The sequence below is a fragment of the Halonatronomonas betaini genome (genome assembly GCF_015666175.1).
In the GTDB taxonomy this organism is placed as follows: Bacteria; Bacillota; Halanaerobiia; order Halanaerobiales; family Halarsenatibacteraceae; genus Halonatronomonas; species Halonatronomonas betaini.
The window spans coordinates 461,373-519,043 of the sequence record NZ_JADPIE010000001.1 but is presented as its reverse complement, the minus strand read 5'-3'; the positions used below and the strand labels follow the sequence as shown (position 1 = coordinate 519,043).

Below are 57,671 nucleotides of genomic sequence, written 5' to 3'. Positions count from 1 at the left end.
CTGCAGTAGCTGAAAAGCATTATAACGGATGGCCTGCTGCAGTGAACTATCTCCATATAATTTTACATCAAAATCTTCCCAGAAATCCTCCAGGTAGGTTTTTTGATCCCTTAAAAACTTGACCAGTCCATCTTCAGCTGCCAGATTGACATCAGTCAAAACCTGACCAACCAGCCTGTCAGCATCAAGTGTTCTAGATGTTTTTATAGAAAAGAATTTAGTTAATTTGCACCAGCGTTCTGCTCTGGCATTAATCACAATCTCTTCATGAAGACAATTATCTATCTCATATGTATCCCTTCTATAATTAAGATCTGCCTTTGAATCTATTATATTTTTAACAGCAGCAGCAACTTCCAGGCCACTTTCTTTAGTTGCCTGATGTAGATAAGATCTACCATTAGTAAAGCCAGAGTTTTTCGTTCTAAGAACAGATTTATCCCTGAAATGATGGTGATTTTGAACATTTCCATTTAAGGTTGAAACAACTCGAATTTCACCTTTAAAGTTCAGAGGTCTAAAACGATAGTTAATCAGGCCCTGATGTTTTCTTTTAAAAGATAAAAGACGGATTATTTCAACTTCTATCCTCTTACCTGAAAGGCTCTGCCAGATAAAGTTTCTCTCTAAAATGCCTTTGCGCATATCTAGCTCTCTATTATATTCTAAGACTTCTCCCTTTAGAAGATCCAGTTTTTCATCACCGAGATAGAGATTAATCCCTGTCCAATCCATTAGATTGACTATAGTCTGGCTTTTTGTAGGTAATTGAGGGGCATCTTCGCCATAAATAATCTCTTCACTATCATAAAACCCGTTGATATAAAACCCTGGTGTTGTGGTATTTTCAGGGCCAGAATAATCTTCTTCAAGCGTTCCTCTAACTCCCATATAACCATTGCCAATACAGAAAATAGATTCATGGTGATGATTATTTTCAATATTAAATTCTTCTTCTATTATCTTCCATGGATGAATTTTAAACTGTGGTTCTTTACTTAATTTTTTTGCATGAAAATCTCTCATGAAATCCCCCCTGAACAACCATATTATTGTTTTCTAATATTTTATTTTAACCGCCTCCAAGAAGTGGAAAGATACTGATTGTTTCTCCTCCAGAGAGTTGGTAATCCTTTTTAACATGCCTGCCATTTAGAAGAATTACCCGGGCCTCATCATCAGGAATCTGATAATAATCAATAATATCCTGAACAGTATTTACTTCTTTAAGCACTATCCTATTGCCTTTTCTAATCTTTTCTGGTGAATACTCTTCTAAACCTCCATATAGGTTGACATAAATATAATCTTCTCTGGATTTATTTGATAGATCTTGCTTGGACATTATAAACATTCCTCCAAAATTTACTGGATATCTAACTCTATTTTATGGGCAATCTCTCTTAAATTCAAATTGGCAATTATTTTTTCTCCAGGTCTACCTGATCTACTCCAGCCTCTAAGATCATAGTATTCATCTAAAAGCTTATCCTGGTCTACCAGGCTATCTTTACTGGGGCCAGAGCCTCCCTGACTGCTAAATCTTTCAGGCAGATAGTCATCTCCTCTATTAAAACCTGCTTTTACATTAATCATTCTCTCTAAATTCCAGATTCGAGAACCTATCTCAAAAAATTTCCCATCAAAATTTTCACCTGTAACAGATTCAAGCATCTCCTGATAAAACCCGGCAGCTAAAGCTAACATCGTAAATTTACAGACAATTAATGAATCTAAAATTGCATTGAAATCCTGCTGTTCAATCAGGAGTGCAGCTTTTCCTTCCTCTGAATACCGGTCTATTTTTTCCTGGTCGGCAAAAATTTCTAGATTCATCATATTGGCTCTAATATGACAGGCGCCTCTATTAGATGTCATATAGCCAAGAGCCTGGCCCTTCATACCTCTAGGATCAAAAGCAGGAAGGTCAAGGCCTTTTACCTGCATGGCAAGTTCTGGATGGCCCTTTGAGATTGCAAATTCTTTTGCTCCTTCTGCCAGTTCATTCCCGATTCCTTCTCTAGAGCCTATCATATTAATAAGGTCTTCAATTTTTTTACCATCACCAAAGCTTATATCTGCATCTATTAAAGATTTTTCTGCCATTTCAATATAGGCAGCTATTACTGAAGAAGTTGAAATAGTATCAAGGCCTAGCTGATTACAGAGATGATTGAGTTCATTTACTTTATCTAAATCATCTATACCTAAGTTGGCTCCAAGAAGTCCCAGTGATTCATATTCAGGACTTGATTTATCCTGGCCATCTGAAGTTTTGAGTTTTCGAGAACAGATTATTGGACAGTTATAGCAACTGGACTTACTGGAAACTGTCTTGCTTTCAAGTGATTCTCCAGAAATTTTATCAGCACTGGCAAACTGGGTCTCCTGAAAATTTCTAGTAGGCAAAACACCTGCCTCATTAATTAAATTTAGTAAGATTGAGGTGCCATACCTATTCATACTATTTGAGGTTACAGGATTTTCTTCCAGCCAGTCTGCTGCTTTGTCTCTAATTTTTAAAGCCTGCTCCTGGTTATAGATTCTGACTTCTTTATCTCCTTTAATGGAAATAGCTTTTATATTCTTACTGCCTAAAATTGAGCCAAGGCCACCCCGGCCAAAATTTCTGCTCTTACCAACAGTTATTGATGAAAACCGGACTAGGTTTTCACCGGCAGGCCCAATATATATATGGCGATATTCTGGAATCGTTTTATTGAGATAATCCCAGGTTAAACCGGCTTTGTTATTTTTTAACTCTGTAGCTTCGATAAACCGAACTCCATCAGAATCGATTTCCAGCCGGCTAAGTTGATCAAGTTCACCCTGAATAACGACCCCATCATAGCCAGCTTTTTTTAATTCTGCTCCCCAGAATCCTCCGGCATTTGAATCAAAGATAGTTCCAGTCTGTGGCGACTTTGATATGACTGCAAGCCGACCTGAGGATGGAATGACAGTCCCTGTTAATGGTCCTGCTGCAAAAATCACTGGATTTTCAGCAGCTAAAGTCTGGACTTCTGGATCTGCCTGCTCTAAAAAGAGCCTGACTCCAAGCCCTCTGCCTCCCAAATATTTAAGATAATAACTCTTACTGAGATTTTTCTCCTGATATGATTTATCATTTAATGAGATCTCTAATATCTTGCCTGTCCAACCATACATAATTATCTGCCACCATTCCTGTAGTAATTATTCATGTTCTGTAATTTCCCCCTGGAGTACTTTGATTCCATGGGGAATTATACCGATAACCTCTTTTAAGCACTGGGAAACAGCCTTAGGACTGCCTGGTAGATTAACTATTAACGAATATTTTCTGATACCAGACCTGGCCCTGGATAAGTAACTAAGTTCTGTAAACCTGGAAGTCCCAGAGCGCATCTTCTCTGCAATACCAGGTACTTCCTTTTCTATTGAATCCAGAGTGGCTTCCGGGGTATGATCTCTAGCAGCAAAGCCTGTTCCACCAGTTGTTAAAATAAGATCGGCCTGATTATTATCTGCAAATTGGTTTAAGAGCTCTGTGATTTCTGCCTTTTCGTCAGGAACAATCTTATAATCTACGACCTTCCAGTCTTCAGCTTCAACTATATCTCTAATCGTTTGACCGCTAATATCTTCTCGCTGGCCCTTTGAGCCTTTATCACTGACTGTTATGATAGCAACTCTAATCATTGGAGACCAGCTCTACTTTATAGGTATCTCCTGGCTTGATTTTTCCGCCATTGAGAACCTTTGCAAAAATTCCTTCCTTTGGCATAACACAGTCACCAACCTGCTGAGCAATTGCACAGCCTGTATGGCATTCTTTGCCTATCTGGGTTACTTCCAGCTTAACGCCTCGCTGGAATGTGATAAGATCACCTGGATGAAGGCTGCCAATATCTACCCCTCTAGTTGTTATATTTTCAGCAAAATCACCATACCCGATTCTGATTTCCTGATCAGTCGAGTCTAGCATTTTCTGGATACTTTCTTCTGCTAAAAGACTAACCTGGCGATGCCAGTTCCCTGCATGGGCATCTTCAATTATTCCGTGACCTTCCTTTAAATTTATTTCTAGAAGAGGCTTCTTTTTAGTACCCTTTTCAATGCTTGTTGAAACTGCAACTACCTGCCCCTTTAGCTCTTCAGAAGCTATAAATTCACCTGAGCTTCCCCCTCTTTTTTCCAAGAGTTTTATCTCTCCTATATTCATTGTTTTATCTACTGCTTTAGACATATCGTAAATTGTTAGGGCTGCTGAACTTACACCCTGTAAGGCTTCCATTTCAACTCCAGTCTGGCCAGAGGTCTTAACCTTACAGATAATTTTGATACTTGCAGGTTCAATTATTTCAAATTCTATTTTTACTGATGAAATAAATAGTGGATGGCAGAGTGGAATAAGATCTGAAGTCTTTTTAGCTGCCATTATCCCCGCCAGCCTCGCTGTCTCAAGAACTGCTCCCTTTTCAATCTGGCCAGTTTTTATTAAGTCCAGGGTCTCTGGTTCCATCTGAATCTGACCAGTAGCAACTGCCTCTCTGGCTGTTATTGGTTTACTACTTACATCGACCATATTGACCTGACCTTCTTTATTGATATGAGTTAATTCTTTTTTATTTTTATCTGTCATCATTAACCACCTATCTGTGACATATTTCTACCATAATCTTCTTCATTCGCAAAATCATGATGATCTGGCTTTAATGAACAGGCCTGATCTAAAATTTCTTTTAATTTATCCTCTGGCAATAAATTTCCTGACTGATCATAGAGGTCATATTCCTTAGCCATGGCCAGACAGGGCCTTAATTTGCCATCAGAGGTCAATCTAAGGCGATTACAGCTGCTACAGAAGCTATGGCTTATCGGCGAGATAAAACCGACTGTAGCCTGTGTATCGTCAATCTGATAGCTTGTAGCAGGACCACCACCTGGTATTTCTGCAGGAGTTAATTTAAAGCCTGCTGATTTAATCCTGGCTTTGATCTCATCTATAGAAATATATTTACTATCATTATCCTGGCTACTGCCATTTAAGGGCATAAATTCAATAAATCTAAAGTTATAATTATGGGCTTTGGTAAATTTGATAAAATCTGAAACCTCATTATCATTAAAGCCTCTTATTAAGACTGTGTTAAGTTTTATCGGATTAAGTCCTGCATTTTGAGCTGCCTTTAAACCTGCCAGCACTTCTGGGAGACCATCTACTAAACTGATCTCTTTAAATTTTTCCCTGTCTAAAGTATCAAGGCTGACATTTATTCTATCTAAACCCACCCTGGCCAGCTTATTAGCATGCTCAGGTAGGAGATAACCATTTGTTGTCAGGGAAATATCTTCAAGTCCTTCAAGTTTGTTGAGTTGATAGATTAATTTATCCAGACCTCGCCTGACTAATGGCTCCCCTCCTGTTAATCTAATCCTTTTAATGCCTGCTTTAACAGCAATTCTAGCAAAAATCAGGATTTCTTCATAACGCATTATCTCATCATGGGATTTGTAGTCAACTCCATCTGGAGGCATACAGTATTTACATCTAAAATTACAGCGATCAGTTACTGAAATTCTTAAATAATCAACCTTTCGCTGAAAGCTTGCATTAATTGCCATTATTTTACCTCCTCCTGGATGGGCCTGCATTTCTGATTTGACCGGTATCCTTAAGGTCATAGCCGGTCTGTTCGGTTAAATACTCCTGAAATCTATTGCTTTTAATTATTTCTTTAATCTTTTTAATTCTATAATCTTCAGCCAATCTGGTCGGATAAATCAACTCAAACCTTTCTGAAAATAATGGGATAAAATTAAGGCCAAAGGCTTTTGCCACTGCTCTAATGCCAAGGGCTGTATCTGCTGAGCCTACTGCGACTGCCTGGGCTACAGCAGCATGGGTATACTCTTCTCTGTCATAACCTTTTATTTCAGCCGGCTTAATATTTGACTGATTTAACTGATAGTCAAATAAGATTCTTGTACCTGCCCCCTGCTGGCGGTTAATAAAGGTTATATCTTTATTTTTGAGATCATTTATATTTTTTAAACATAACTGGCTATCAGGACTTAAGTATAAACCCTGATCTCTCCAGGCCAGTGTCAATAGTTCTAATGGTTCTTCTGCTATCTGGTCTAGATAGGAAAGATTATATTCACCGGTTTCAGGATCCAGTAGATGGGCAGTTGTTAAATCAGCCTCACCTCTAATTAGTGCATGGATTCCGGCCTGGCTCCCCCGGGACTGAAGCCTTAATTTAATTTTTTGAGCTGAAGTGATTAAAAGCTCCTGTAAATAATCCAGCAAAGGGTCATTACTTCCGGCTAAAACCAGATTATCTTTAAGACAGCTCTCTGGATAAAGAAGTTTTACCTCTGCTAATTCATCTACAGCCAACCCTTCTCTATCAGCTGGTATTTCCAGGATTCCATCGGCCTGGGCCTGGGATTTCATAACTGCTGAGCCCCTTCTTCTAGGAACTGCTATCGGAAAATCTTCCTGACCAGTCTGAGATTTTTCAAAGGATAGATTTACTCTCACATACTCAACTCTACCTGGTTTTGAAGCGAGCTTCCTTTTGACCTTTGCCTGGATATAATTATCGGCATCTGCTGAATCTTTTTGTAATGCTTTAACTGCCATAGTCCCAAAGTTTTCAAAGGCATGGAGGCAGGATAAGGGGAAACCTGGTAGCCCTATAAATGGCACATTTTCGATGGCACCTAAAAGCAGGGGCTTGCCTGGCTGAATTTCTACACCATGGACAAAAATTTCTCCCTTTTCTTCAACTATGCTAGCTGTGAAATCTTTGCTTCCTGCTGAGGAGCCAGCAATTGTAATTACTAAATCAGAACTCTGTGTAGCCTGGTTGATTGCTGCTTTTAAAGCTTTTTCTTCATCACTTACAACTCCATAAAAATTTATTTCTCCACCTGCTTCTTCAGCCATTTCTTTAACCATCGTTGAATTGAAGTCAACATACTGACCAGGTTCTGGTGATGATTCAGGACTTACTATCTCATCGCCGGTAGAAATAACTGTTAAGACTGGTTTTGCATAAACTTCAACTTCAAAAACACCAGCCTCCAGTAAGGCTCCAATATGATAAGCCTTAAGTTTCTGATTTGAAGTCAGTATCTGGTCACCTTTCATCACACTTTCACCGATTGTCCTGACATTATGCCAGGGTGAGACAGATTTAAAGATTTTTATACCTGAATCAAGTTGATTGATATCTTCTATCTTTATAACGGCATTATATCCTTCTGGAATAAGATTGCCGGTATTGACATATTTAAATTGATTGCCTTTTAAAGTAATAGGCTCTCGTTCTGTTGCACCAGCGGTATCTTCGGAACTGACTGCAATTCCATCCATAGCCGAGGCATTAAAATTTGGTGCTGAACGGCTGGCCTGGACCGGACTGGCGGTAATTCTATTTAAGGATTCCTTTACTGGTATAGTTTCTTTTTTAGGCTCAATTGTGCTTAAAAAATTATTCCAGATTGCCTTAGCCTCTTCAAGTGATTTTTTTGCCAGATAAACTTTTCGTTTAGCCATCTATATCCTGCTCCTTAAAGATTAAACCCTTTGCTGGCGGGTATGGTACAACCTGGACCTGGCTTCCCCTGGCCAGACCTTCGCTACCTGGAGGAATTACAATAAGACCATCAGAATCAACCAGAGTTGTAATTAAGTTGGACTTTCCATATAATGGAGAGGCCTTCCTGTTGCCATCCAGTTTCACAGGAAAATATTCCTGGCGGCCAGGTGTTGAAGAAATCGGCTCTAAAAGCTCTGCTGTTATGCTGTTTTTAAAGAATTCAGCCCTGGGCTCAATCGGTAATCCTCTCATTCTATTAATAATTGCCGGGATAACTATAGCTGCTACAACCCAGGCAGATGATGGATTGCCAGGTAAGCCGATAATTGGTGTTCCATTTAAAAGCCCTAAAATAGTTGGCTTGCCTGGTTTTACTGCCAGACCATGGAGTAATACTCCTGGCTCTGCTATTCTATTGATTACTTCGATGGTATAGTCTTTAACTCCAACTGAGCTGCCACCGGAGATTACGATTAGATCTGCATCAAGGCTTGCCTCTATTCTGGCTTTAAGCTCTGCTTTATTATCATTTACAATTCCTTTAAGCGAAGGCTTTAAACCCCACTCCTTAAAAAGGCTGCCCAGGAGATAAGAGTTTATATCATAGATTGAACTCCCTTCTCGCTTCTCCCCTGGTGGAACAAGTTCATCACCGGAGGATATTATTGCTATTTCAGGCATAGTAAAGACATTTACCTGGCTGTGACCAAGTCCTGCCAGAGCCCCAACCTCTGCTGAAGACAGGCAGGTACCTCTATCTAATAAAAGTTGGCCTTCTTTGATATCATCGCCTTTTTTTATAATATTCTCACCTGCTGAAACAGAATTCATAACTTCTATCTGACTGCCAAATTTCTCTGTATCTTCAATCATTAAACAGCTATCAGCTTCTGCAGGGAGTTCCGCTCCTGTAGGTATGTAGATTGCAGTTCCTGGATTTAGAGACTGTTCAGGTTGCTCACCTATTTCTATTTCACCTGCTACTTTGAGATAAGCAGGGTTCTCAGGGCTGGCTCCAAAGGTATCTTCAGCCATAACTGCATAACCATCAACTGCAGACCTGGAATAGGGAGGTAGGTCTTCTTCTGCCTTAATTTTTTCTGCTAGAACCCTATTAGTTGTATCTAATAAAGGTAATCTTTCAACTGAGTCTTCAAGATTTAATTCTATTTTATTTTCTATTATATCTATCAGGTCATTTACTGAAGTTAATTTAAGAAATTCTTTCCCCATTAATTATCAGCCTTTCCAGTATTATTTAAAGAGACCTAACTGACACCTTCTTACCTGAATACCTTCTCTATCGAGTTTTTTACCAAACTCACCATAACCCAGTCCAAATAAGTCACTGATTAACTGGGCTCGATAGCAGGAGATCTCATCTTCAACTATATTTAACTTAAGGTCAGCAAGATTGCTGTCATCAAGAAGTTCATAATAATCTACTATTAGATCTGCTCTACCTTTACATTTTTCTGCATCTTCACTCAGCTCATTACTCGGTTCATTTACATGAATGATCAGGCCTGGACTGATATACTGGACAACTTTATTCCCCTCAAATATGAGGTAATCCAGATCTTTAAATTCATCTATGGCCTGTGTAGCTGCTTCCTTGATTTTATCTTTTGGTGTTCGCATAAAAAGAATTTTATCTGCTGATGAATTCAGATATGGAGAAATCGTTGGAGCTTCTGCCCGCATAATTTCCCTTTCATCAGTTATCATTATATCCTTAACATTATCTGTGACTGCTTTTAAAATTCCAACATTACAACGGAGGTTCTCAATTAATCTGACTCCTAATTTAGTTCTCCCATCAGTTTTCTCGTCTCCGGTAATTGCTATAATTTCCATAAAATCACCTTTCCTCCTGTAATCTATTAATAAATAAAAATAGGTGCCTGAAAAGACACCGTTTTAAGACGGTCTCCTTTCCAAAGATACGGGAGGTAAGTCAGTTTCCTGACAAACCCTAGCGGCTATTATTCCCTGGATATAAATTTAATCTTTAGGAAGTTAGCTCGAAGACTTCTGTTTATTTATGCACTTTTATTTATTGTATCAAATTATAGGGGAAAACTCCAATCATTATAAAAACTTTGTGAAATTTTTATAATAGAACCGCTTGGTAACCGTCGGGTAACCGTCAGGTGCTAGCAAAAAACTAACCCCAATCCAGATTCAAACTGGATCAGGGTTAATCTGTTTCTGTATATTTATACTTTTTATTGTATATTATCCGCCAGCTGATGGAGGAAAAATTGCCAGTATGTCACCATCTTTTAACTTTGTATCTAATTTATCCAGATGATGAATATTCTGGCCATTGACCAGGATTATTGCTCCTGGATTGATTGCCTCTTCTTCACCAATTAATTTTTCACTAAAGACTGCATCGTATTTTTCATCCAGAGTTTTTATTAAATCCCGAACAGTTTTATTCTCTTCAGGTTTTAATTCAACCTGGCGATCATCGATATATTTTCTAAATAATGAATAGAGTTTTACCTTAATTGCCATTTAGAGTTCATCCAGACCTAGTTTATTTAATGTATCTGCAGTTGGGACACCATTATTATCCCAGCCTCTTAATTCATAATATTTAGGAAGCATCTTATCTAAATGGGCCACTTTACCTTTCATTGGGCCATCAGGGATTCCTTCTTCAAGGAGTCTCTTAGGCAGGGTATCATCTTCTTTAGTTAGACCTGCTTCAAGGTTGAACTGACGCTCTAAGGTATAAATTCTATCGCCAATTTCCATGAATTCTTCAGTTGTGAGATCATAATCTGTTACTGCATTGACCAATTCCTGATAATCTTCTGCTCCTAATGCAAATGATGTAAAGAGGCAGAGACCAATTGAATCAATTAATGCTGTTAGGTCCTGGAATATCTTAGCCCATTCTGGCTTGGATTCTAAGTCCTGCGGATCCAGTTTTTCAGGGACTCCTAAGACCTCAGGGGAGACCAGATAACCTCTTACGTGACAGCCACCACGGTTTGATGTTGCATAATTAAGAGCCATACCCTGCAGTGCTCTTGGATCATAGGCAGGTAGTTCCTGCTTTTTAACTGCCATTGATACTTCAGGCATACCATACTTTTCACCTAGACGGGCTGAGCCTAAAGCTAGATCGTCACCGATACCTTCACGATAGGCCATTGCTTTAGTGTAATAGACAATTGCTTCTGAGGAGCCAAACTTTAATTCAGGGCCATTTTCTAATTTTTCTCTATCGATATGGCCTTTTTCATAGAGTTCCATGGCTGCAGCAATGGTAGCACCGGCACTGATTGTATCCAGACCGAGCTCATTGCACATATAATTGGCCTCAGTAATGGCATTGAGATCATTAACTCCACAGGCGGCACCAAATGACCAGCCTGTTTCATATTCTGGGCCTTCACCGGAACGGCCACTAGGCAGTTTAGTATCACGGCCACAGGCTATTGGGCAGGCATAACAGGCTTTCTTCTTCTGAAGATAACCCTTTTCTACTAAAGCCTCACCAGATACTTCTTCTGTTCCTTCAAAGGTTGCTTCCTGGAAGTTTCTGGTTGGATAACCACCGGTCTCGTTAATGATATTATCTAAAACCTTGGTACCATAGGTTGGAAGGCCTTCTCCAGTTACTCCATCATCTTTGATAATCTGGGTCTGCTTTTTAACTACTTTCATTAATGCTTCTTTATCGTAGTCAAAGTTGCTTTTATCTCCACGGACAACCAGTGCTTTTAGGTTCTTTGAGCCCATAACAGCACCGACACCGGTACGACCTGCTGCCCTATTTTTGTCATTCATAATTGAGGCAAACATAACCTGATTTTCTCCTGCAGGACCGATACAGCTAACTTTGGCTCTTTCATCGCCTGATTCTTCAACTAAAATATCAGTTGTCTCATCGACTTTCTTACCCCAGATATGGCTGGCATCTTTAAGCTCTGCCTTGCCATCCATTAACTGAAGATAGACTGGTTTTTCAGATTTGCCCTGGAATACTATCATATCATAGCCGGCAAACCTTAATTCTGCACCGAAATAACCGCCTGAGTTAGATGAGGCAATGGTACCAGTTAATGGTCCTTTGGTAACTACCATGTAACGACCACCTGTTGATGCATTGGTACCTGTCAAGAGACCATTAGCAAATATCAACCTATTTTCTGGACTTAAGGGGTCAATTCCTGGGTCAATTTCATCGGCCAGGAGTTTTGAGGCAAGCCCTCTACCTCCTAAGTACTTTTTGACCATTTCTGGAGCTAATGTTTCTTCTTTAGTTTCTCCTGCTGTTAAATCGACTCGTAAGATTTTTGCTTCACCAATTTTGCTCATTTTTTTATTCCCTCCTTTATATATTTGCTCCTTTCCAAGAGTGGGAGGCCAGTGGATTTCTCCTGCTGACCCATCGGCAGCAGCTCCCTGGATTTTTATCTTTAGGAACTACTGCTCGGAGGAGTTACCTATATTGTGTTAAGGACATACTATTAATTGCCTGTACCAGAGACAGTCAGCACAGGTTGGTTGATTACCCCAGCAATCAAGTGAGTTATCTTCAACCATTGAACAGCCATCAACATATTTACAATCAGTACATGATGGGAAATCTCCCTGCTTGACCCTGGAGCGGAATCTAATATAATCTTCCTGCTGCCAGATATCTTTTAGATGCTTATGATTTACATTACCATAATTATAAGATTTATTATCCCGGCAACGGCCATAAATGTAGACCTGATAATTATGGAGTAAGGGGTAACAGGGAACAACCTCTCCCTTCCAGTTGATTGAAGCTGATCTATTTTCGATAAAGTTACATTTTCTGTCAGTTCTCAGCTTCATCTCAGGGTAGGATGTATGAAGCGAAACATACCCTCCTATCCTGGATTTGATCTCCTCTTCATCTGTATCATAAAGTTCTTCTCCAACCATATCCTCTGTATAGGGAATAAGGTTGGTTATTAATACACCATCTAAGTTTAATTTATTGGCCATTTTTAGTAAATCGTCTAATTGATCAATATTACTTTTCATTGCTACAAATTCAAGCCAGATATCCAGATTGCTTTTTGATGTTCTAAGATCTGAAAGATTTTTTATATTATTTAAGATCATATCAATGTCAGCATTCTTTCTAATTGATTCCAGGGTTTCTTTTTTTGGTGCGTCAATAGAGAAAATAATTTTATCAAAATCTATATCTATCAGTTTTTTTGCAGTTTTTTGATCCAGCAATTGACCATTGGTTATAACCTCTCCTCTATAACCTTTTGCTTTAACTTTTTTTGCTAATTCTAAAAATTCTGGATGGGTTAATGGTTCTCCAAAACCACCAAAATGAATTGTTTCCAGTTCTGGGAGTTCAACTATCTGTTCAAATATTTTATCAATAGTATCGCTGGACATTATATCAATTGAATCTGACCAGGAGTTTCTGATACAGGTAATGCAATCAAAATTGCATTTTGTAGTTAATTCAATATATAGTTTTTTAAGGTCTAACTTTTTTGGAATAATCCTAAAGCTATCGCCTTCATTTATGATTACGTTATTTTCTTTGAAGTCATCATTTATATCAATTGATTTTCGTAAATTACTATCGATTCTTATAATAAATCACCTCATATGGTTCTTTTTACAAACACTATCTATATTATTCAACATTTAACAGCAATATCCTGCTTTAAAAGAGTAAAATATTTGTGAAAATATAGCTATCATTTGAATATATTAAGCTGATTTGCAGGAAAAAGAGTTGAAACCAAGAATTATATTATATAATAAAGGGGTGAAATAATGACTACTGACAATTTTATTATAAATAAAAGCCCACTGGATAATCAAGTGATCGATGAATATAAAATTTCTGATGAAACTGAAATACAATCAGCTTTCCTGAAAGCCAGAGAAGCTCAAAAACAATGGGCTAAAGCTTCTTTACAAGAAAGAAGTGAAGCTTTAAAAGTTTTGAGACAATCAATAACTGCTGATATAGATAATCTTGTAGATTTGATTACTAAAGATTCTGGCAAAACTAATTTAGAAGCTCTAATGGCTGATATTTACCCCAGTCTGGAGCTAATAAAATATTACGAAAAAAGAATCAATAAGTTTTTAGCACCTGAAAAGAGGTCAACACCTATGACTGCCCCTGGAAATAGAGCCTATGTAGAATATCAACCACTGGGAGTAGTAGCTGTAATCTCTCCCTGGAATTACCCTTTTCAGCTTGCTATCAATCCAACTATTACAGCTATAGCAGCAGGAAATGGAGTGATTTTGAAACCTTCTGAAATGACTCCAGCTGTTGGCCAGTATGTTGGAGATATTATTAATTCAGTTGAAAGAATACCTGATGGGTTAATACAGGTAATGCATGGTTATGGTGATACTGGTGCTAAAATTATAGCAGCCAGTCCTGATAAAATATTTTTTACTGGAAGTGTAGGAACTGGCAAAAAAATAATGGAAGCTGCCAGTCAGAACTTAATACCAGTTGAACTGGAGCTAGGTGGTAAAGATCCAATGATTGTTTTTGATGATGCTAATTTAATAAGGGCCAGCAAGGCTGCTGCTTATGGAGGATTTGCAAATACCGGTCAGCTATGCGTTAGTATTGAGCGGCTTTATGTTCAGGAAAATGTTGCAGATGATTTTATTAAATTAGTTAAAGAGGAAGCCAGTAAGATAAGATTTACAAAGGACCCTACATCTGGAGATATTGGTCCTTTTACCCACCCTGATCAGGCAGGTAAAGTTGAAAAACAGATCAAAAAAGCACTGGATTCTGGAGCTGAAATTTTATTTGATGGCAGAAAAAATAATCAGCCTGGACCGGTTATCATGAATAAAGTAAGTCATGAAATGGAAATTGCCAGGGAGGAAACTTTTGGACCAGTAATTCCTATTATTAAATTTAAAGATACAGATGAGGCGATTGAACTGGCTAATGACTCTGATTATGGATTAAACTCCAGTATCTGGACTAAGGATATTGATAAAGCTAAAAGAGTTGCCAGTTCTTTAGAAACTGGCAATTGTATGATTAATGATTTAATTAAAAATGTTGGTAATCCAGATTTGCCCTTTGGAGGTACTAAAAATAGTGGAATTGGTAGATATCATGGTCCAGAGGGTTTAAGGTCATTTACTAATCAAAAGTCAATTATGATTAATAAAAGCAACAAAGATACAGAGATTAACTGGTTTCCTTATAATAATGAGACCTATCAGGGATTAAAGGAGTTTCTTGAGGTGAATTTTGGGGCAGGTTTTAAGGTTAGCAAAATTCCTGGATTAATAGGTTTCATGATCAAGTTTTTAAAAGGAGGAGATAATTAAATGGCTGAATATTTACAGTTAGACTGGCAGACTATTACCTTTGTAATTATTACTATACTCTGGTGGGCTGAATTCAGGATCTTTCCATCTCCTGGTGGTGAAGAGAGGAAAAAGAGCAAAAGTTTTAGATTTATCTTAGCTTCAATTTTAATTTCAATCTTATCAACAATAATATTAACTATAGCCAATGTTGGAACAATTCCAGTTAATTTAATTGAAGGTGCCAGAATTTTTGGGCTGGCTATTTATTTATTTGGAATTATACTCAGATATTGGTCATCATTTTTACTCGGGGATTATTTTACCAGAGCAGTTGAAGTAGATGAAGATCAGGAACTTGTAAGTAAAGGGCCCTATAGATTTATAAGACACCCTCTCTATCTTGGTCTTTTGCTTTTAACCACTGCTATTCCTGTTTATTTAGGAAATTTTATTGCATTTATTATTACAATCATCTTAATGTCATGGTCATTACGGCATAGGATCAAAGAAGAAGAAGATAAACTTCTCAATATACTTGGCGATAAATATCAAAAGTGGAAGAAAGATAAATATAGAATGATTCCATTTATATATTAAATAATATTAGTATTTGACTTAGGAGGATGAAGTTTGAGTAAAAAAGAGGTTATTATAATTGGTGCTGGATTGGGAGGCCTTGTAGCTGCTATAGATTTAAGCTGTAAAGGTTATAAAGTAACTGTGATTGAGAAAAATAATAAACCTGGAGGCAAAATAGATAAACTTAAATATGAGGATTTTATAGTTGAACCTGGTCCCAGTTGCTTGCTTAACCCTTCAGTTTTAAAAGACTTATTTGATTTTGCAGGTGAAGATTTCAGTGATTATGTAAATTTAAAAAAAATTGACCCTGAATTAAAGGGTTTTTTTACTGATGGTAAAAAGTTAAATTTTTATAATGATCCTGTAAATACTAAAAATAATAATATTTATTTAAGTCAAATGAACAAAAATAATCTTAATAGGTATTTTAAATATAGTGAAGATATCTATGATTTAATAGAAGAAGCTTTCTTCGAGAAAGGCTTAGATAAACCACAGGAAGTTTTAAGTTATTTTGGTATTTTTAAAACTTTTAGAGGTCTTGATATGTTTTCAACTTTAGATGATACTATTACTAGATTTTTTAGTAATTATTATTTGCAGGAATTATTGAAATTCTTTTCTAATTATGCAGGTTCATCTCCATATAGAGCTCCTGCTGCTTTTAGCATCTATTCTTTCCTTCAGTATGAATATGGCCTCTGGTATCCTGAAGGGGGATTTTATAATATTATTATTGCTTTATTTCAGCTTGCTAAAAAGCTAGAGGTTAAATTTATATTTAATCAGAGAGTAAAAGACTTAGAAGTTAAAAATAATAATATAAAATCTGTTTCAACAGCTAAAGGGGAAAAGTATGAGGGGGATTTTATAGTCTCAAATATGGAAGTGATTCCTTTTTATCAACAGATCACTGATGAAGATGATGAGTTTATGAGTAATTTCTCTAAATATGAGCCTTCTGCATCAGCCATAATAATTTTCCTTGTAATAAAAGGAGACTATAAAAAATTAAAAATGCATAATATATTTTTTACTAAAGAAAGCAAGGAATTCTATAAAACTATTTTTGAAGATTATAAGTTACCAGATGATCCTTCTATCCACCTACTTAAAACCAATAGTTTTAATAATAAAAATTATTCAAAGGAGTTCACAACTTTAAAAATAACTGTTCAGGTTCCTTATATTCAAAGAAATAATAAGCTTAAATCTGAAGATTATATTGAATTCAAAAATAAAATTATTGATAAACTAGAATGGATGGGAATGGATGATCTAAAGGAGAGAATTTTATTTGAGAAGACTTTTATGCCTTCAGATTTTGCAAGTAAATATTTTGCTAATAGGGGAGCTATTTATGGAGTTGTTGGGGATCGGGATAAAAATCAGGGCACCAGCATTAATAAAAACAGTGAAAAATATGAGAACCTATTTTTTGTTGGTGGCTCAGTTAATCCTGGTTCAAGTATACCTATGGTAATAACTGGTGCCCGGCTTGTCTCTGAAAAGTTAGATTCAAAACATCAAAATTAAATTACCTATTCTAGCAAAAATTCCTCCTAATAAAAATGATATTCCAACTGTTAAAACTAATACTTTAGTTGCTAGCTTTAAATTGAACTCCCTGGCAAGCATAGCCAGGACAGCAATACAGGGAACATAAAAAAGAGCCACTACTGCACCTACAAATAACTGGACAGAATTTAAACCCATCTCCAGTAAGGGAAGAACTGCAAGTTCTCTTCTTACTATCCCTAGCAATAATGGAGCTGATGCTTCTGCAGGTAGTTGTAACCAGTTCTGTACTATTGGCTGAAAAATTTGACCCAGGTATTCAAGTATACCTAATTCAAATAAAATAGATGCCCCTGCAATTGCATAAATCATAACTAAAGCTCCATTACTAATATACATTTTAACTCTTAACCAGATCTTTTTAGCAATAACTCCTGGTCCTGGCCATAATAATGGTGGTATCTCAACAATTGTCAATTCATTTTTGCCTTCTATTGTTTTATCCATTATAATTGCTGCTACTATTAATGCTAAAAAAGAAACTGCGAACACCAGGATCATTACTGTTATTGATTGTTCTGCTAATAAAGAAATTAATGCACCAGTTTGAGAAATACAGGGCACAGCCAGACAAATTAAAGTAGAGACTGTAACTCTCTCTTTTTTTGTAGGTAGCGCTCTTGTTGCTGCAATTCCTGGTATTGCACAACCATAGCCCAATAATAAAGGTATTATGTTGCCTCCTGTTAGACCTACTTTTTTAAAAAGACCATCAAGCAATACACCCAATCTGGGAAGATAACCACTGTCTTCTAAAATACTTAAGGCTGTGTAAAATGAAACTACATAGGGAAAAACCAGAGCAAAAGGCCATTCTAACCCTTTTATAAAAAAACCATACTCTCCTATTAAGATATTTCTTATGACTCCAGGAGGAATTATAGCTTCTACAGCACTATATATAAAAGGGAATATTATACCTCTAAAAAATGGTAATAAAAGATACTGGCGCATTCCCATACCAATACCTACGACTATTCCAAAAATAAGGCCTAATATAATTATTGCCAGAGGTATTCCTGGCCAGGGTCTGGAAAGTTTGTCGCCTAAAGTATCTTTATCTCGATCATATGTAGAGTTCTTTTTATTTAAATATTCCAGATTTAATCTTTCTGCTTCAAACCAATCTGCTTTCATATCTCTATTTATGTCTTTTTTTGTTTGATCATTAAGAAGCTTCTCTTTTATTTTTTCTTTTAAAGGATCAATACCTTCTCCAGAAACAGCTACTGTTTTTATAATATCAATACCTATTTCATGGGATAATTTTTCATGGGCTACTTCATAGCCTTTATCCTCAAGCAGATCGACTCTATTTAAAACAGCAATTGTAGGTAGGTTTCTTTCTAATACCTGAAGAAGAAGATAAAGACTGCTCTCTAGATTGTTACCATCTAAAACTGTAATCACCAAATCTGCACCTTCAGACAACATATCAACAGCTACCTGTTCAGCTTCATTAGTAGCATCCAGAGTATAGGTTCCTGGTACATCGATTAAGTCGTAATTTATATTATTATAATTAACCTGACCTTTTTTATAATCAACAGTGGTACCTGAATAATTAGCCATTGCTACATTTAGGCCAGTTAATTTATTAAATATTACGCTTTTACCAACATTTGGAGGTCCAATTAATAATACTTTCTTGTTATTAGACTGCTGCATCAATTGCTACCTCTTCTTTAATTTTAATTTTTGCAGCAATCTCCGGATCTATAGCTACCTGTCTATCTTCTATTTCAATTATCAACGGACCACGCCATGCCTGTCTGGACTTTAAAATAACCTCTTTGCCTTTCCTGATTCCTAGTGGAGGCAGTAATGGATGTTCAGGTACTTCTGAAATTATTGCTTTAGTTTGTTTTTTCAGTTCTATTAAATTTATTTCTCTATAATATTCTTTCATTAAAAACCCTCCAAGCTTAAGATTTGTTTTATACTTCTATAAGACAAGATTTTTTTGATTTTATTATACCAGTAGTTTTACACTGACCACCAGTTAATTCTAATGGGCAAACTGGTTGATAAATCTTTGCTAACCAACCTGCCGGGTTTCTATAAATTACTTTAGTTCCTTTATTAGCTTCATTAAGTATTTTATTTAAAATATGTCTTTTAGGCTCAACATGTAGAGAAAGCCAAATAGCATCATACTTTGAATAGTCAACTTTTTCTCCATTTCCAGAGAAGATTTTAATCCTTGATGATAAGCCTTCTTTTTTTATTAGCTTTTGAGATTTTCTCCTTGCTTCACCATCTATTTCCAGCCCATCTACATAAAAACCCTTTTCTGCTAAAAAGATAGCCGTCATTGGCCTTGGACCGGTTCCTATATGTAGAATTTTACCTTCAGTATCAAGTTTTGTTAATGCTAATTCTGCTTTCATTAATTTATGATAAAAAAGTTTATCATAAAGTCTTCCAGGTAATCTGAAAATATTAAAATTTGCTTCAATTTTTTGAAGTATGGAACAGATATTATTGCTTCTTCTAATTTTACTTTTTCTTAAATTTTCAAGCATTTTAAACCTCCTGTTGCCTATTCATAAATGACAAATCTAATTTATTTGTTAATTTAATAGAAACCAGAGCAGATAATAATAAAGGAAACCAGAATGTAATTAATCTTAATAATAATGCTATTGTTAATCCTTCTGCAAAGCTAATGCCCTGTTGACTTAAAACCAGAGCAAAAGTGGCTTCAAAGCTTCCTAAGCCCCCAGGTGTCAATGGTAATGTTCCAACTAAATATGCTAAAAAAGTTGCTGCTACAATCGGTAAGAATCCAATATCAAAACTTAAATGGTTTGAGAGAATATAAGTCTTAACCGGATATAATAACCAGAAAACAAGAGCAAAGAGAGATAAATACAGAAATCTAGGGATTGTTAATATATCTTTAATTGTTCTTAATACATCATTTAATGATTTCTTTAAACCAATAATTTTATTTTTAATAAAATTATTTTTCTTTGAAAATTTAAGGAATATATAAATGAAAATAATTAAGAGTATTATCAAGAAGATTCTACTTACACCATAGTTAAAGTTGAAAAGTTCAGAATAACTATAAGGCAAATAAGTTAACAATGGTAATGAAATTAGCAAAAAAGGTATAAAAGTTGCTGCTTTTTGGATTGTTACGGCAGCTACAATTTCAGAAGCTTTATTTTCAGTGAGATTATGAAAAAGATATACTTTTGCTGATTCACCACCTAATTTTGAAGAGGGTGTAATACTCTCTATAAAGGTTGCAGCAAAATTAACCTCTAAAATAGTTGGAAAATCAGGTTTATCAAGCTCACTAGATTTAAATAATGATTGCCACTGGAGTGATATCAGGACTGTAGTGATCATTTGAAATGTTATTAAAATAAATATAGTTGAAGCAGTTAACTCAGACAATGCTTTACTCACTTCAGACCAGCCTGTCCTAATTGATATAGCTAAAAACATAAATATCAAAATAATAAGTAACTTTTTTATCTTCATATTAGATTTCTCCAAATTCAATTGATATTGACCTATCAAATGTAGGAAAATTTTGCCTTGCTTTTTTAACTACACAATTATTTAATTTCTCATAAGAAATGTTATCATATTGATTTACAAACCCTGACCTGGGTTCTCTTACAATAAAATCTATGTTTATTCCTTTTTTAACGGCTTTCTCTTTGATAGCTTCGAGTAATTCCTCTTTGCCTTCAGTCTGAAGTGCAGCAACTACTTTATTAAAATCAAATTTATCAACTGCTTCTAATGCAGATAAATTAACAGGCAAAATCTTTTCTTCAGAAATTTTTAATTTCGTTAATAAATTTCTGGCTTCAGATACTGCTTTTTCATCAAGATCCACTGCAATTATAGAGGCACCAGTTAATTTATACAAATGAAATGAAGTAAAAGGTAAAGCTCCACAACCAATATTTAACACTCTATCTGATTTAGATATTTCTCCAAGCTCAACTTCTCTATATACTGTTTTCTTGTATGGTAGAGCATAAAGCTTAAATAAAAAACTATTCCCTTTACAAATTTTTTCTAATTTTTGAACTGTTGGTCTTATTAAATCCATATGTCCTCCTTAATAATGTTATAAATGAAAATCATTATCACCATATGTTAAAAAAATATTCTGTAGTCTACTTTACAATTATTAGTTTATCATACTTGTTATATTAATGTCAATGAATTAGTGAAATAATTTATAAGTAAAAAAGGGGCTATATCACCCCTTAATTTTATTGATTCTTTAAGAATTCTAAAACTTCCCCGCCGTGCTCACCTGGGTTTTTAACTTTCTCATATTTTTTAATTAATATACCTTCCTCATCAAATATAAATGTAGATCTTTTTATTATACCAACTAAATTCAAAACCCCAAACTTATTGCATAAGTCTCCTTCTGTATCAGACAACAATGGAAAGGTTAAATTATTTTTGTCAGCAAATTTTTTCTGAGATTTAATACTATCTTTACTAACACCAACTATTTCTACATTAAGCTCTTCCAGAGCTTTCTGGCTATCTCTAAATGAGACAGCTTCATTTGTTCAGCCAGGTGTATTTGCTTTAGGATAAAAGTATAGAACTAATTTAGATCCTTTAAAATTTTTATCTGTATAAGTTTTACCGTCCTGAGCTGGCAGGGAAAATTCAGGTAACTTACTATTTAAATCTAACATTAATAATCACCCTTTCTAATTTAGGTTCAATTATTATATTCTTTATTTTCTATAGAATTCCTGCAATTAATTTCATTCTTATGAAGTAATTCTTGTTTTTCTTGATTCTCTTCTATTGTAAAATTGATTTTGATAGAGATCATAATAATACCCCTTTCTATCAATTAATTGATAGTGATTACCTGATTCAATAATTTTTCCGTCTTTTAAGACTATAATTTTATCTGCATTTTTTATTGTTGAAAGTCTATGGGCAATAATAAAGCTAGTTCTGTTTTTTAATACTTTATTTATAGTCTTTTGAATAATTAATTCCATCTCAGTATCTATTGAAGAAGTAGCCTCATCTAAAATAAATATTGCAGGATTAGATATAATAGCTCTAGCAAATGAAATTAATTGTTTTTCACCAGTCGATAATAAATCTCCTCCTTCACCAACTTCAGTGTCAAAACCATCTGGCAATTTATTAATAAACCTAGTTGCCTGGACTAAATCAGCTGCATTCTTGATCTCTGCGTCGGTAGCATTTTCAAAACCGTATCTAATATTTTCTTTTATAGTCCCACTAAACAAATGTGGATCCTGCAAGACATAGCCTATATTTGAATGTAACAAGCTTTGAGAGAAATTCCTATATTCTTTTCCATCGATATAAATTTCTCCATCAACTGGTTCATAAAATCTACATAATAGATTCACAATAGTACTTTTACCTGAGCCTGTCTCGCCTACTAGTGCAATTTTTTGACCGGCAGAAACATTCAAGTTAAAGTTATTTAATACTTCTTCATTATCAGTATATTTAAATTCTACATTTCTAAATTCAATATTGCCTTTAATCTCTGGCCAATTCTCTTTTTTAGGTTTTAGAATTGTTCCATATTTTTCTATAACTAATTTGCTGTCAACTATTTCTGATTCTGTATTTATTAAAGAAATTATTCTTTCTGCAGCAGCCTGTGCTGATTGAAGCTCTGCAAACACTCTTGCCATTTCCCTCACAGGTTCAAAGAACTGGACTGTATAACTTATAAAAGCTACCAGTGTACCGTACGTAATAGCCCCCTGAATGACTGCATTACCTCCCTGCCAGAGTGCAAGTCCTGTTCCTACACTGCTTAAAACAAGAACAGCTGGCAGAAATAATGAAGAATATATTGCTGCTTTAATTGAAGACTTAGCCATTTTATTTGTTAAACCAGTAAATTCATCACAATTTCTGTCTTCTATTACTAAAGTTTTACTTGTTTTAGCCCCTGAAATTCCCTCATTAAATGCACCTGTAATTTTTGAATTTATCTTTCTAACTAGTCTAAACTCATGGAGAATTTTTTTCTGAAAATAAAAACTTATTATTAATAATACTGGCAAAACAACTAATGTAATCAATGCAAGTCTATAGTTAAGCCTTAACATAATAATTACAATTGTAAACATCATTGCAAATCCCCATACAAAATCAACTATCCCCCAGGATATTATGCTTGAAAGTTTGTGGACATCAGAAGTTAGTCTGGCTATTAACCAGCCAACAGGTCTCTGATTATAAAATGATAATGATAATTCCTGTAAGCTGGTAAAAGCCTTTTCTCTGATTGAAGCCGCCATCTCAGTTTCAAGTTTTCCTGCAAAATAAATAAATGCAAATATATTTATCCCCTGGATTATTATAATAACTAAATAGATAATGCTAAAGCCATATAATCCATTTAAATCTTCTGCCACAATATAATTATCTATCGCATATCTAGTTAATAAAGGCAATATAGCATCAACCCCGGCAACTAGAAGCATAACAACAGATAATGCAATTATTAGCTTCTTATAAGGAAGGCTATATAACATTATTTCTTTCCAGAGTTTTATATCTATATTTTTATTAAATGATTTTTCTTTATTATTCAACATCACCACTCCAATACTTATTAATCAATTTCTGTTTGACTCTGAATTTTCCAGGTTCTATTATAAAGGCCTGATTCAGATATTAAATTTTCATGTCGACCCTTTTGTACAATTTTCCCTTTATCCATTACTATTACTTGATCTGTATCTGCTAATGTATCAATTCTATGAGAGATAATAATCATAGTTTTATCACCATACCTTTCACTTAAAGACTTTCTAATTAAAAAATCTGTTTTTGTATCAACTGCACTTAATGAATCATCAAATATTATTATTGGACTGTTTTTAATTAATGTTCTTGCAATTGCTAATCTCTGTTTCTGGCCTCCTGATAATGAAACCCCTTTTTCGCCAACTTCAGTTTCATATTCATCTTTGAAATTTTCAATCACTTTATCAAATTGAGCTACTTCAACTGATGGTTTAATAAGTTTTTCATTATCTTTTGCCCCGATCACAATATTTTCTTTAATTGTTTTAGCAAATAAAAATGGTTCTTGTAATATCAGACCGATTTGTTCTCTGATTAATCCTCTATCATATTCCTTGAGTTCTATTCCATCTATTTTAATCGAACCTTCTTTATAATCTAATAACCTGGTTAAAATATAAGCCAGTGTGCTTTTTCCTGAACCAGTTGTTCCTAAAATCCCTAACTTTTCACCTGATTTTATTTCAAAAGAAATATCATCTAAAACTAGTTCATTTTCATAGGCAAAAGAGAGGTTATTTACTTCAATATTTCCTGTCAGTTCTCTATCATATCCATAACCTCTATAATTTTCTCGAGGTTCAGCTAATATTTCATTTATCCTATCAAAAGCAATTTCTGCCTTACCCATATCAGTTAAGATTCTTCCTGTCTGCCTCACTGGCCAGAGTAACATACCAATATATGTTGTAAAAACAACCATTGAACCAAGTGTTAGTTGACCTGAAGCTGCTCTAAATGATCCGGCAATCAAGACAATCCCAATTTGTACAAAACAAATAAGATCTGAAAACGACCAATAATAAGCAAGCAATTTAATTAAATGAAATGTTAGATCTTTATGCTCTTTATTTTTTTGATCAAATTTTACTTTTTCATATGGTTGCTTGGCAAAAGCTTTAACCACTCTTACACCTGTAAGGTTTTCTTGAATTACCGTTGATAATCTTGCTTCTGCTTCATCTGAAGCTTTAAAAGCTACTTTTACTTTTTTAAAAAATATATAAGCAAAAATGAAAATTATTGGAACCACCATCATGGAAATAATCGTCATATATAGATCTAAAGATAGCATAATGATTAAAACTGTAGATAGCATAAAAAATGCTCTTCCAACTTCCACTAATTGAATAGAAAGAAATCTTCTAATTGTATCTAAGTCTGAAGTGCTTCTTTGAATTAAATCCCCAGTATCTTTTCTAAGATGATAATTAAAATCTAGATACTGCAAATGTTCAAATAATTCATTTCTAAGATTCCTGGCAAATTCTTCTGCTCCTTCTGCTGCCCATTTTCCTTTAAGATATAAAAATACTCCTCTTAAAACTGTTACTAGTAAGATTAAAACTGCCGGTAACCACAATTGATTAATTAAATTATCATTGGATAGATAATCTCCAAAAATATTTAAAATCGGTGCAGGTAAGTTTAATGGAGCATCACCAATTATAGAATCAATAGTAATTTTTATTATTAAAGGATTAATAAGCATTAAAATTGCAGCCATACCAATTGAGAAAAATGCCATTAAATATTTAGATTTTTTAGTTTGCATATAATTTAAAGCTAATTTGATTGATTTCATTGTAAGTTCCTCTTTTCTTTTTTTAAAATAAAAAAGCCGCGGGTATCCGCGGTTTAAGTTAAAACATAATTAGATATAAAAAAACCACGGCTTAATATGACCGCAGTTATTATTAATTATCCAGTTATCCAGCTTTATTAGGAAATATAGTAGATTCCTAAAATATTATCTCGATAAGGATAGGCCATATTAAATGAAAGGCTATTTGATTTTAAAGTTTCTCTTACTCTATCTAAAAATCTATTTGACAAATTAGACATAGTTATCCCTTGGTCTACATCTACTTTACTTATTAGATTAAATACGAAATTCATCTGACTTAAATAGCCCTTAATCATTTTTGGCCCTCCTTTCTTATTAGTAATTAATTTTATTAATTTTTCACAGTTTAATATTTAATTTTTTTTATTAATTCATTTATATTATACATAGTATTATTAAATAATGCAAGTGTTTTTTTGATTTTTTTTATTTTTTTTGAGTTTTGTTAATACAATCCGGGCATATACCATAGATATTAATACTATGGTCAATAATTTTATAATCAGTTTTTTTCTTTAATTCATCTTCATATCCTTCTAAGGGACAGTCCAGTGGCTCCATCTCTCCACATTTTGTACAGATTAAATGGTGATGATGATTACTTCCTATTGATAGCTCATATAATTTTTTATTATTATTTACTGAACTAACTTCTTTGATAATGCCTAAATCTTTAAATGTATTTAAATTTCTATAGACAGTTGATAAACGAGATTTTTCCAATTTATTTTTAAGTAAATTATGAATATAATTTGCTGAAACTGGCTGAGAGATATTTAAAAGAATTTTAAAAATTTCTTTCCTCTGTTGAGTTAATCTAATCCCATGTTCTTTAAAAATTTCATTTATTTTAGTCATTAAATCATCTCCTAAATTATCATACTCTTTAAATCTAATTATATATTAAATATAAAAAATTTTATAGTTAAAAAGCCTGCTAAAGCAGGCTTTTTCCATTAACTATTATCTTTAGGGATTTTAAAGCCAAAAGTAGATCCTTCACCATACTTGCTTTCTACAAAAACATCTCCATCATGATTTTTAATGATTTCTCGACATATAGATAATCCCAATCCACTTCCAGAAGAACCAGGAGTTCTTACCTTATCTAATTTATAAAACCTTTCCCATATATTATCAATTTCATCCTGTGGAATACCTACTCCCTGATCAACAACTTTTACAATAACATATTGATCATCTGAATCAATTATTAATTTAATTTTACTATATTCTGGAGAAAACTTTCTAGCATTATCAAGAAAATTAAATAATACCTGTTTTAAACTCGCCTTACTAGCTTTTACACTTACTAATTCTGCATTATTTATAACTTCTATTCTATCAGCTAAAGGACCTGATTTATTAAAAGTTTTAGTCACTTCTTCAATTAATTTTTGAATAGAAACTGTTTCTTTTTCTTTTATAAAATCTTGATTTTGATATTCAGCTAACCTTAATATTTCATCTACTAACTCTGTTAAGCGATCACTTTCATTTAATACAATTTCTAAATATTCCTCTTGTTTTTCTTTATCTTTAATAATTCCATCTAACAAAATTTCTGCTGAACCTTTTATTGAAGATAAAGGTGCTTTTAATTCATGAGATACATTAGCAACAAAATCCTGCTGTAATTTTTCAAACCTCCAGCGGTCACTAATATCCTGAAATAATATTACAATTCCCCAAACTTCCTCTCTCATTATAATAGGATTACACCTTAAAATTATTCTTCTACTACTTTTATTTTTATTCATATCTTTAGCAAGAGTAAATTCTTCTTTTATAGATTTTTTATTTTTTAATGCTATTTCAATTGAATCTTTGACCTGTTGAGGTATATTTAATTTTTTATAATTCTTACCAACAGAGTTTTTGGAAACATAAAATATTCTATTTAAAGCATCATTTATTACTATTACATCCTCTGATTTATCAACAGCCAGGACTCCTTCTTCCATTCCAGTCAAAATATATTTTAACTTATTACGCTCTCTTGTTAAATCTGTAATGCTTTCTTTTAAATTTAACGAAAGAGAATTAAAACTATTCTTTAAGTTATTAATTTCTTTACTTGCATCATCATCATTTAACTCTATCTGTCTACCATAATCACCTTTTTCTAACTCAGTAACTACCTGACTCATATTCTGTAATGGACTTGCAAGTGATTTAGACCAACTATATGCTAAAAATATACCTAATAAAATAGCAATTAAAGATGAGTACACCATAAGTTGTCTGACCTGTCTTACTGTAGAGTTAATACCTTCTACAGAAGTAAATACAAGCAATCCAGCAACTACATTATCCATCTGTCTAACTGGCATACCAATCAGTAACATCGGTCTTTCAAAATGTCTTGGTTCAACTCTTTGAGATATAATATTACCTTCAAAAATCTGCTCTGCATTTAAAAATCTAATATTAGAATCTTGAGTTTCAAGATAAGGGTGACTATCTATCATTAATCCTTCTTCATTAATTAGCCAGGCCTGGCCAGAATTAATTTCTGCAACTAATTGCAAGCTATTCTGCACCATATCTTCGTCATCTTCGATTATAGAGTTATATAGTGCTTGATTTAAAACCTGACTATTATTAACTATATCTGTTTCTGTCTTTGAAAAATAAAAATCATCAAAAAAATAAATAGTTGCTAAACCTAATATCATTATAACAATTAAAGACAATAGTAAAAACCTGATAAAGAGTCTCATGAACAAGGTATTGACACCAAATGTAAAGTTATCAGGAAAATTGATAATATTATTTTTTATCTTTTTTATCAGTTTCAAATTTGTAACCTACCCCCCAGACAGTTTCAATATATTTATCAGCCTGGTCTCCTAATTTTTTCCGGAGAGATTTTATATGGGTATCAACAGTTCTAATATCCCCAAAATAATCATAACCCCAAACTTTTTTTAATAACTTTTCTCTATCAAAGACAATTTTAGGAGATGAAGCCAGGGTCCATAAAAGGTCAAATTCCTTCGGTGTTAAATCTACTACTTCTCCATAAACTTTTACACTGCGTTCATTTTTATTTATAGATATATTATCATATTCTAAAATGTCTTCTCCAGCACCATCTTTTGATTGATCTAATCTTCTTAAAACTGCTTTTGCTCGAGCTACTACTTCTTTAGGACTAAATGGCTTGGTTACATAATCATCAGCACCTAATTCTAATCCAGTTATCCTATCAGAATCTTTGGTTTTTGCACTTAATATAATAATTGGAGTCTTATTAGCAGGTCTTAATTTCTGGCAAACTTCCCATCCATCCATTTCAGGCAACATAATATCAAGAACAATAAGATCTGGTTTTATTGAATCTATTTTTTCTAAACCTTCTTTTCCTGATTGAGCTGTATGAACTTTAAAGTTTTCATACTCGAAATATTCTTTTAAAATTCTAATTATATGATTATCGTCATCTATTATCAAAACATCATAATCTGGCAAAATCATCTCTCCCTTTCTTGAAATTATTTATAACAAGTAACCCTGGCTTAAAAAGCCAGGGGGTTATAATTTACTCTTAAATATTAGAATGGGGCAAAGCCCTGTTCATTCCACCAATCTTCCTGGAGTAATTCATAATGATTCTGGAATTCTTCCATATGCCCTTTTTCCCATTCTATAAGGGTTTCATATAATTCTTTAGCTTCTGATGATTGAGAATTTTTAGCTGCCTTTTTATAAAATTCAATTGCTTCTTTTTCCATTTTTACACCAATACTAAAAACCGATAAAGCTAATGAACCTTTAAAGATATCTTTCTTCTCCCAATCAAATATCCCTGGCTTCTCTGGGGGGTTTTCAAAGCTAAGCTCAGTATCCTCAGCACCAGACATTTTATTATAAAGTTCTTTTAACCAATTTATATGCTTTTGTTCTTCGCCTGCTATTTTTTCAAAAGCAGCTCTAGTATCTTCATCTTCTGTACGAGCAGCAGCAAGCATATAAAAATCAAAACCCTCCTGCTCAATAAGAACAGCTTTTTTAAGAATTTTATATTCTTCTTTATTCATTAATTTAATACCCCCTTCTTATTGTTACTTCAAGTATATAAAATTTTCTTTTTATTTGCAAATAATCACTACCTAAATAACAACAATATTATTGGGAAAAATTATAAATTCATCAGTTTTAGGATCTATATCATAAGAATTTAAATTAAACTCAGGTTTACTATTTAAAATAAATTTTCTTAATTTAATTTGCAAATTGTCTAAATTTAAAATTTGTTTTTGTTCAGAAAAATTTGCTATAATTATCTTCTTATTTTCATTAGTTTCTAGTGCAAAAACTAAAATATTTTTTACAGCATCTGAATAAATCTCTTTATATTTACCATTTTGAAAAATTAACTGATCTTTATAATATTTAATTAATTTTTTATAATGCATTAAAAGATCTGTATTCTGATTTTGGGGGTTCCAAATCATCGTTCTTCTACAGTCAGGATCATCTCCTCCTGTTAGCCCAATCTCAGTACCATAATAAACCATTGGGATACCTGGCAATAAAAATTGTAGAGTTGAAATAAGTTTAATTTTCTTCTCCTTCTCAGATTGCTTTAAATTCTTAAAATACCAGGATATTCTTGGAGTATCATGAGTATCTAATAAATTCAAGAGTTGATTAGGTATTTCTGTTTTATAATTTTTAAAGTTATTTTGAATTCTTTTACTAAAAACGTCTGCTGTAATAGCTTGATCAATTATTAATGAAAATATATCTTTTTGAAGGTCATAATTCATTACTGAATCAAATTGATCTCCCTCTAACCATTTATTAGCTCTATACCATACTTCACCTATAATAAAAATATCAGGTTTTATCTCTTTTAAAGTTTTTCTAAACTTATACCAAAAATCAGAAGAAACTTCATCAGCAACATCTAAACGCCAACCGTCTAAATTTAATTCTTGTGTCCAGTACTTTGCAACCTCAAGAAAATAATCCTGAGTTTCTTGATTGTTCATATTTAGTCTTGGCATCTGTTTGACATTATTAGCAAAAGTCTTATAATTTATTTCATTAAGACTTAAAGGAAGACTCTCTGGATAATACCAATTTAAATATTTAGAATTCCTCCCATTCTGAAGCAAATCCTGAAAAGCAAAAAAGCCTGATCCAGAATGATTGAAAACGGCATCTAATATTATTTTTATATTCCTTTTATGAGCTTCTGCTACTAATTTTTTAGCTACCTTTAAATTACCGAAGTTTGGATCAATCTGATAATAATCATCTATGTTATATTTATGATTACTTGGAGACTTAAAAATCGGGGTAAGGTAAATGGATGTAATCCCAAGGTTTTCTAAATAGTCTAATTTATCTATTATTCCCTGAAGATTACCACCATATATTGAATTGCTTTCTGGTAAAGTTCCCCATTTGCTTTTAGCCATATTTTCTTTCCCTGAGCGATTAAACCTATCAGGAAAAATCTGATAAACTACCTGTTGCTTTGGCCACTCAGGCCAAGCTGGAATATCTGATTCATTAATTATTGAAAATTGAAAGTATCCTGAATGATGACCTCTAGGCCTTTTAATTGAAAATCCTTTTTCATTATACCAATATCCATTTCCTATAAAGTCTTCAAGATAAAACATATATCTTACTCTAGTATCATTTAAGTTAAGCCTAATTGAATAAATGTCTTTTTCGGCTGTCTGATACAATAATTTTAGTTTTTTACTATTAGATGGGTCCTCACTCTCTGAATATCTTGGGCCATATAGAAGTACTACCCGGGAAATATCATCCCGGGCAGTTTCAATTCTTAACTCAAGTGTATTCTCATCAACAACTGATTGTTGAACTGGGTTATATGAATGAGTAATTGCTGATAATATCATCCTTTAACAGCTCCACCAGTTAGTCCACTAATAATATGGTCCTGAACTAACATAAATAGTACTATTATTGGGATAGCACCAATAATTGCTGCAGCAGAAAAGGTCCCCCAGCGAGCTCCATATTGATCTGATATAAATAGGTGCAACCCTACAGCCAGTGTATATTGCGATGATGAGCCAAGTATTATTCTTGCAAGAATATATTCAGAATAAGTCGCTATAAACTGTAAAATAAAAATAACTACAAGCATAGGTCTAATTAATGGAGCTATAATTAGTCTGAAAGCCTGAAATTTCCCCGCCCCATCTATATATGCTGCTTCTTCTAAAGAACGAGGTATAGTATCCATATAACCTTTCATAAGCCAGGTGTTTACCCCTATAGCTCCTCCTAAATAAATTAAGATTATTGCTGGGTGAGTATTTAAACCTATAGCAGGAAAATATCTTTGAATATTTAAAAATAACAAATATATTGCTACCATTGCTAGCATCTGAGGAAAAACCTGAACTAAGAGAATAGCAAATAAACCTTTCCTTCTAAACTTAAATCTAAACCTAGAAAAAGGATAAGCTGCAAGTGTTGTTAAAGTAACTGCCACTACAGAAGTAATCAAGGAAATTTTTATACTATTCCATAACCAGAGTAAAAAAGGGTGTTGAGTAGATGTTGCAAGAGTTCTATAGTGCTCAAAAGTAACATCAGGTGGGACTATTGTCTGCCCAACTAATGTATTAGCAGGATTTATAGATGCTGAAAATGTCCAGGCTACTGGAAACATAGCAAATGCAATTGCTAACCAGATTATTAAATGCTTTATTATACCTATTTTTTTGTCTCTACTCATTTTCTTTCACTTCCTCAAGTGCCCCGGTAAATCTAAAGTTAAACCAGGTTATTGTCGCTGTTATCATAAATATTATTAAAGTAACAGCACTGGCAAGTCCAAAATCCGCTCCTCTACCTGTCTCAAAGGATAGGCGATAAGTATAACTTATCAAAATATCTGTCCCACCTGCAGGTGTTTGAGCTCCTGCAATTGCTGGACGTCCTTCATTAAATAGATAGATAATATTAAAATTATTAAAGTTAAAGGCAAATGAAGCAATTAATAATGGGGCTACAGTAATAAGAAGTAATGGCAATGTAATGTATCTAAATTTCTGCCAGATACTAGCACCATCAATTATTGCTGCTTCATACAAGTTTTTATCAATACTCTGTAAAGCTCCTAAAGTAATAAGTAACATATAAGGGAAACCTAACCAGAGATTTATAAATACTAAAGCCGCTCTAGTCCAGAATACATTATGCATAAATGGTAATGCAGATAAAAAGGGCAGTGAATCTAATATTCGATTAATTACCCCTACTTCTGGATTAAATAAACCCCTCCAGATTAATACAGAAATGAAAGCAGGCATAGCATATGGAATTATTAAAATAGTCCTATAAAATTTTCTGAATTTTAATTTTTTATCATCTAAAATAAGAGCTAATAATAATCCTAAAGCGAAAGTTGTTCCTACACTTAAAATAGCCCAGGCAAATGTCCAGACAAAAACTCTAAAGAATGGCTGTAAAATTCTTGGATCTCTTAATAGTCTCTGATAATTTCTGGATCCGACAAAAGTTCTAAAGCCTGGTGAAAGCCTACCTACTTCTTCATTATAAAAGTGACCTCTAACTGGTGTAAACTCATAACCATCTCTTAAATCAATAATCTTATCTTCTTCAGATATATATTCATACCTTTGTCTGTATAAAGCAAAAGAATTAAGATCTTTCATTCTAAGTTCATTATCCCTATAATCAATCCTTAATGCCTCTAACCTTCCTAAATTCTGAATAACTTCTGGTTGTTCAAGGCGAGTGTAACCATTAATTTCGTCAATATCTCCATCATCGGTTGAATCTATTAACCTATCATCAGTATCAGAAATTTCTTCAACAGAATAGTCTATAGTATCTCCTAATAATAAATCCCCTGTTTCTGGATCTTCAAATAATAATTTAAACTCATCATCTTCTGATTTAAATACAGTAAAATTATAAGTTCTAGTATCTTCAGGTAAAAAGGTCCTGCCTTCAAGTTGGTTTATAACCTGATCTTTATCAAGCATATTTCCTGTACCATAATTAGTAGTTGAAATATAAATTGTATAAAAAATTGGATAGACAACTAATAAAATCATAAAAAATGTTCCTGGTATAATATATCTCAATGGATAGACTTTATCAGAAATATAGATATAATTAATTAAAATCATTACTAATACAGTAATACTAACAAGAATCCAGCCTTCAGTAACTATACCAACAATTACACTCCAAAGAGCTAAAGCATTAAAAATTGCTAAAAATATAATTTTAAAAATAAATGACTTATTCTTTTTCCACAAATCCAATTATCTCCCCTCCATTTCATGGGGTTGAAAACGCCGGCATATTAATTATGCCGGCATTTTCTAACTTAATAGTTTATTGTAATCATATTTTTATTCTGATTCTTCAATTGTTGTAATAATCTGATCAACAGCATCATTTAATGCTTCTTCTGCAGTTTGATCTTGATTTAGAGCTAAGGAAAGTGCATCTTCCCAGGCACTCCAGACAGCAGCCATCTCTGTAATTGCTGGCATTGGAACTCCAGTTTCAGCACTTTCAAGAACACCAGCTGTATCTGGATCTTCAGATGCTCTATCACCAGCAGGAATAAATGTTGGAGGACGGTCATCTATTTCATAAAAGCGATACATTACATCTTCAGTTGCAACAAATTCATTTAAAAATGTCTGAGCAAGTATTCTGTTTTCAGAGAATGAAGAAATCATAAAGCCCTGAACACCAACAAATGGACGAGGATCATTACCATTCATTGTAGGAAGACTTGTAAATCCATAGTCAATACCTGCGTCTCTAATATCTGCCGCAGCCCATGGTCCAGTTAACATCATTCCTGCATCGCCACTAGTAAAGATACTCATCATTGTCTCATAATCGATATAAGGGATATAGCCGTCGTAAAGTTCAACTAGTTCTTCAAGTGCCCTTATTGATCCTTCATTGTTAAGTCCTATATCCATTGGATTTAAAACTCCATCTTCATCTTCACCAAAGACATAACCACCATAGCCACTAAAGAATGGGAAAGTGTGATAAGGATCAGGTTGGGGCATTACAAAACCATATTTCCCTTCATCTCTATCTCTTAAATTTCTAACCATTTCAGAGAATTCTTCAAATGTAGCTGGTGGCTCTTCTACAATATCTTTATTATAGAAAAGGCCAATAGCTTCAATAGCATATGGCATACCATATAAATCTTCGCCCCACATAAATGCATCAAGGCCTGTTTCCATGAATAGATCTGGTGATTCCAAATTAATCGGCTCAATTAATCCATTAGCAACTAATTCTCCCATCCAATCGTGGGCTCCAACAATAATATCTGGACCTTCACCTGCGGGCCCCTCTATCGCTAAATCATCTCTAATGTCGCCAAAAGGCTTCTCCTGTACTTCTACAGGTATTCCATACATTTCTTCGAACTCCCCTTTGATATCTTCTAATACAGGAGTTCTTGTATCATCGGCCCAAATTAGAAGTTGACCAGGAGTTGAAGCTTCAACAACATTCGCCATACCAAATACCATAACTAAAGCAAGCATTAAACCAATTACTTTTTTCATTTTTTAAAATCCCCCTATTGTTATAGTTTTAAAGATTCTTAAAATTAAACCAGCATTAATTTAACCTACCACCTCCAGGTTGAAATTTGTTTTTGCTATCTATTTGAATTTTAATGATTCCCTCTCAATTATTTCAGTAGGTATTATTTTTTCTTCACCATTATAAGATGTATTTTCAAGCATTTTGATTAACATAGATATTGCTCTTTCACCCATATCAACTATTGGAATTTTTACAGTAGTTAATGATGGTTTTAAATATGAAACCAGTGTATGGTCATTAAAGCCTACAATACCAATTTGGTCTGGAACAGAGAAACCAAGACTTTCAGCAGTTTGAACTGCTGCCATACCAAGTAAATCGTCAAATGCAATTAATGCATCTGTATTATGATTAGATAAAATCCTATAAGCAGATTTTTCTGCTGATTCAAATGTGAAATCTGTAAATTCTATTCTATCAGGGTCTAAGCTCAAATCGTTTTCTTTAAGAGCATCTATTACTCCTTTAAGCCTATCGCCAGTAAATACATAATCTTTATGGCCTGCAAGAATTGAAAACTCTTTATAGCCAGATTGAATTAATTTTATAATAAGATCATATGCAGCTTTGTAGTTATCATTATCTACCCTGGGAATCGATTGATATTCTTGACTTCTACCAATTAAAACAAATGGATAATTATTTTTAAGCAACTGTTTAATAAGATCATCATTAATTCTAGAAGCTAAAAGTACTAGTCCATCAACTCTACCAACTTTTAATTGTTTTAATGCCTCTTGATACTCATCTTCATAATTATCTGCTGCTGTTAATAGTAGGCTATAATTTTTCTCCTGGGCTACTGCTGCTATCCCCTGAATTACCCCTGAGAAAAAAGGATTTGCCAGGGCTCTATCAGTTGGTCTAGACATAACAAGACCAATAGATCTAGTCTTTTGTTTTACAAGACTTCTCGCAATCGCATTAGGATAATACCCCATTTCATCCATTATAAATCTTACTTTATCTTTAGTTGATTTACTTATATTGGGACTATCACTAATTACCCTGGAAACTGTTGAAGGAGAAACTTCAGCCTCTTTTGCTACATCTTTTATAGTAACCTTCTTCATTCTCATCACCTTTATTTATTTAAAAGATATAAACTTATTAAATGCAAACGCTTGCACTGATGTTCAAAAAAATATTGTTATCTTATTTTAACTAATTCTACATCAAAATAAAAAGTCCTGCTTTTTAAAAAGAATTTTTTAAAAAGCAGGAGATAAATTTACCTTAAATATCCGGCAGGATCAACTGGTCTTCCATTGACTCTAACTTCAAAATGAAGATGCGGACCAGTTGAGCGACCTGTATTTCCTGAGCGAGCAATAACCTGCCCCCTATTAACTCTTTGTCCTGAGCTAACATTAAAGGAATTTAAATGAGCATAGAGTGTTCTCATTCCTTCCTGATGTTGCAAAATAACTGTATTACCATATCCAGATGACCAACCCACATAAACTACCCTTCCGCCACCAGCTGCTTTTACAGGTGTACCTATAGGTACTGCATAATCTTTACCGTCATGATGGCTTCCCCAGCGAGGACCAAAAGGACTACTTATTCTCCCTTCAACTGGTCTAACAAACATTTGATTCAATCTATCCTGATAACCAAATTCTGGTTCTGCACCTGGTAATATTATGTTTTTACCTTGAGATATATTTTCTGGATTTCTGATGTTATTAGCCTGTTTAACTTCTTCTTTATCTAAATTATATTTTGAAACTAAATCTTTAAAAGAATCTCCAGGCCCTATCCTGTACATTATACCTCTTACAGGAAGTATTGTTAATTCGTCACCTGGCATTATTTGATTCATATCATTTATATCATTTGCACCTATTAATGTATCAATATTTATGTTATGTTTACTTGCTATAGTCCAAAGACTTTCTCCTGGCTTAACAACATGGGTTTTAATATCAGATAATAAGTTATAATTACTATAGTCTTTATTTACTGCCTGGATAAATCCTACACCCGTTATTTCTTCAAGTCTTTCCTCAAGTTGACGATCAAATTTTTCAGTAGCTTCATCAGCTAAATTAATATTTCTATCTGAATCTTCTTTTTGCCAGGATAACTCTTTTTCGCCTATAACAAAATCTGTCCTATTATTATAAGAATTTACTGGAAAAGCATTTGAACTTATGTAATCAATATCATTCTTAACCTGGTCAGATGAATTTAAAAAGTTAAAATTTAATAAAGATAAAGGGGAAGCAGTATCTTCATAGATTAACTCAGAATCCTCCTGAATTTGAGCTCCAATTTCATTAATTATGGGACTGGATTGAATCCCCAGCAAGAAAACAAAAATTAAACATACCAGAGCCAATTGTTTTTTTGACATTTGCAAGCCTCATCCCCAATCTATGTATATTTATTTGATCTTTCATATAATATTATATACTATTAAAATAAAAAAGTCCAGCCTTATATGAAATAATAGGCAAAAGGCCGGACATAATTTTTATCTAATCAACAAAGCGATTAACTGTATCTAATAATTCTGGAACTACATCTTCGGTATTACCATCTTTAATAGCATTACTAACACAGCCCTCAACATGACGCTGTAATACCTTCAAACCAACATTCTTTAAGGCCCCTCTGCTAGCTGCTATCTGAGTTAAAATATCAATACAATACTTATCTTCTTCTATCATTCTGGCTAAACCTCTTACCTGTCCTTCTATACGACTTAAACGATTTAATAATGCTTTTTTATCTTCACTTTGTAATGAGCTCATGATATCCCTCCATTAGTTGATACCCGTTCCCGGTACGTATATAATATACCATTTTTCTTTGTTATATGTCAAGATTGAACGCTTGTATTTATAATTTAATTTGGTATAATTAATGTATAAAATAAATGGAGGGATTAATATTAAAAAAGATCATTTTTCTACTGGTATAACTGAAGATCAAGTGCTTCTTGTTGGAGAAAAAAATGAAAACATTGAAGAATTGAAAGAATTAACTTTAACTGCTGGTGGAAATATCAAGGGATATATTAAGTACAGAAAAGATAATGTTAATCCAGCTCACTATGTAGGTACTGGAAAGTTAAACCAAATTAAAAACTTTGTATTAAATCAAAATATAAATCTGATAATTTTTGATTGCGAACTAACTCCAGCTCAATTAAGAAATTTAGAAGAAGAATTAGAAATAAGGGTTATTGATAGAACTCAATTAATTTTGGATATATTTTCACTCCATGCCAAAACTAAAGAAAGTAAATTACAGGTAGAAAAAGCTCAGTTGGAATATATGCTTTCTCGTCTGACTGGTAAAGGGGAAGAAATGTCCCGTCTTGCTGGTGGAATTGGAACGAGAGGACCAGGTGAATCTAAATTAGAAACTGACAGAAGAAGAATTAACAAGCGGATTCACAGATTAAAAAATGAATTAGAAGAAATTAAAAAAACCAGGGATGTTCAACGCCAGGATAGAAAAGATCCTATAATAGCTTTAGCTGGCTATACAAATGCAGGAAAATCCACATTATTAAATCAATTAACAGAAGCTGATAAATTAGTTGCTGATCAATTATTTGCAACATTAGATTCGACTATGAGAAATTTTGAATTGCCTGGTGGTAAATCAGCAATAATTTCTGATACAGTTGGTTTCATTAGAGACCTGCCACATGGCTTAATAGCATCATTCAGAGCAACTCTTGAGGAGATTAACCAGGCTGATATCATCATTCACCTTGTGGATGGATCTTCAGATGATATTGATAAAAAAATGAATACAGTTAAAAATGTTCTTGCTGATATAACTGAAGAAGAAAAAGAAGAAATTCTTGTTTTTAACAAAATTGATCTTTTAAATGCTGAAAAAGAACAATTTTTAAGAAGTTGCTATCCAGATGCTATATTTATATCTGCTAAAACCGGTAAAAATATAAATGATTTATTAGAGAAAATACAGGAAATAGTCTATAGAGACTTTAAGACAATCGCTGGTGTAATAGGTTATGAAGATGCAAATTTAATAGAGAAACTCCATAATAATGGGGAAGTAGAAAAAGAAGAATATATACAAGAAGGTATATATATTAAAGCCTATGCCCCTAAATCTTTAGCAGAAAAGATAAATAAAAAGATAAAAAAGCCCTCTTAATAGAGGGCTTTTTCTATAATATAATTAATTGAATTTATTTATCATTTACAGCTTCATGTTCCTGATCAGTTACATGACAGGCTGACATATGTCCTCCACCATAATCTTTAAATTCTGGTTCAACTTCGCTACAAATATCAATAGCTTCTGGACAACGAGGATGGAATCTACAACCTGAAGGAGGATCTACAGGACTTGGTACATCACCTTCAAGAATTATCCTCTCTTTCTCATAAGTAGGATCAGCAACAGGAATAGCTGATAATAATGACCTTGTATATGGATGCAAGGTATTATCAAACAATTCTCTTTTATCTGCCAACTCCACTATTTTTCCTAGATACATAACAGCTATCCTATCACTTATATGCTTAACAACACTTAAGTCATGAGCAATAAATAGATAGGTTAAATCAAAATCATCCTGTAGCTCTTCCATCAGATTAATTACCTGGGCCTGAATAGATACATCAAGAGCTGAAACAGGCTCATCACAAATTATTAAATGAGGATTTACTGCTAGAGCTCTCGCTACACCAATTCTCTGACGCTGCCCGCCAGAAAACTCATGAGGGTACCTTTTCATGTGATCTGCTAAAAGACCTACCCTTTCAAGTAACTCCTCAACTTTTTTATTTCTTTCTTTCTTATTTTCAGCAAGATTATGAATATCCATTGGTTCACCAATAATATCAGCAACAGTCATTCTTGGATTTAATGAAGCATATGGATCCTGAAAGATTATCTGCATCTGACGACGAACACTTCTCATATCCTTTTTATCTAATTGATGAATGTTTTTCCCATCAAATATAACTTCTCCATCAGTTGCTTCTAAAAGACGTAAAATAGTTCTACCTGTAGTGGATTTACCACAACCAGATTCACCTACAAGACCAAGAGTTTCTCCTGATTTTATATTAAAACTTACATCATCCACCGCTTTTACATGACCAACAGTTCTACGAAAAACACCGGCTTTTACCGGGAAATACTTTTTTAAATTTTTTACTTCTAGCAGATTTTCCTTTTCTACTGCCAAATCATTCACCTCCAGCTAATTTAAGCGGATTCATCTTCCTGAACCTGCTTTTTATGTTCTTCTAATTTATCAATAAACCAACAACGGGATACATGGCCATCTTTTACTTCATGTAATGGTGGCTCTTCTTCATAACACTTATCCTCAGCAAGGAAACAACGGGAATTAAATTTACAACCATCAGGGAAATCAAGCGGACTAGGTACATTACCTGGAATTGCAAATAATTTTTCTATATCCTTATGTAACAGAGGAATAGATTTTAAAAGTCCCCAGGTATATGGATTTGATGGGTTTGCAAATAGTTCTTCTGAATCAGCATATTCAACTATTTTGCCTGCATACATTACTGCTATTCTATCTGAAACTTCAGCAATAACTCCTAAATCATGAGTGATCATCATTATTGCCATACCAAATTCTTTTTTAAGGTCATTCATAAGATCCAGAATCTGAGCCTGAATAGTAACATCTAGCGCTGTAGTTGGTTCATCAGCTATTAATAATTTAGGATCACATGATAAAGCCATAGCAATCATAACACGCTGACGCATTCCTCCACTTAACTGGTGAGGATATTCGTCTACTCTCTGTTCAGGAAGAGGAATACCTACTTTCCTTAGCATTTCGACTGCCTGACTCTTAGCTTCTTTTTTTGATATGTTTTTATGAAGAACCAATGCTTCTGTAATCTGATCTCCAACAGTGTAAACTGGATTCAAAGAAGTCATAGGTTCCTGAAAAATCATAGAAATATCATTACCTCTGATCTTTCTCATTTCTTTTTCACTTAATTTTGTTAAATCTTTACCTTCAAATAAAATCTCTCCATCAACAATCCTGCCAGGAGGAGATTCTACTAATCTCATAATTGATAGAGATGTAACACTTTTACCACAACCAGACTCACCTACAATACCTACTGTTTCGCCAGGCTTAATTGAAAAATCAACACCATCAACAGCCTTGACAACACCTTCTTCAGTAAAGAAATGAGTTTTGAGATTATTTACCTCAATTAAATTATCTTGCTTTTCCAAGAAACTCACCTACCCTTAATTAATAATTATTTAAGTAGTCCACTATACCATACATCCTTCAAATATTCTGAATAAATTTAAAACTAATGTTATTATCTCCTCCCTCTCTCCTCCATGATATTAATCATGATATTAATTCCTTAAGGTATTAATATTATTAGTTCCTAATAACTTCTTAATAATATATTATATAAATGTCTACCGGCCATTATATTACTTCTAGATATAATCGCTAATTCCTTCAAAATAAATAAAGAATACCGATAATAAAATTATACCCGAGATAACAATTGCTGTCAAATTTCAGTTCTTTGAAATAGTAAACGATAAGGCTTATCTAAAATTTCTTTTATCTCTATAGGATAATTTATTTCTCTATTTATTGTATACATATATGGCACTTTACCAGCAAAGGGCTCCAGCCACTCAATTACTGCATAATCATAATCACCATTTACTATGCGATCATAATATTCAGGCCAGCATAAACCTTTAATCTCTAACTTTTCATTATCTTCTTTATTGGAAGTTAACTCTTTTATTAAGTTTCTATGGTTGTCATTATTATGGTAATAAATTAATGAGTTAGAATGAACTATATCTTCCCTTAAATTTTTTATTAAATAAACATAACTACCTGCAGATACCTTATCTATGGTATAATTATTTTCTATTAAATTATAATCTGTTATAAAATCAATATCTGAAAGAAACAGGGCCTCAGATACACTGGATTTAATTAAAGGCCCAGCAAGTTTACTGATTCTAGACCTTGGAAAAAATAGTTTTAATGAATTTAACTCATCATACCAGGCCTGACCTGGTTCAGATTCAATTAAAGTCAGATGTTCACCAGGTCTCCACTTAACAACCTGCCAGTTCGAGGAAGTAGCAGAATTATTATCATATAAGGGTGAAGATTTAGGCTTTCTCTGATAATATAATGGCCAATCAACAGGATTCCCATCCCAATCCCCCAATTCAATTAACTTATTTTTACTTAACACAGCAGACCAGGGAACTCTATCTGATAATAATAAGTGGAAATCTATATTATCTTCTGATAAGATTATTAATTTATCGTTTTCAATATATATTCTTTCTGTAATGGCATTATATATTTTTCTTGAGGTCTGAGAACTTAAATATGCTGGATTATTATAGCCTGATACTTCCTGGGTAAAAGCAGCTAAATCAGGCATATTAAAAATAGACTCCCAAAAATATGAAGCACCACTTCCACCTTTATCTATTAGCATTAATCTTAAAATGCTATATTTTACATCTTCTACTTTTAAATAGCTACCATCTGCAAATTGTTTATTTGTATTTATAGGGATAATATTTTTATATAATTCTTTGTTATCGATTTTATGGTTTTCAACATCAATTTTATCAGAAGCTAAATCAGGAAGAACTTCACCTGTGTTAGGATTATAATTATATAATGAATCATAAATATAATTTATTATGTTAGTTCTCCCCTGTTCCCAGGTTAGATGAGGATCCAAACTTTCTTCAGGTATTGGGTAAATATAAATGTCATGGTCAGGCTCTATTTGCCTGGTATTAGCAATTCCAGGTACTAAGAATATCACTAAAAAAGCTAATATAAAAACTTTTTTAAAATCAATTGATTTTAAAATCATTTTAATCATCTACCAGCATTGAATTTATTAATAATTCAGCACTTGCAATATTAGTAGCTAATGGAACATTATGAACATCACATACCCTTAAAAGAGCCGACACATCAGGCTCATGTGGTTGAGCAGTTAATGGGTCTCGTAAAAATATTACGGCATCTATTAGTTCTTTAGCAATTTCAGCTCCAATCATCTGATCTCCACCAAGAGGTCCTGAATTAACCCTTTCAACTTCAAGTTTTGTCTCTTCTATTAATCTTTTCCCTGTGGTCCCTGTAGCAATCAACCTACATTTTGATAATTCTTCTCTGTACCTTTTTGTCAATTCAATAAGATTAGATTTTTTCTTATCATGGGCAATTAAAGCTACTCTATGACTCATATTTATCCCCCTTTTGCCATTTCTCCCAGGCTTCTCTTAATTTATCTTTTAAATCATCAATTGAGCCCTCATTTTCTATAGCCAGGTCAGCTTTCTTAATTTTTTTGTCTAATGGCATTTGAGCATCTATTCTTGCTAAAGCTGCTTTCCTTGCTATATTATCTCTGTCCTTAAGCCTTTTTATTTGAGTTTCCCTACTACAATAAATAACCCAGACCTGATCTACAAGATCATCTAATCCAACTTCAAATAATAAAGGAGCAACAATAATTGTATTACTATCAGTTTCATTTATAAGTCTATTTTTAATTTCTCTTACTATTATCGGGTGAGTTATTTTTTCTAATTTCTGTCTGAGTTCTGAATTATTAAAGACTATTTCACCTAGTTTTTTCCTGTCTATGCTGCCATCTTCATTCAAAATATTATTACCGAAAAACTGAACGACATCGCTATAAGCTGATCCCTCTGGTTTCATTATTTTATGAGCGATCTTATCTGCATCTATTATTTTAGCACCTAAACTTTCTAAAAAATTAGCTGCAGTTGTTTTTCCTGATGCAATTCCACCTGTTAAACCTAAAGCCATAAAGATACCTCCTTATTGCTGGCAGTTAGGACAATAATGAGAGGATCGACCAGCAACTTTATTTTTTTCAATCTGGCAATCACAATGATGGCAATTTTCACCGAAACGATTATATACCATCAACTCCTTCTGAAAACTACCTTCTTCCCCAAGGGCATTAACATAATCACTAAATGTAGTCCCATTATATTTAATTCCAGCAGCAATTACATTATTTATTTCATGATGCAATTTCTCAATTTCTTCATCAGTCAGTTTATCTGCAGGACGATCAGGCTTTATTCCTGACCTAAAAAGAGCTTCATCACAATATATATTACCTATGCCTGCAATAAGTTGCTGATTAAGTAATATATTCTTTATTGAAGTAGTTCTACCTTTAATTATTTCTTTTAATTTAGCAGGTGTAAATTCCTCTGTTAATGGTTCAGGACCTAATTTAGCAAAACCACCTGCCTGTTCAGGTTTATCAGGGTTTATTAAATACATCCTACCAAATTTACGGACATTATTAAATCTTAAATCAGTTTCATTGTCTAATTGTATAATTATATGAGTATGTTTGTCTATTTTTTCTTCTCGGCCTTTTATTAATAATTGACCGGTCATTCTTAAATGGATAATCAACAACTTCCCATTTGTAATTTCTATAATAATATACTTTCCTCGTCTTCCGAGTGAAACTATTTTTTCTCCTTCTAAGTTTTTCTTGAAGGTTTTAGGGCTATCAGGATGACCTACAATTCTTCCATCTCTTACAAAAACATTATTTATTTTTCTGTTACAAAGAGGGGCTTTAAGTCCCTGGACAATTGTTTCCACTTCTGGTAATTCAGGCATTGTCATCAACCTCATATTCTTCTTTTTCTTTCCAATTTTCTCCTACTTCTAAATCTGCAATTAAAGGAACATCTAAACTATAAGCTGCTTCCATTTCTTTTTTTACAATATGAGCTACTTCTTTTAATTCTGATTCAGGTAATTCAATTACTAATTCATCATGAACCTGAAGTAATAAGTTAGCCTGATAATCATTAGATTTAAGTGCCTGATAGACTCTATTCATAGCAAGTTTCATAATATCTGCTGCAGTTCCCTGAATAGGAGTATTAATAGCTGTTCTTTCAGCAAAAGACCTTCTATGGTAATTAGAGCTATTAATCTCTGGGATATATCTTATCCTATTTAAAAGAGTTCTGACATAACCTTTATTTTTTGCTTCTTTTACTATATCATCCATATATTTTTTTACTCCAGAAAACCTATTAAAATACCTATTGATGTATTCTTCAGCTTCTTTTCTTGAAATATCAAGGTCATCAGCAAGTCTATATGCACTCATGCCATAGGCAATACCAAAATTAATAACTTTTGCCTTCCTTCTCATGTTGTCGGTGACTGAATCTCTTTCAACTTCAAAAATCTTGCTTGCTGTTTCTGTGTGAATATCACCTGATTCTTTATAGGTCTTCAATAAACTCTCATCCTGACTAATCTCTGCAAGAACTCTAAGTTCAATCTGAGAGTAATCAGCTGCTAATAAAACCCACCCTTCTTTACCTGGCACAAAGGCTTTTCTGATTTCACGACCCTCTTCACTTCTAATTGGGATATTTTGAAGATTAGGGTTTGTACTACTTAATCTACCTGTGGATGTCACCATCTGATTAAAACTTGTATGAATTCTTTCAGTATCTGGGTTAACCAGTGGTGGTAAAGCATCTAAATAGGTGGATTTCAACTTAGACCAGTGTCTATATTCTGTAATTAAGGGAACTATAGGATGTTTGTCTTCAAGTTTTTCTAAAACTGACATGCTGGTTGAATAACCTGTCTTAGTCCTTTTAATTACAGGCAGTCCAAGTTTCTCAAATAATATTTCTCCTACCTGCTTGGGTGAGTTTAAATTAAATTCCTCATCAGCAAGCTCATGTGCTTTTTCAACAATATAGTTGATGGTTTCATCCCACTTATCTGATAAGCTATAGAGATAATCACAGTCAAGTTTAATACCATTATACTCCATTTCAGCCAATGGCTGTAACAGAGGTAATTCAATTTCTTTAAATAATTCAAGCAAGCTGTCTTTCTGAAGTTGTTCTAAAAGGTTAGATTTTAAAGTTTCTAAATTAATTAAAGATAACGCTATTAATTCTTTTTCAGATAGATCCTCTGATACTTCTACTCCTAATTCATCAATTAAAATCTCCTTTAATTCTGGTTCTTTACCTGATGGCTTTAACAAATATCTGGCAAGAAGAAGATCAAAATCTATATTTCCTAAATTGAATCCATTTTTTCTCAAACAGATTAAAGCTTCTTTCCCATGAATTAAATTAAATTTGATACTACTATTAGAAAAAAGTACTTCTAAAGAGCTTATATCTTTTATTATATATACATTATCAGTATCAATTGATACAATGATTTCAGCATTACTCTGCATTGGTTTGTCATAGTTATCCAAATAAGCAGCTAAATTTACTTCTCCTTGTTCTTTTGCTCTTTCAATTAAATTAGTTATTTCTGATTGACTTGAAAGTTCTTTTATTTCAAAATTATCTTCATCTAAAATTTTGCGATCTGAAGCAAATCTTTTTAAAAGGGAGTTAAACTCAAATTCAGATAAAAATTCATATACCTCGCCTTCATCAAAACCTCCCCAGCGACATTTATCTTCATTAAAATCAATTGGAGCATCTGTATCTATTTCTCCTAACTTTTTACTCATTACTGCCTGTTCAGTATACTTTCTTAAGTTTTCTTTACGTTTTTTCCCTGAAACTTTATCTATATTATTTAGTATGGTTTCCATATCATCAAATTCTTTTAGCAGTTTAGTAGCAGTTTTTTCACCTATACCTGGAACACCTGGGATATTATCTGAACTATCCCCCATTAATCCTTTCATATCAACTAATTGTTCTGGTTCTAATTCATAATCCTCTCTTATTTTTTCAAGATCATAAACAACAAGATCACTCATACCCTTCCTGGTATACATGACATTTATATTTTCATCTACCAATTGCAATGCATCTCTATCACCAGTAACAATGACAACATCGTAACCATTATCTGCTGCCTGTTTTGCTAATGTACCTATTAAATCATCTGCTTCATAAGTTTCTTTCTCAAATATAGGTACATTTAATACTTTTAAAAAATCTCTAACTATATCAAATTGTGGTCTAAGCTCATCAGGCATTTTTTTCCGACCAGCTTTATACTCTTCATATTCATCATGCCTAAATGTTGGACCTTCAAGATCAAAGGCAACGGATAAAAGATCGGGGGACTCATTATCCATTAATGAGAAAAACATTCGTGCAAACCCAAATGCTGCATTTGTATAATCTCCGTCGGAATTTGTTAATAAAGGCAGTGCATAAAATGCTCTATGGACTAAGCTATGTCCGTCTAAAAGAAATAATCTTTCAGTCAACAAAATCAGCTCCTTAAATTTCGATTAAATATATTTCAAAATAAAATCATTCAAAATCATAAGTTAGTTAATTAAATTATATCTTACCATATTTAGACTCTAAAACAGTTACAATAGCAGGGATAAGTAATAACTGACCAATAACACCAGGTAAACTAGATGCTATTCCCCCGAAAATATAGACAAAAGGATTAGTGAATTCAATAAATAAAGCAAATAAAATAAAATATATTATTCTGCCTACAAGCATTGAAATGATAAGGCTTATAAATAAATTCATTTTTTTATATAGAATACCAGCTACTAATCCGAAAGCTGCCAGTTCAACTATCATAAAGGCCATAGTTGGCATCTGAGGTATTCCTGATATCATTGAGTTTAAGATAGGGAGTACAGCCCCAATTACTGCACCATATAAAGGTCCAACCAAAAAGCCACCTAATAAAGGTGGAAAATGCATAGGTAAAAATATCCTTCCGGATATTCCAAACATATGAAAGAAATATGGTATTATAATTCCTAATGCAATTAGTAAGCCACTTCTAGTTAATTTTTTTGTGTTCAAAATGATTCCTCCTATTATTTATTTTTAATATACTCTAAATAATATATCAAAGCTATTTAAAACTATAAGTAATATAAATAATCTGCTTTGAGCTCTTAAGCCATTGAACATAATATTTTAATTCAATTAAGAAATATAGGTTGCTTACATAAACTAATACTAATAATATCAGATATCAGGCAATAAAAAAAGTTTTCTTTTGATAATCATTTTCTTTCCTATCTTCTTTAATTAAAATTATAAAACTATTTTGTTACAGTCTATAACTAATTATTTGCCTCTGGTATAGGGGCATGATAAAATTTAATAATGGAGGAGATATAAAATGAGTTATATAATCATGGGGAATAATCAAAATTTCAAGGTAAAAATTAATGAAAATATTTATAAAGAGTTTTTTAAGATAAGAAATCATAATCAAGAGCTTATAGATTTAAATCATAAGAAAAACATATTTATAAGAGATAAATTCATCAATAAATCAGTACCAAATATAATTCGATATAATATGACTATGAATGAAAATACAGATGATATTGAAATTAATTCTATTTTAAATAAAAAAAATATCATAAAAAATTCTAATTACAATGATATACTATTAAATGAAGGTACGAAAATTAATAATTCAATAGCTATAATTTTAGAATCGCCTCATAAAGCAGAATTTGATTATAGCAGCAATAATGATTTAATTCCTATCTCCCCTGCTCAGGGAGCTACAGGAAAAAATATTGAAAATAAACTTAAGGAATTGCTTATGGCTATAATTAGTGATCATCAGAAAGATGTTTTACAGAATGGAAGTTATAAAATTATAATAATAAATCCAATTCCCTTTCAGACTTCTCTTCATTTTTTCCATAGAAGATCTTTAAGTGATTACCATTTCAAAAAATTGCGGGACAAAGTCTGGCAGGAATTCTGGGAAGAAGATACAAAATACAAAAGTAATTTAAGCGAAAATTTAAAAAGAATTAATCCCAGTCTAATTATAAATGCATGCACTAGTAATCTTTCCCCTTTAGTCCAGAAATATTTAGAGAATCATTTCAAAAGTAAGAATCTCATAAGTTCATATCACCCTTCAGCCTGGGTTTTTAATGGGTTTGGCCTAGAATAATATATCTGTTATAATAAGTTTTAAGACAAATTTAGGAGGATTGATTAATGAACCATTTTAAAGAAATGAATAAAAAAGAAAAGATATTTGCCATATCATTTTTATTAGGATTTTTGATAAAATATAATATTATTATGCTTCATATATTTAGTGTTCCATCAATTTTAAGTATTTTTTTTAGAAATATAGCCTTTATTATGTTTATTATATATTTTATATATCCTATTGTTAAAAAACGCAGTGGACGATTAATAATATTTATCTTTTCGATTGTATTTAGCTTCTTTTTCCTATCAAATCTCTGGTATAATAGACATCTAGGTAATTATTTGAGCATAAATGAAATGGCAGTTGGAGATACTTATAACCCTATAGGAGTCGTTTTTAGACATGTATTCAATGTATACGACCCTCTTTTCATTGTGGATCTAATTTTAATGGGCTTTACAATTAAAATAACCCAGGAATCAGGCTCTTCTTTAAAATCAAAACTAAGCTATAATAGAATGAAAAAAATTAAAACAGGGGCAATTGTTTTATTAAGTATATTAATCATTTTGATGGGACAAATTTTCATAACAAACCTTGCTTTTGGTGGCTTTACACCTGTAGAATTATATAACAATAGTACTCCTGGTTTTGTTAATGTTTACGGTGTTATACCACTATATACTTTTGAACTACTATATGATTATGGTGAAGACGATTTTGAAATTGTAGAAAATAGACTTCCTGAAACTGAAACTAAACTTTCAGATGATGACAAATTAATTGATGATTATAGTAATATTATTGTTATTCAGGTCGAATCTTTAGATAAAAAGACAATGGATTATGAATATAATGATAAAGAAATAGTACCATTTGTAAATTCATTAAAAGAGGATAGCCTATATGCTAATGATTTTTATGCTCAGCATGTCAATGGTAGCTTTGATGCCGATTTCTCTTTACTTACAGGTATGTATCCTGTTAATCGGCAATATTCATTTAGAGAGCATGATATGACTCAATTCCCTTCATTAGTTAATATTATGAATGATTTAGGTTATCAGACAATGGCTTTTCATGGAAATGATGCTTCCTTCTTTCACAGACATGAGGCTTATCCAGAATTAGGTTTTGATAAATTTTATTCCAGAGAAGATTATTCAATGGATGACAGAGAGTATGTAATTGAAGACAATTATTTAGGTATAAATGATTATGACTTTTTAAAACAATCTGTTGATTTTATAGAAGAAGCAGAAGAACCATTTTTTGCATATCTCATAACTGTTACAAGCCATACTCCTTTCACCTTTTATCCTGAAGAATTTGAACAGGAAGAATTTGAAGATTTAAATAGTCAGCTGGTTAAAGATTTCTTTAACTCCTTATATTTTGTTGATCACTCTTTAGAAATGTTCTTTAATGAATTAGAAGACCGCGGTTTAAAAAATGATACTCTTTTTGTTATATATTCAGATCACGAAGCAGCAATTGAGACACCAGAATACTCATCAAGCGTTAACTTTAATGTGGATAGAAATATTAAAGAACCTGAGCATATACCATTGCTAATTAAACATCCAGATTTAAATGCTGGAAAAATTGAAAAGACTGGAACTATAACTGACCTTCCACCCACTATTCTTGATATAATGGGTGTCAATAATATTCCTGATGATTTTATGGGTTATTCAATGTTACATCCTGAGGATAAACCAGTATTATTCATTCATGAAATTCCTCAAATATTATATCAAAACCAATTATTTGTTAATGAATTTGATGAATTCATCAAAATTGGACATGTTGAAAATCTAGAACAAGATATAGAATTAGATACTGAAACAAAAGAATTATTATTAGAGAAAATTCGATATTCTAGAGATATTAAACAACTTAGAAGGAGAAATGAATAATAAGGTTTTTATTGAGGGGTGAAATAACATGAAATTCGTTATTATCATTCTATTAATTTTATTTGCCGGTTTCATGATTTTTTACGGTGGTTATTATTTAATTAATCCTGATATGAGAGGTGAAGATATATTATCAGACCATAATATACCTTATCCAGCAGTAATAGCCCATAGAGGGGCGTCAATAGTGGCTCCTGAATCAACCAGGCCTGCATATGAAATAGCTAGAGAAACTGGTGCTGATTATTTTGAAGCTGATGTTCAAATGACAGCAGATGGTGAATTAATAATATTTCATGATGAAACTTTAGAAAGAACCTCAAATGTTGAAGAAGTTTTCCCAGATAGAATTAATGATGAAATCGGAGAATTTACTTTAGAGGAATTAAGACAACTTGATTATGGAAGCTGGTTTAATGAAGCTAACGAAAATTACGCTGATGAAAACTATGAGGGGTTAGATATATTAACCTTAGATGAACTTATTGATATTGCAAAAGCTGGCAGCCATACTCCAGGCTTAATACTGGAAACTAAACATCCAGAAAAGTATGACGGTATTGAGCAAGAAATTGTAAATATTCTTGAAGAAAGAAACTGGCTTGAAGAAGAGGGCTTTGAAAAGACAATTTTCTTTTCATTCTCTTTAAGCAGTTTAAGGAAGTTTAAGGAACTTGTTCCTGATAAACCAAGATTATTATTAATAACTGATAATAGAATTTCAAGACGTAGCTGGAATAATTGGCTTGAATACAGTAGTGAAATAGCCGATGGGCTCGGTCCCAAAGGTTTTATGGCATGGCCATGGCACATTGCAGCAGCCCATGAAAATAAAAAGTTTGTCTTCCCCTATACAATTAATTATTTGTGGCAGATAAGAACATTAGCTCATTTCCAGGCAAGTGGTTTTATTACAGATAGACCAGAAGTTGTATTAGGCTTTCTTGATAGATTGCCAGAGTTACCTGAGTTTGATGAGGTTTTAGATGCTGGAAACTAAATACAAGCAAAAAAATGGCGGCTCTTTCCGCCATTTTTATATTAGTTTAACTTCTGATTTATTTTCTTTACTGATTCTAATAAAGCTGTCAGGTACTCTCCCTGTCTTTTATATACTCTATATTCTGGACCAGCTATACTAATAGCCCCTTTAATTTCTTTCTTTTCAAAAACAGGTACAGAAATAGAAAGAACGCCTGCTTCTAGCTCACCATAACTTGTAGCACAACCATTTTCTTTAACTTTTTTTAATTCAGCTTTCAGCCTATCTTTATCAACAATTGTATTTATAGTATAAGCAATAAGTTCTTCATCAAGGTAATCATCTAAACTTGATTCATCTATATGGGCAAGAATTACCTTTCCAGGAGCAGTTGCATATAATGGAAATGGCAATCCTGTTTCACATGATAATTTCACATAGTTTGTAGATTCATATTTATCAACAGTGACCAGTTGTTTATTTTCTAATAAATGCAAATAAACTGCTTCATTTGATAATTTTACTAAATGATCCATCTCTTTTCTTGAAACTGTAATTAGTTTTTTATTCTTTTTAATTATCCCTGTTATATCTACAAGATTTCTGCCTGGTAAATAAGGAGCTATATTCTCATCTGATAATTCTTTCCTGGAATCTCTACTCTTATTCTCAAAGTTGAAAGATTTCATTTTTACCTCCAATTATTTATTTTGAACTAATCTCTTTTTGAAAGTTCTGTACAAATACCACTTCTCTATTTTGATACAATCTATCAACATAATTATAACAAAATAAAAATTCATTAACAAGTTTATCCACTAACAGGAAATATCATTCATCCTATCCGGATAATCAGTCATAATACCATCTACTCCAATTTTAATTAACCTTTTCATTGTTTTCTCATTATTAATTGTCCAGATAAATAAACCTATACCCTTTGCCTTGGCAGCAGCAATAAAAGGGGGAGTTAAAACTGGTAGTTTTCCATGCTTAATTGGTATTGAAAAACCTTCAAAATCCCAATTTAAAAAACCAGCTAAACCAAAATGTGATAATATATAAAATAAAAAAGCCTCTCTTTCACAGGCAACAGTTGGAACATCTGGAAGTTCATTTCTTAACCCATTAATTGTACTTTCATGAAAACTCCCGAGTAATACCTGCCCTTTACTATCTGTTTCTTTAATTACCTCTGCTATACTTTTAATTGTGTTTTCCCCTATGTCTTTAATCTCAATAATCATAGGTATATCTTGGAATTCATTTAAAACCTCTCTTAATAAAGGAATTTTTTCTCCATTAGAATTTAATATATTTAACTCTTTTAATTTATTATATTCAACTTCATTTATATTTATTTCTTTTCCGGTCATTCTTAAAGTATTATCATCATGGAAAACTAAAACTTTATTGTCTGATGTTATTTTTAAATCAAATTCAAAACCTTTTGCCCCCATTTGTAATGCCTGATTAAATGATAGCATGGTGTTTTCTGGATAATGACCAGAAGCCCCTCTATGACCGATATTAATAGGTTTTTTGATTAAATTGAAATAACCATAATCAGGTTTGCCTTTTGGAAAAAATAAAGCTTTTAAAATCTGTAACAGATTCAAGACTAAAATTATACTAACTAAAAATAATATTATCTGCATTTATCGTTGCCTCCTAAATAGGTCAACTATTTCTTAAGTAATCTTATTATATCAATTCTTTGAAGGAATTTATAGTATTAAATAATTTTTAATTTAATCTTTAAAAAAGTTGATAATCAAATATATAGAAAAAGCTAAAATCAAAAAACTCCAATTATTAAATGTAAAATCGATTACAGATAAAAATTGATCAGTTGAATATAATAAAATTTAGAAATTAATTATATTTATATAAATAATCAAGGAGGTTAAATTAATGACAGAGTTATTAATTATCTATTACAGTTCTTATGGGCATGTTTTTGAAATGGCAAAGGCTGCTAAAGATGGAGCTAAAGATCTCGAAGGAGTAAATGTTAAGTTAGTTAAAGTCCCTGAATTCGAATCCGCTAAAAAAGCAATGTCTGAACAGGAAGCTTATGTTAAAGCTCAAAAAGAACAAGAAGAAATTCCAGAAGTAACAAAAGATGATCTAAAGAATGCAGATGGTATTTTATGGGGTATACCAACCAGATTTGGTAATATGCCTGCTCAGGTTAAACAGGTACTTGATACATCCGGTGGTTTATGGGCAAATGGCGATTTAGAAGATACAGTAACTGGTATATTTACCAGCAGCAATACACTTCATGGAGGCCAGGAAAGTACCATTCTCTCTTCTTTAATACCTATGCTTCATTTAGGAATGATTTTTGTTGGTACTCCCTATGGCCAGAATCCAGAACTAAGTGAAACTGAATTTCAAGGTGGCTCACCATATGGACCATCTACAGTTGCTGGTCCTGATGGAAGCCGTTTTCCAAATGAATCTGAATTAACTATGGTAAAGAGGCTGGCAAAAAGAGTTGCCCGAGTTGCTAAAGGCATTAATGGTTAAATAAATATAACTAAAATTACTGCCTCTGGGTTTATAATCCAGGGGCTATTTTTATAATTTTTTAAAGATTGCAGATTAATTAAACATATATTATAATATAATTACAGCAGATTATTAATTGACTGAGAATTGTATCAGAATATGTTTAAGGAGGGTGTTAGATGGATAAAATTAAAAGAGAAGAAGTTAAGAAGTTAATATCTGAAACTAATCAACCCTGCATTAGCATTTATATGCCAACTGAAAAATCAGAGGGAAATGCCTACAACAAAATGAAAATAAGATTTAAGAATCTTACCAGAGCTGCTCGCAAGAAATTAAAAGATAACTGGGGTATGAGTGAAAAGGAAATAGATGAAATATTAGAGCCACTGGTAGGTCTAGAGAATGATAAAGATTTCTGGCTTGATGAGCAAAGTCAGGGATTGGCATTCTATATTTCTCCTGATCAATATAAATCATATAGACTGCCAGTCAAATTTGAAGAAGAAATCAAAGTGGGTGAAAACTTTGATTTTCGTCAAATTGTACCGGCAGTTTTTGAAGATAATAGTTTTTATCTTTTAGCTTTAAGTCGTAACAATACAAGAATATTTTACTGTGATGATGAAAATATTGAAAAGGTTGAACTTGAAAACTTACCAGCAAGTTTTGAAGAAATCTTTGAAACTGGAAATCTTGAAGTTAATATTCAGAGAGCTTCCAGCTCCACCGGGGGAGATACTGGTATTTACCATGGCCAGGGCGGTGTCGAAGGAGATACAGAAGAAGACTTACTTCAATATTTTAGACTTGTTGATGAAGCTGTAACACCATATCTAAATCAATTAGGTGCACCTCTTGCCCTGATGTGTGTTGAAGAAATCTATCCTTATTATGAAAAAGCTAATAACTATGACAATCTATTAGAGGAGTTTGTAAAGGGTAGCCCAGGAAAAATGAAAAAAGAGGAAATTTACAGTCAAGCAAAGGATGTTATCCTCCCTGAATTAAATAAAGAAAAAGAAAATGCAATTGAAAAATATAAAGAATTAATAAGCAGTGGGAAAACAGAAAAAGAACTTGAAAAGATTTTACCAGAAACTGTCCATGGAAAAGTCGAATTTTTATTATTATCAAGTTCTGCTAATAAACAGGGTAATTATGACCTATCTGATGATAAAATAATTGAAGAAGAACCTGATCATGATTTCGATCTTTACAATTATGCAGTATTAAATACAATCTTAAATGGTGGGAAAGTATATCTACTTTCAGATGAACAAATGCCTGATGATACAGATATAGGTGCTGTTTATAGATATTAAATTCAAAGTTAATCCCTGCCGTTAGTCTGGCAGGGATTTGCTTACTATTTAACTTCCTGGTAGCATATTCTTAAATCATTTACTCCGACTTTTTGACCGCCAATGAACAATTGATAAACTATATTAATCTCTCCTGCTCCATCTTCTAAATAACAATCTAATTTATCGGTAAAAGTTTTTAACTCTACTGTGCCATGAACATGTCGATAAAAGTCTTCACAACTTTCTCCTGCTTTAAAATTTTGCTTGAAACTACCAATTCCATTTCCTGATCTTCTTATTAAAACAGTACCTTCTGATTCTTTAATCTTAATTGTGATCCTAGCAGCCTCCATACCCTGAATATCTTCTTTATAACGGAGATAAATAGAGTTATTTTTTTTATATAACTTGCCCTTGCCATGATATTCTAATTGATCTTTGCCACCATGGGATAATTTTTGATTATTTTCTATTATTAGATTTATAGGATATTTCATTGGCTTGTTCCTCCTGAAATACTAAAATTATAATTTTACTTAAATGATTCTGAGTTGTTAAAGAGAATCGGCAACCCTCCAGTATGGAGAAAAAGAATTTTTTTACGTCTTATATTGTTATTCTGTAAAAAAGATAACATTCCATAAAAGCCCTGCCCTGTATAAACAGGATCAAGGAGTATCGACTCTTTTTTTGCTATTTCCCTAATAACCTTAATAACTTCATCATCTATTTTTCCATAACCTTTACCTCTGTACTTATCTATAAATATGACATCCTGTTTTATTATATCTGCCGGCAGATTGTTTTCATTGCAATACTCATCAATACAATTTTTAATCTTTTTACTACCAGAATTTTCATCGGCCTCAACACTTATACCGATAATAGATTCTGCCATATGATGAAGATAATTACCGATTAGAAGCCCTGCCTGGGTCGTACCTGTACCTGACGCTAAAAATAAATAATCAAATCTACCAGGATGAAAATTAATATCAGCTTTCAATTCTGAAGCAGCTTCTACATAACCATGAGTTCCTGCATTACCATAACCTCCTGCTTCTATTAGATATGGCTTTTTCCCGGTTGATTTAAGCTCAGAATACTCTGCCTGCATTGCTTCCTGCCTTTTTGCTAATGGCACAGTTTTTATTTTAACATCTAAAAGATCATAAATAAAATAATTGCCACCATAATTTATCTCTGAAGGGTTTTGATCAGTTGTTAAAATTAATGTACAATCTAAACCAAATTTTAATGCTGCCATTGCAGTTAATCTACAATGATTTGAAAATGGACTGCCAGTAGTTATAAGGTGATTGGCATTTTCTTTTTTAACTTCCCCTAAAATATAATCTAATTTTCTAGCTTTATTTCCACCTGGTTCTGGCCCGGCAAGATCGTCTCTTTTAATATAAAAATCATTATCATAAATTCTTGAAATTTCAGGCATTCTTTCTAATGAAGTTGGTAGATCTGATAATGGGACTCTAGTATACATTATTATACCCCCTCAAAATTATTAGACTCTACAATACATTTATTCAACACAAAACCACAAAATCCTCTCAAATAAATTTAAAGAGAGTAATTTAAATAAAAAAAGCCTGGTTTCCCAGGCATTTTTGATATACTATTTGATAATTTTAAGCAGAACGGGTGAGTTCATCCATATAATCGTCTTTTTCTTTTACTATTACACCAGCAAGGACTATTAAAGCAATTAAGTTTGGAGCTGCCATTAAACCATTTAATGTGTCAGCTAATAACCAGATTGGTTCTAAAGCTCCTATTGCACCAACAAATAATAAACCTAAAAAGACAAATCTATATGGCATTACAATTTT

54 protein-coding genes and 2 riboswitches (2 of these 56 cut by a window edge) are annotated in these 57,671 nt (G+C 32.8%); of the genes, 9 read left to right on the top strand and 45 right to left on the bottom strand.

Annotated elements, in window-relative coordinates:
- The 12 genes from I0Q91_RS02545 to I0Q91_RS02490 form a co-directional block, all read right to left on the bottom strand.
- On the bottom strand, positions 1–1,026 hold the 5' portion of the coding sequence (locus I0Q91_RS02545) for a glycoside hydrolase family 65 protein (protein WP_270452672.1). It extends 1,341 nt beyond the left edge of the window; 1,026 of the gene's 2,367 nt are visible here — the first part of the coding sequence; the start codon lies at positions 1,024–1,026; the stop codon falls past the left edge of the window.
- A 46-nt stretch (positions 1,027–1,072) separates the two neighbouring features.
- On the bottom strand, positions 1,073–1,345 hold the full coding sequence (locus tag I0Q91_RS02540) for a MoaD/ThiS family protein (RefSeq protein WP_270452670.1): 273 nt from the start codon (positions 1,343–1,345) through the stop codon (positions 1,073–1,075).
- Between the two features lie 20 nt (positions 1,346–1,365).
- Positions 1,366–3,168, bottom strand: a complete 1,803-nt coding sequence (locus tag I0Q91_RS02535) for an aldehyde ferredoxin oxidoreductase family protein (RefSeq protein ID WP_270452669.1) — start codon at positions 3,166–3,168, stop codon at positions 1,366–1,368.
- A 27-nt stretch (positions 3,169–3,195) separates the two neighbouring features.
- Entirely contained in the window at positions 3,196–3,681 is a 486-nt protein-coding gene (locus I0Q91_RS02530; protein ID WP_270452667.1) for a MogA/MoaB family molybdenum cofactor biosynthesis protein, read from the bottom strand.
- Positions 3,674–4,624: a cyclic pyranopterin monophosphate synthase MoaC gene (gene moaC / locus I0Q91_RS14385; RefSeq protein ID WP_270452665.1), complete on the bottom strand. Its 951-nt coding sequence runs from the start codon at positions 4,622–4,624 to the stop codon at positions 3,674–3,676. Before moaC ends, I0Q91_RS02530 begins: the two co-directional genes overlap by 8 nt.
- Positions 4,625–4,626: 2 nt before the next feature.
- Entirely contained in the window at positions 4,627–5,607 is a 981-nt protein-coding gene (moaA, locus tag I0Q91_RS02520; protein ID WP_270452663.1) for a GTP 3',8-cyclase MoaA, read from the bottom strand.
- 4 nt (positions 5,608–5,611) lie between these two features.
- A complete protein-coding gene (locus tag I0Q91_RS02515) occupies positions 5,612–7,549 on the bottom strand; it encodes a molybdopterin biosynthesis protein (protein ID WP_270452661.1) in 1,938 nt (645 codons plus the stop codon).
- The gene (locus tag I0Q91_RS02510; RefSeq protein ID WP_270452660.1) at positions 7,542–8,825 is read right to left on the bottom strand and encodes a molybdopterin molybdotransferase MoeA; all 1,284 of its coding nucleotides are present in this window, start codon (positions 8,823–8,825) and stop codon (positions 7,542–7,544) included. The genes I0Q91_RS02515 and I0Q91_RS02510 overlap by 8 nt, the downstream gene beginning before the upstream one ends.
- 21 nt (positions 8,826–8,846) lie before the next feature.
- Positions 8,847–9,449 (bottom strand): hypothetical protein, encoded by a 603-nt coding sequence (locus tag I0Q91_RS02505; RefSeq protein ID WP_270452659.1) that lies wholly within the window; start codon positions 9,447–9,449, stop codon positions 8,847–8,849.
- 57 nt (positions 9,450–9,506) lie between these two features.
- Positions 9,507–9,634, bottom strand: a riboswitch (molybdenum cofactor riboswitch).
- A 196-nt stretch (positions 9,635–9,830) separates the two neighbouring features.
- A complete protein-coding gene (locus I0Q91_RS02500) occupies positions 9,831–10,115 on the bottom strand; it encodes a ubiquitin-like small modifier protein 1 (RefSeq protein ID WP_270452657.1) in 285 nt (94 codons plus the stop codon).
- Positions 10,116–11,930 (bottom strand): aldehyde ferredoxin oxidoreductase family protein, encoded by a 1,815-nt coding sequence (locus tag I0Q91_RS02495; protein ID WP_270452655.1) that lies wholly within the window; start codon positions 11,928–11,930, stop codon positions 10,116–10,118.
- Between the two features lie 11 nt (positions 11,931–11,941).
- A riboswitch (molybdenum cofactor riboswitch) is annotated at positions 11,942–12,063 on the bottom strand.
- Between the two features lie 5 nt (positions 12,064–12,068).
- Entirely contained in the window at positions 12,069–13,109 is a 1,041-nt protein-coding gene (locus I0Q91_RS02490) for a tungsten cofactor oxidoreductase radical SAM maturase (RefSeq protein WP_270452821.1), read from the bottom strand.
- 282 nt (positions 13,110–13,391) lie between these two features.
- Between I0Q91_RS02490 and I0Q91_RS02485 the strand changes: the two genes are divergently transcribed.
- From I0Q91_RS02485 to I0Q91_RS02475, 3 genes are read left to right on the top strand one after another with little or no spacing between them, the layout of a single operon-like run.
- Positions 13,392–14,936: an aldehyde dehydrogenase family protein gene (locus I0Q91_RS02485; RefSeq protein ID WP_270452654.1), complete on the top strand. Its 1,545-nt coding sequence runs from the start codon at positions 13,392–13,394 to the stop codon at positions 14,934–14,936.
- The gene (locus tag I0Q91_RS02480; RefSeq protein ID WP_270452653.1) at positions 14,937–15,515 is read left to right on the top strand and encodes a methyltransferase family protein; all 579 of its coding nucleotides are present in this window, start codon (positions 14,937–14,939) and stop codon (positions 15,513–15,515) included.
- Between the two features lie 33 nt (positions 15,516–15,548).
- Positions 15,549–17,036, top strand: coding sequence for a phytoene desaturase family protein (locus tag I0Q91_RS02475; RefSeq protein ID WP_270452652.1), 1,488 nt, complete (start codon positions 15,549–15,551; stop codon positions 17,034–17,036).
- Here I0Q91_RS02475 and I0Q91_RS02470 read toward each other — a convergent pair.
- From I0Q91_RS02470 to I0Q91_RS02375, 20 genes are all read right to left on the bottom strand, one after another.
- Positions 17,019–18,746, bottom strand: a complete 1,728-nt coding sequence (locus I0Q91_RS02470; protein ID WP_270452650.1) for a ferrous iron transporter B — start codon at positions 18,744–18,746, stop codon at positions 17,019–17,021. The genes I0Q91_RS02475 and I0Q91_RS02470 overlap by 18 nt on opposite strands.
- Positions 18,733–18,987 (bottom strand): FeoA family protein, encoded by a 255-nt coding sequence (locus I0Q91_RS02465; protein ID WP_270452649.1) that lies wholly within the window; start codon positions 18,985–18,987, stop codon positions 18,733–18,735. The genes I0Q91_RS02470 and I0Q91_RS02465 overlap by 14 nt, the downstream gene beginning before the upstream one ends.
- Positions 18,988–19,015: 28 nt before the next feature.
- Complete coding sequence (locus tag I0Q91_RS02460) at positions 19,016–19,603, bottom strand: nicotianamine synthase family protein (RefSeq protein WP_270452647.1); 588 nt, start codon at positions 19,601–19,603, stop codon at positions 19,016–19,018.
- A gap of 1 nt (position 19,604) precedes the next feature.
- Positions 19,605–20,573 carry a lysylphosphatidylglycerol synthase transmembrane domain-containing protein gene (locus tag I0Q91_RS02455; protein ID WP_270452644.1) on the bottom strand — a complete coding sequence of 323 codons (969 nt, stop codon included), beginning with the start codon at positions 20,571–20,573 and terminating at the stop codon, positions 19,605–19,607.
- 1 nt (position 20,574) lies between these two features.
- Complete coding sequence (locus I0Q91_RS02450; protein WP_270452642.1) at positions 20,575–21,156, bottom strand: class I SAM-dependent methyltransferase; 582 nt, start codon at positions 21,154–21,156, stop codon at positions 20,575–20,577.
- A 166-nt stretch (positions 21,157–21,322) separates the two neighbouring features.
- The gene (locus I0Q91_RS02445) at positions 21,323–21,766 is read right to left on the bottom strand and encodes a peroxiredoxin (RefSeq protein WP_270452639.1); all 444 of its coding nucleotides are present in this window, start codon (positions 21,764–21,766) and stop codon (positions 21,323–21,325) included.
- Positions 21,767–21,844: 78 nt separating this feature from the next.
- Positions 21,845–23,677: an ABC transporter ATP-binding protein gene (locus I0Q91_RS02440; protein ID WP_270452637.1), complete on the bottom strand. Its 1,833-nt coding sequence runs from the start codon at positions 23,675–23,677 to the stop codon at positions 21,845–21,847.
- 17 nt (positions 23,678–23,694) lie between these two features.
- Complete coding sequence (locus I0Q91_RS02435; protein WP_270452635.1) at positions 23,695–25,473, bottom strand: ABC transporter ATP-binding protein; 1,779 nt, start codon at positions 25,471–25,473, stop codon at positions 23,695–23,697.
- A 137-nt stretch (positions 25,474–25,610) separates the two neighbouring features.
- Positions 25,611–25,811, bottom strand: a complete 201-nt coding sequence (locus I0Q91_RS02430) for a hypothetical protein (protein ID WP_270452634.1) — start codon at positions 25,809–25,811, stop codon at positions 25,611–25,613.
- Between the two features lie 130 nt (positions 25,812–25,941).
- Positions 25,942–26,373 carry a Fur family transcriptional regulator gene (locus I0Q91_RS02425; RefSeq protein WP_270452632.1) on the bottom strand — a complete coding sequence of 144 codons (432 nt, stop codon included), beginning with the start codon at positions 26,371–26,373 and terminating at the stop codon, positions 25,942–25,944.
- Between the two features lie 98 nt (positions 26,374–26,471).
- Positions 26,472–28,316 carry a HAMP domain-containing sensor histidine kinase gene (locus tag I0Q91_RS02420; protein WP_270452630.1) on the bottom strand — a complete coding sequence of 615 codons (1,845 nt, stop codon included), beginning with the start codon at positions 28,314–28,316 and terminating at the stop codon, positions 26,472–26,474.
- Positions 28,288–28,989, bottom strand: a complete 702-nt coding sequence (locus I0Q91_RS02415) for a response regulator transcription factor (protein ID WP_270452627.1) — start codon at positions 28,987–28,989, stop codon at positions 28,288–28,290. The genes I0Q91_RS02420 and I0Q91_RS02415 overlap by 29 nt, the downstream gene beginning before the upstream one ends.
- Positions 28,990–29,072: 83 nt before the next feature.
- Positions 29,073–29,558: a ferritin family protein gene (locus I0Q91_RS02410; RefSeq protein ID WP_270452625.1), complete on the bottom strand. Its 486-nt coding sequence runs from the start codon at positions 29,556–29,558 to the stop codon at positions 29,073–29,075.
- A gap of 72 nt (positions 29,559–29,630) precedes the next feature.
- The gene (locus I0Q91_RS02405) at positions 29,631–31,400 is read right to left on the bottom strand and encodes a glycoside hydrolase family 13 protein (protein ID WP_270452623.1); all 1,770 of its coding nucleotides are present in this window, start codon (positions 31,398–31,400) and stop codon (positions 29,631–29,633) included.
- Positions 31,397–32,248, bottom strand: coding sequence for a maltose ABC transporter permease MalG (malG, locus tag I0Q91_RS02400; RefSeq protein WP_270452621.1), 852 nt, complete (start codon positions 32,246–32,248; stop codon positions 31,397–31,399). The genes I0Q91_RS02405 and malG overlap by 4 nt, the downstream gene beginning before the upstream one ends.
- Positions 32,241–33,809, bottom strand: coding sequence for a maltose ABC transporter permease MalF (malF, locus tag I0Q91_RS02395; protein ID WP_270452619.1), 1,569 nt, complete (start codon positions 33,807–33,809; stop codon positions 32,241–32,243). Before malF ends, malG begins: the two co-directional genes overlap by 8 nt.
- A 90-nt stretch (positions 33,810–33,899) precedes the next feature.
- Positions 33,900–35,093 (bottom strand): sugar ABC transporter substrate-binding protein, encoded by a 1,194-nt coding sequence (locus tag I0Q91_RS02390; RefSeq protein WP_270452618.1) that lies wholly within the window; start codon positions 35,091–35,093, stop codon positions 33,900–33,902.
- Between the two features lie 99 nt (positions 35,094–35,192).
- Positions 35,193–36,209: a LacI family DNA-binding transcriptional regulator gene (locus I0Q91_RS02385; RefSeq protein WP_270452616.1), complete on the bottom strand. Its 1,017-nt coding sequence runs from the start codon at positions 36,207–36,209 to the stop codon at positions 35,193–35,195.
- A gap of 158 nt (positions 36,210–36,367) precedes the next feature.
- A complete protein-coding gene (locus tag I0Q91_RS02380; protein ID WP_270452615.1) occupies positions 36,368–37,495 on the bottom strand; it encodes a peptidoglycan DD-metalloendopeptidase family protein in 1,128 nt (375 codons plus the stop codon).
- 124 nt (positions 37,496–37,619) lie between these two features.
- Positions 37,620–37,895, bottom strand: coding sequence for a metal-sensitive transcriptional regulator (locus tag I0Q91_RS02375; protein ID WP_270452614.1), 276 nt, complete (start codon positions 37,893–37,895; stop codon positions 37,620–37,622).
- Positions 37,896–38,007: 112 nt separating this feature from the next.
- Between I0Q91_RS02375 and hflX the strand changes: the two genes are divergently transcribed.
- Positions 38,008–39,279 carry a GTPase HflX gene (gene hflX / locus I0Q91_RS02370; RefSeq protein ID WP_270452612.1) on the top strand — a complete coding sequence of 424 codons (1,272 nt, stop codon included), beginning with the start codon at positions 38,008–38,010 and terminating at the stop codon, positions 39,277–39,279.
- Between the two features lie 34 nt (positions 39,280–39,313).
- On the opposite strand, the gene I0Q91_RS02365 is transcribed toward hflX, so the two are convergent.
- The 8 genes from I0Q91_RS02365 to I0Q91_RS02330 form a co-directional block, all read right to left on the bottom strand.
- The gene (locus tag I0Q91_RS02365; RefSeq protein WP_270452611.1) at positions 39,314–40,321 is read right to left on the bottom strand and encodes an ABC transporter ATP-binding protein; all 1,008 of its coding nucleotides are present in this window, start codon (positions 40,319–40,321) and stop codon (positions 39,314–39,316) included.
- A 20-nt stretch (positions 40,322–40,341) separates the two neighbouring features.
- Positions 40,342–41,361, bottom strand: coding sequence for an ABC transporter ATP-binding protein (locus I0Q91_RS02360; RefSeq protein WP_270452609.1), 1,020 nt, complete (start codon positions 41,359–41,361; stop codon positions 40,342–40,344).
- A 296-nt stretch (positions 41,362–41,657) separates the two neighbouring features.
- Positions 41,658–43,010 carry a hypothetical protein gene (locus I0Q91_RS02355; RefSeq protein WP_270452608.1) on the bottom strand — a complete coding sequence of 451 codons (1,353 nt, stop codon included), beginning with the start codon at positions 43,008–43,010 and terminating at the stop codon, positions 41,658–41,660.
- A 1-nt stretch (position 43,011) separates the two neighbouring features.
- Positions 43,012–43,389 (bottom strand): methylglyoxal synthase, encoded by a 378-nt coding sequence (locus tag I0Q91_RS02350; protein ID WP_270452606.1) that lies wholly within the window; start codon positions 43,387–43,389, stop codon positions 43,012–43,014.
- Positions 43,379–43,978 (bottom strand): dephospho-CoA kinase, encoded by a 600-nt coding sequence (gene coaE, locus I0Q91_RS02345; protein WP_270452605.1) that lies wholly within the window; start codon positions 43,976–43,978, stop codon positions 43,379–43,381. The genes I0Q91_RS02350 and coaE overlap by 11 nt, the downstream gene beginning before the upstream one ends.
- 12 nt (positions 43,979–43,990) lie before the next feature.
- Positions 43,991–44,818: a bifunctional DNA-formamidopyrimidine glycosylase/DNA-(apurinic or apyrimidinic site) lyase gene (gene mutM / locus I0Q91_RS02340; protein ID WP_270452604.1), complete on the bottom strand. Its 828-nt coding sequence runs from the start codon at positions 44,816–44,818 to the stop codon at positions 43,991–43,993.
- A complete protein-coding gene (polA, locus tag I0Q91_RS02335) occupies positions 44,811–47,423 on the bottom strand; it encodes a DNA polymerase I (protein WP_345790922.1) in 2,613 nt (870 codons plus the stop codon). Before polA ends, mutM begins: the two co-directional genes overlap by 8 nt.
- A gap of 76 nt (positions 47,424–47,499) precedes the next feature.
- Positions 47,500–47,988: an ECF transporter S component gene (locus tag I0Q91_RS02330; RefSeq protein ID WP_270452602.1), complete on the bottom strand. Its 489-nt coding sequence runs from the start codon at positions 47,986–47,988 to the stop codon at positions 47,500–47,502.
- 325 nt (positions 47,989–48,313) lie between these two features.
- Here I0Q91_RS02330 and I0Q91_RS02325 point away from each other — a divergent pair, with 325 nt between their 5' ends.
- Genes I0Q91_RS02325 through I0Q91_RS02315 form a run of 3 tightly spaced genes read left to right on the top strand, consistent with a single transcriptional unit; the run spans position 48,314 to position 52,018 of the window.
- Positions 48,314–49,111, top strand: a complete 798-nt coding sequence (locus I0Q91_RS02325; protein WP_270452601.1) for a hypothetical protein — start codon at positions 48,314–48,316, stop codon at positions 49,109–49,111.
- 47 nt (positions 49,112–49,158) lie between these two features.
- Entirely contained in the window at positions 49,159–51,018 is a 1,860-nt protein-coding gene (locus tag I0Q91_RS02320; protein WP_270452599.1) for an LTA synthase family protein, read from the top strand.
- 28 nt (positions 51,019–51,046) lie between these two features.
- Positions 51,047–52,018 (top strand): glycerophosphodiester phosphodiesterase family protein, encoded by a 972-nt coding sequence (locus tag I0Q91_RS02315; RefSeq protein WP_270452597.1) that lies wholly within the window; start codon positions 51,047–51,049, stop codon positions 52,016–52,018.
- Positions 52,019–52,059: 41 nt separating this feature from the next.
- On the opposite strand, the gene I0Q91_RS02310 is transcribed toward I0Q91_RS02315, so the two are convergent.
- Both I0Q91_RS02310 and I0Q91_RS02305 read right to left on the bottom strand, forming a co-directional pair.
- Positions 52,060–52,689 (bottom strand): IclR family transcriptional regulator, encoded by a 630-nt coding sequence (locus tag I0Q91_RS02310; RefSeq protein WP_270452594.1) that lies wholly within the window; start codon positions 52,687–52,689, stop codon positions 52,060–52,062.
- A 129-nt stretch (positions 52,690–52,818) separates the two neighbouring features.
- Positions 52,819–53,658 carry a glycerophosphodiester phosphodiesterase family protein gene (locus I0Q91_RS02305; RefSeq protein ID WP_270452592.1) on the bottom strand — a complete coding sequence of 280 codons (840 nt, stop codon included), beginning with the start codon at positions 53,656–53,658 and terminating at the stop codon, positions 52,819–52,821.
- Positions 53,659–53,914: 256 nt separating this feature from the next.
- Here I0Q91_RS02305 and wrbA point away from each other — a divergent pair, with 256 nt between their 5' ends.
- Entirely contained in the window at positions 53,915–54,535 is a 621-nt protein-coding gene (wrbA, locus tag I0Q91_RS02300) for an NAD(P)H:quinone oxidoreductase (RefSeq protein WP_270452591.1), read from the top strand.
- A gap of 161 nt (positions 54,536–54,696) precedes the next feature.
- Positions 54,697–55,842 (top strand): baeRF7 domain-containing protein, encoded by a 1,146-nt coding sequence (locus tag I0Q91_RS02295; RefSeq protein ID WP_270452589.1) that lies wholly within the window; start codon positions 54,697–54,699, stop codon positions 55,840–55,842.
- A 44-nt stretch (positions 55,843–55,886) separates the two neighbouring features.
- Here the strand turns inward: I0Q91_RS02295 and I0Q91_RS02290 are convergent, their stop codons facing one another.
- From I0Q91_RS02290 to I0Q91_RS02280, 3 genes are all read right to left on the bottom strand, one after another.
- A complete protein-coding gene (locus tag I0Q91_RS02290; RefSeq protein ID WP_270452587.1) occupies positions 55,887–56,321 on the bottom strand; it encodes a YwiB family protein in 435 nt (144 codons plus the stop codon).
- Between the two features lie 35 nt (positions 56,322–56,356).
- Positions 56,357–57,325, bottom strand: a complete 969-nt coding sequence (locus I0Q91_RS02285; protein WP_270452585.1) for a 1-aminocyclopropane-1-carboxylate deaminase/D-cysteine desulfhydrase — start codon at positions 57,323–57,325, stop codon at positions 56,357–56,359.
- Between the two features lie 145 nt (positions 57,326–57,470).
- On the bottom strand, positions 57,471–57,671 hold the 3' end of the coding sequence (locus I0Q91_RS02280; protein ID WP_270452583.1) for an alanine/glycine:cation symporter family protein. It continues 1,161 nt past the right edge of the window; 201 of the gene's 1,362 nt are visible here — the last part of the coding sequence; the start codon falls outside the window, past its right edge — the gene reads right to left on this strand; it ends in the stop codon at positions 57,471–57,473.

Excerpts from the sequence above, each read along its gene's own strand:
- I0Q91_RS02540 (WP_270452670.1), bottom strand. The coding sequence starts at position 1,345 with ATGTCCAAGCAAGATCTATCAAATAAATCCAGAGAAGATTATATTTAT.
- I0Q91_RS02535 (WP_270452669.1), bottom strand. The coding sequence starts at position 3,168 with ATGTATGGTTGGACAGGCAAGATATTAGAGATCTCATTAAATGATAAA.
- I0Q91_RS02530 (WP_270452667.1), bottom strand. The coding sequence starts at position 3,681 with ATGATTAGAGTTGCTATCATAACAGTCAGTGATAAAGGCTCAAAGGGC.
- moaC (WP_270452665.1), bottom strand. The coding sequence starts at position 4,624 with ATGACAGATAAAAATAAAAAAGAATTAACTCATATCAATAAAGAAGGT.
- moaA (WP_270452663.1), bottom strand. The coding sequence starts at position 5,607 with ATGGCAATTAATGCAAGCTTTCAGCGAAAGGTTGATTATTTAAGAATT.
- I0Q91_RS02515 (WP_270452661.1), bottom strand. The coding sequence starts at position 7,549 with ATGGCTAAACGAAAAGTTTATCTGGCAAAAAAATCACTTGAAGAGGCT.
- I0Q91_RS02510 (WP_270452660.1), bottom strand. The coding sequence starts at position 8,825 with ATGGGGAAAGAATTTCTTAAATTAACTTCAGTAAATGACCTGATAGAT.
- I0Q91_RS02505 (WP_270452659.1), bottom strand. The coding sequence starts at position 9,449 with ATGGAAATTATAGCAATTACCGGAGACGAGAAAACTGATGGGAGAACT.
- I0Q91_RS02500 (WP_270452657.1), bottom strand. The coding sequence starts at position 10,115 with ATGGCAATTAAGGTAAAACTCTATTCATTATTTAGAAAATATATCGAT.
- I0Q91_RS02495 (WP_270452655.1), bottom strand. The coding sequence starts at position 11,930 with ATGAGCAAAATTGGTGAAGCAAAAATCTTACGAGTCGATTTAACAGCA.
- I0Q91_RS02485 (WP_270452654.1), top strand. The coding sequence starts at position 13,392 with ATGACTACTGACAATTTTATTATAAATAAAAGCCCACTGGATAATCAA.
- I0Q91_RS02480 (WP_270452653.1), top strand. The coding sequence starts at position 14,937 with ATGGCTGAATATTTACAGTTAGACTGGCAGACTATTACCTTTGTAATT.
- I0Q91_RS02470 (WP_270452650.1), bottom strand. The coding sequence starts at position 18,746 with ATGCAGCAGTCTAATAACAAGAAAGTATTATTAATTGGACCTCCAAAT.
- I0Q91_RS02465 (WP_270452649.1), bottom strand. The coding sequence starts at position 18,987 with ATGAAAGAATATTATAGAGAAATAAATTTAATAGAACTGAAAAAACAA.
- I0Q91_RS02460 (WP_270452647.1), bottom strand. The coding sequence starts at position 19,603 with ATGCTTGAAAATTTAAGAAAAAGTAAAATTAGAAGAAGCAATAATATC.
- I0Q91_RS02455 (WP_270452644.1), bottom strand. The coding sequence starts at position 20,573 with ATGAAGATAAAAAAGTTACTTATTATTTTGATATTTATGTTTTTAGCT.
- I0Q91_RS02450 (WP_270452642.1), bottom strand. The coding sequence starts at position 21,156 with ATGGATTTAATAAGACCAACAGTTCAAAAATTAGAAAAAATTTGTAAA.
- I0Q91_RS02440 (WP_270452637.1), bottom strand. The coding sequence starts at position 23,677 with ATGTTGAATAATAAAGAAAAATCATTTAATAAAAATATAGATATAAAA.
- I0Q91_RS02435 (WP_270452635.1), bottom strand. The coding sequence starts at position 25,473 with ATGAAATCAATCAAATTAGCTTTAAATTATATGCAAACTAAAAAATCT.
- I0Q91_RS02430 (WP_270452634.1), bottom strand. The coding sequence starts at position 25,811 with ATGATTAAGGGCTATTTAAGTCAGATGAATTTCGTATTTAATCTAATA.
- I0Q91_RS02425 (WP_270452632.1), bottom strand. The coding sequence starts at position 26,373 with ATGACTAAAATAAATGAAATTTTTAAAGAACATGGGATTAGATTAACT.
- I0Q91_RS02410 (WP_270452625.1), bottom strand. The coding sequence starts at position 29,558 with ATGAATAAAGAAGAATATAAAATTCTTAAAAAAGCTGTTCTTATTGAG.
- I0Q91_RS02405 (WP_270452623.1), bottom strand. The coding sequence starts at position 31,400 with ATGATATTATCAGCAATTACTCATTCATATAACCCAGTTCAACAATCA.
- malG (WP_270452621.1), bottom strand. The coding sequence starts at position 32,248 with ATGAGTAGAGACAAAAAAATAGGTATAATAAAGCATTTAATAATCTGG.
- I0Q91_RS02390 (WP_270452618.1), bottom strand. The coding sequence starts at position 35,093 with ATGAAAAAAGTAATTGGTTTAATGCTTGCTTTAGTTATGGTATTTGGT.
- I0Q91_RS02385 (WP_270452616.1), bottom strand. The coding sequence starts at position 36,209 with ATGAAGAAGGTTACTATAAAAGATGTAGCAAAAGAGGCTGAAGTTTCT.
- I0Q91_RS02380 (WP_270452615.1), bottom strand. The coding sequence starts at position 37,495 with ATGTCAAAAAAACAATTGGCTCTGGTATGTTTAATTTTTGTTTTCTTG.
- I0Q91_RS02375 (WP_270452614.1), bottom strand. The coding sequence starts at position 37,895 with ATGAGCTCATTACAAAGTGAAGATAAAAAAGCATTATTAAATCGTTTA.
- hflX (WP_270452612.1), top strand. The coding sequence starts at position 38,008 with ATGTATAAAATAAATGGAGGGATTAATATTAAAAAAGATCATTTTTCT.
- I0Q91_RS02355 (WP_270452608.1), bottom strand. The coding sequence starts at position 43,010 with ATGATTTTAAAATCAATTGATTTTAAAAAAGTTTTTATATTAGCTTTT.
- I0Q91_RS02350 (WP_270452606.1), bottom strand. The coding sequence starts at position 43,389 with ATGAGTCATAGAGTAGCTTTAATTGCCCATGATAAGAAAAAATCTAAT.
- coaE (WP_270452605.1), bottom strand. The coding sequence starts at position 43,978 with ATGGCTTTAGGTTTAACAGGTGGAATTGCATCAGGAAAAACAACTGCA.
- mutM (WP_270452604.1), bottom strand. The coding sequence starts at position 44,818 with ATGCCTGAATTACCAGAAGTGGAAACAATTGTCCAGGGACTTAAAGCC.
- I0Q91_RS02325 (WP_270452601.1), top strand. The coding sequence starts at position 48,314 with ATGAGTTATATAATCATGGGGAATAATCAAAATTTCAAGGTAAAAATT.
- I0Q91_RS02320 (WP_270452599.1), top strand. The coding sequence starts at position 49,159 with ATGAACCATTTTAAAGAAATGAATAAAAAAGAAAAGATATTTGCCATA.
- I0Q91_RS02315 (WP_270452597.1), top strand. The coding sequence starts at position 51,047 with ATGAAATTCGTTATTATCATTCTATTAATTTTATTTGCCGGTTTCATG.
- I0Q91_RS02310 (WP_270452594.1), bottom strand. The coding sequence starts at position 52,689 with ATGAAATCTTTCAACTTTGAGAATAAGAGTAGAGATTCCAGGAAAGAA.
- I0Q91_RS02305 (WP_270452592.1), bottom strand. The coding sequence starts at position 53,658 with ATGCAGATAATATTATTTTTAGTTAGTATAATTTTAGTCTTGAATCTG.
- wrbA (WP_270452591.1), top strand. The coding sequence starts at position 53,915 with ATGACAGAGTTATTAATTATCTATTACAGTTCTTATGGGCATGTTTTT.
- I0Q91_RS02295 (WP_270452589.1), top strand. The coding sequence starts at position 54,697 with ATGGATAAAATTAAAAGAGAAGAAGTTAAGAAGTTAATATCTGAAACT.
- I0Q91_RS02290 (WP_270452587.1), bottom strand. The coding sequence starts at position 56,321 with ATGAAATATCCTATAAATCTAATAATAGAAAATAATCAAAAATTATCC.
- I0Q91_RS02285 (WP_270452585.1), bottom strand. The coding sequence starts at position 57,325 with ATGTATACTAGAGTCCCATTATCAGATCTACCAACTTCATTAGAAAGA.